The following is a 57,671-nucleotide window of genomic DNA, read 5'->3' as shown; positions in this document are numbered from 1 at the left end:
CGGGTAGGCGTAGATCCATGCCTCCTGGGCAATGGATCGCAGGTCATCGGATCCGGCGGCCAGCAACCAACGAGGCAACATCAGACTTCCTCCCAGCACACCCATGCCGCCCAGCATGTGGCGACGACTCAAGTGCATTCTCATGGTTCGACCCTCGCGATGGTGGGCAAGCGATAACGGCCGTCCAATGCCCCGGCCTTCGGCAGGTACAGACGCAGCAGCAGGTTGAACGGGCCTTCCGGCGTCGGCAGCCAATTGGTTTGTTTCGCCGGCACCGGGGCGTTGGGTTGCAGGATCAGGGTCAGGCCACCGTCGGCGTCGTAGTGCAGGTCGGGGCTGCGATCACCAAGCGAATAACGCTGGATCGGGTTGGCCGAGAGCAACTGGGTTCTGCCGTCGTACAGGGTCAACGACCAGAAGGCGTCGACCGGTGGCAATTGATCCGCCGGGAAATGCAGGCGATAGCTGTTTCGACCGTCGAGCACTTGCCCCTGAACGTCGTGCAGCGCCATCGGGTACAGCGCTTCCAGCGCATCGTTGGCGTAGATGTAACGCCAGGCCACCGCCGCGCGGGTCAGGTCGTCGTCGCCGAATTTGCCGACATTGGCTGGCGAGGGGAACCAGCCGTGCTGCTCCACCGACAATTGACTGGAGGCCGTGCGTACCCGCTCTCGACCGGCTTCAGCACCCTGGGCGATGGCTTCGCGCAGCGCTGCAGGTGGCTCGAATGGCGCGCCCGGCTTAATGCCGATGGCGTCGAAGCGTGCGAGTTTCGCCTGTTCGCTGGCGCTCCATTGGTGCAACGGGGCCAGGGTATTGAAGGTATTGAACAATGCCTGCGCCGGGCCTTGCCGGGTGTTCTGATACGCCGGCAATTGCAGCGCCGGCAATGCGGGCGGTGCGGCCCCACCGGTCAGGTTGGACAAGGGCTGCAAGGCATAACCCATCAGCACCTTCGCCGCATCCTTCTGGTCGGCCTCGCCCTTGACCTCGGTGCGTCCGAGCAACAACACCAGGCGACTCGGTGAACGGATCACACCGTTAAAACCCGTCGGCAAATCACCCTGCCAATCCGGCCCGACAATCAGGTAGCGACCGGCCTGATTGCCGGTGGCACGGGTGCCGATGTAGTCGAGGTTGTCGGTGCGCATGTCCACCAGTTGAAAACTGTAGTAACGCCCCGGCACCGCCGGCACTTGCAGCACCTGGGGTTCGCCGCGCAGATCGAGCAGCGCGCGGGAGTAGAAGGTGTCGTTGTTCGGCGACACCACTTTGTCGTCCTGCGGGCCGAGCAATCGCGGCTCGCTGTAGAGTCGGTTGAACGGCAGTTTCGCGGCAATGGCGCCGAGCACTTTGTCGTGCTCGACGGTGGCGTAGGCGAACACGTAAGCCTCTTGCGCCAGCGCCTTGGCCTGCGGTTGATCGAGGGTTGCCGCGTGAGCGCTGCCCAGGCTCATGCCCAGGGTCAGCGCGGATATCAAGTTGCGCACGGTGGGTCTCCTTGCAAATGTTGAAAACCACTCGGTACCTGTGGGAGCGGGCTTGCTCGCGAAAGCGGTGTGTCATTCAACGATGATGTCGACTGACACGGCCTCTTCGCGAGCAAGCCCGCTCCCACATTTGAACAGCGGTGTTACTTCGCCCAGCGCCGCAGGTCCGACGGGGTGTAGTCATCGGTCTTCGCCGCGAAGCCGACGCGCATCGGTTCGGTCTCTTCGTTGGCCAGGCCGCCGGCGTAATAGCGCCCGGAGATCAGGTCGTAGGAAGTTTCCAGCACGTTGTAGGTGAAGCCGTGGTCGTACTGCTGAATCGCATGCAGTTCACCGCTGCGCCATAGCTCGCCACGACTGTCGTACTGGTCCGACTGAGCGATCTGCCAACTGTCCTCATCGATGTAGAAGCGACGCTTGGCGTAAATATGACGGGCGCCCGGCTTGAGCGTGGCTTCCACCACCCACACCCGATGCTTCTCGTAGCGGGCCAGGTCCTGGTTGACGTGGTTGGGCTTGATCACCTCGTCGTACTTGATGTCGCGGCTGCCGATTTTGTAGCTGTTGTAAGGGATGTACAGCTCCTGCTTGCCCACCAGTTTCCAGTCGAAACGGTCCGGCGCGCCGTTGTAGCCGTCGATGTTGTCGGCGGTGATCAGGCCGTTGCTGTACCGCGCGCTGTTGTCGTAGGCAATCATCGGTGCGCGGCGCACCCGACGCTGGCCCGGCAGGTATTGCCACGCCGAACGCGGCTCGGCGACCTGGTCGATCGGTTCGTGCACCAGCACCGCCTCGCCGGACAGACGCGCCGGCTCCAGCACCCGGCTCTTGAACATGAACAGGATGTTCGAGCCCGTGTCCAGGCCACCCACGGTGTCGGCGAAGTTGATCAGCGACTGGTTGCGCACGTAGCTGGTGGCGCCGTTTTCACGCACCAGCGCGGCGCTGCTGATGCGCTCGTAACTGCCGCCGCGGTAACGGGTCATGTGGTTCCACATCACCTCCAGGCCTTCGGTGGGCAGCGGAAACGGAATGCCCCGGGCGTAGTCGTGCAAGCCGTTGCCACCGTCGGCCATGCTGGTCTTGGCGACGTTGTCGCGGCTCTGCGCCAACACATCCTTGGGCAGGTTGGCGCTGCGATGCGTCGGGTAGATGTTCATCTTGTAGCTGTCGGGAAAGCGCTTGAACAAGGCGATCTGACCGGGGCTGAGAAACTTCTCGTACTGCGCCAGGTTCTTTGCGGTGATGGTGAACAACGGTTTCTCGGCGGCATAGGGGTCGCTGTAACCGCCCTTGCTGTCGACGGTGCCGGCGTTGCTCGCCAGGCCGCCATTCCAGGCCGGGATGCTGCCGTCGGCGTTGGCCGCCATCTCCGAGCCCATGGGTGTCAGGGTCTTGCCCAGGGCGGCCGAATCGGTGCCTTTGGCCTGGGCCAGGCCGACGGTGCAGGCCAGGGCCAGCACGCACAATTGCATACGCATAATGGTTCTCCTTAGAAGTCTGCCTTGAAGCTGACGGATGCGAAATCGCGGTCGTCGAGGGTGCTGTAGTCGTTGGAACCGAAGAAGGCGTTGTAGGCCAGTTCCACGCTGTAATCGTTCATGTAGACGCCGGTCAGGCTCAGGCCCAGGGCCTGCTGGCCTTCCTGGAACGGGCCTTGCGGATCGTAGGAATAACCCTCGACGTCATGCCGCCAGTTGACCGCCGGAATCAGATTGATGCCCGGCAGCACGTCGCTGTATTCCAGGCTGGCGCGCAGGCGATAACCCCATGACCAGTCGGTGGCGAACCCCTTGTCAGTGCAGTACTGATTAGTGACGCCCGAGGCCACGGTGTTGCACGGCGTGCCGTTGCGGGTCGAGCTGCGACCGAACGCGGCGTTGCGACCCAGGCGCTCGTCGCCCAGGTCATCGATGTGCACCACACCGGCCTCGCCGAACAGGCTCAGGCGCGTGGCGCCCAGCACGTTGTCGAAGGCCTGGGTGGCCGAAGCGGTCGCCTGCCAGACGCCCTTGCGCTCCCAGGCGTCAAAACGGCTGCCGCGATTGATGTTGAAGCCGGGCGGCAACTGCACCCAGGAACTGCCCGCCGGCCCGGAAATCACCGCGACGTTGACGTCCGGCGCGTTGATCGACAGCGGCATGTTCGGCCGATAACTCAACTCGCCCGCCAGGGAGATGCCGCTGTTGGGTTCCACGCCATTGAGGCTGATGCCGTACAGGCGGATGTTTTCCGGAAACGCCGCCGCATAGCTCGGCGCTTGCACGCCACCGGGGAAGGTCCCGCGCGCCCCGATGTTCTTCGCATCGAGGGTGAAATACGGCAGGCGCGAGTGGTAGTTGATGAAATAGATCGCCGCTTCGGCATCGTTCAATGCCGGGATCATCTGGCGCAAGGCGAAGCCGAACTGGCCATTGTCGGACGGCGATTCGTTACCTCGCGAAGTCGCGTACAAACCGGCGGCCTGCATCTGTTGATCGGTCTGCACCTGGCTCAGGTACAGCGGCCCGCACCCCTTCTGGATCACGTCGCTGGCGGCGAAAAACGTGCCGCAGCCGTCGAGCACGCTGGGGCGCCAGTTGTACTGGTAGAAGCCTTCGAGGTTGGTGGTGTCCGACAGGCCGAAACTGAACGACACCATCTCCACCGGCAACTGCCCTTCCTTGATCTCGACCCCGGGGCGGTTGAATGCCGAGACGTCCAGCGGGTTGATCACGTTGATGCCGTTCTGGATCAGCAGCGACTCGCCCCAGGACAACACCTGGTTGCCGACTTTCACACTCAGCGGATGCTCGGCCACCTGGAAGTCCTTCCAGACATAGGCGTCGAGCACCGCGAAGCCCTTGAACTTCGACAGGTCGTCCCAGCCCGAATCGTCGAAATCCTTGAACCTTGCCTGACGGGTTTCGTAGGCATGGTCGTACCAGTATTTGAAACGAACGAACGCGCCCTGGCCCTGACCGTCGAGACTGAAATCGGTGAGGCCCTTGAACACCTGCGAGATGGGATCGCCCTTCTCGAAATTCAGCCGGTTGTCGTCGGCACTGACGCTGGTGCCGTTGGCCTGCACACCTTGGGCCTGCAAGGCGTTGGCGCGGGTCATCAGGCTTTTGTCGGGGTTTTGCGTCGACCAGCTGCTGCCCAGGCTCAGGGTGGTCTTGGTGGACAGGCTCCAGTCTTCGTTGAGGTCGAACGTGGTCGCCGATACAGGCCCCGTCAATAACGCAAAAATCGCCAGCGCGAGGGGGTGCGGGCGGGGATGGCCAAGCCGTTGCAGTCGTTGGCGGACTGGGGCTGTGGCCGAGCGTTTTCTTATCATTATTAGGCTCCGGTCAGGATATTACTCAGCCTGGGTACGGTGCCTCAGCGGTGGCTTTGGGGCGCAAGCGGTGGGTGACAAAAAGTAATCATCCTGGGTGGTTTGGGTTTGGGTTTGGGTTTGGGTACATATCCGTTGCTGCGGTAACGGCCGCTTATGGTTTCGCCCTTACGGCGAGTCACTTTGGAAAAGCCCCAAAGTAACCAAAGGGCTCTTGCCCCACCACTCGGTGCCTCGCTCTGGCTCGGCATGCCCGAACGCAGGCATTGCTCCGTGGGTCGCCGCGATGGGCCATCCCTGGCCCAGCGCGGCTAAACCGGCGTCCTGCCGGTTTACCCACTGCGCAATGCCTGCGTTCGGCCAGCGTGGTTTAACGGGGCGCTTAGATCAAAATCAAAAGCCAAAGCGAGGCGGCCTTAAAGCCGACCTGACTTTGGTGGATGTGCACACTTCCCTGTAGGAGCGAGCCTGCTCGCGATGGTCGTCAACGATGACGCGTGCTGCCTGATTGAACGCGTTGTCTGGACCTCCATCGCGAGCAAGCATTGCTCCCACAGGGGAACGCGTTCATCCAGACAGCACGCGTCATCGTTGACGACCATCGCGAGCAGGCTCGCTCCTACAGGGGGACGGGTACATCCGCGAAATCAGGTCGGCTGCCAGGCCGCCTTCGCGAGCAAGCCCGCTCCCACAGAAAAGCAGATTGGCGTACACCCGCTTCTAACCACTCAACAGGCCGAGCGTTAGCTCGCCTGCAGCTTTTGATCTTGATCCACCCGCCCCTTCGGGAGGCTGAGTGGAGGTGTTCATCCGGGGGGTAGGCGCGTAGCGCCGTGCGGCGAAGCCGCACACATCGAGAGGAGGTGCAGCGAAGCAAACCGGAGGCGATGCCCCCGGATGAATGCCGGAGCGAAGGAACCCCGAGCCTTGGCGAGGGGCCGGACGCCGGGGCGAGCGCTTTTGGTTACTTTTAAGGCGTTTGTTAAAAGTGACTCGCCGTAAGGGCGAAACCATAAGTCGCCGTTACCGCAGCAATGGATATGTACACCATCAAAAAACAACCCTCGCCCTACAACCCCAACCGAAACTGCTTGGGCGTAATCCCGAACTGCTTGCGAAACGCCCGAATGAAATTACTCGGCTGGCGATACCCCAACCGCTCGGCAATCCGCTCAATGGGCTGATCCCCCGCCGTCAGCCAATGCCGCGCCATCTCCAGGCTGTCGCTGCGACTGTGCTGCGCCGCCTCAGCCTGCCAGTGACGCAAAATGCTTTGATGCAAAAACGGATTGGCCCCGATCAAGGGTTCGTCGAGGCTGGCCAGCGGCAGGCTCAGGCAGGGATGCGACCCTGGCCGCACCTCGATGCCGACGCCGCGCAACCACTCGCCAGCCGCCTGTTGCGGCGCCAGGGCAACCCCGGCAAACACCTCGCCCGGCGCCCGTCCCAGTCGCCGGGAGATATTGCGTACCAGGCTCAAGGTCGCCGCATCCAGCCCGAAAAAATGCGGCAGCTGATGAGCACCGCGCAAATGCAATCGGGCCTGTCCGTCGACTTCCTCCAGTTGCGCCAGCACGCCGTTGGTCACACGGGGCAGGAATTCGGTAAAGCACGCCAGACTGGCGCGCAGCGTAGCGGCGGAATCCAGCAGAATGTTCAAACCTTGCAGGCTGGTAGTCGCCATGCCATTGACCAGTTCACAGCCAAACATCGCCCCCGCCCCCAGTCGCTCGCACTCGCCCAGCAGCCGTTCGACCAGATGCGTGGGGACCCGCAGCCCTTGCCCTTCGAGCAATGACAGACAGATCCCGGCCCGTTGCAGCAACTGCTCCTGGCACAGGCCGGAGCGTTGGGCGTGGTTGAGGATGGTCCGGGTGAATGCACTGGAAGCAAAGGTTTGAGGCGTCATGGCAGGCTGCGGCGAAAAGACAGGCGTGTACTTATGCCAGTCTCTGTGATATCGATCCAATGCATTAAAAGTATTCGCTGAATGCAGGAGACGCATGATGGACCTTCGACAGCTTCGTCACCTGGTGGCGCTGGCCGATTACCGCAGCTTTGGTCGCGCCGCCGAGGCGATCAATCTCAGCCAGCCGGCCTTCAGCCGCAGCATCCAGACCCTGGAGCGCGACCTCGACTGCCAATTGGTGGAACGCAGCAGCCGCGAATTCCGCCTGACCGGCCAGGGCGAACTGGTGTTGCAGCACGCGCGGCGCCTGCTCGCCGGCAGTCAGGCGTTGCACAACGAACTGACCCAGTACAACGGCCTGACCGGCGGCGAACTGCATTTCGGCAGCGGCCCCTACCCTGCGCAGTTGTTGGTGCCCGAGGCGCTGGCGCAATTCATCCAGGCGCATCCGGCGATCCGTACCCGTTTTCATCAGGGCGATTGGGAGCAACTGGCGCTTTGGTTGCGCGAGCAGCAGATCGAATTTCTGGTCGCCGATTCGCGCTACTTCACCGGCGACCCGCAATACCAGGTGCAACTGCTGCGGCCCCGGCGCGGACGCTTCTTCTGCCGCGTCGATCACCCCTTGGCCAACCGGGAACACCTGACGTTGCGCGCCCTGCTCGACTACGCCGTGGTCGGCACGCGCATCCCGCCGATGATCCGCAAGATCCTCGCCGACGTGCAGGGCGAGCCGGACTTCAACCCCAGCGTCGAATGCGCGCAATTCGACGCCATTTGCCGCGTGGTACGGCGCTCCGACGCGGTGGGCATCGCCACCATGGAAGCCCTGGCCGAACAGGTGGACCAGGGGCTGATACGGCTGCTGGACTTCATCGACATTCCCAGCGACGACCCCGGCCTGCAACTGCATTACGGCATCGTCAGCCGCGTCGGCTATTCCCTGACACCGGCGGCGCTGGCGATGATCGAAGCGATTCTTGACGTTGACCGGCGTCTGCTGGCAGTCACCCAACCCTAAAGCACACCGAGAACCCTGTGGGAGCGGGCTTGCTCGCGAAGGCGGTGTGTCATTTAACGATGATGCCGACTGACACGGCCCCTTCGCGAGCAAGCCCGCTCCCACCTGAACGGTGATCAGGCGCGTTGTGCATCCAGCAGCAACACCCGCGGCTCACCCAGCGCCCTCAGCAAACAATGCATCGCCTCCTCGCGGCTGCGCTCGAAGCGATAGCGTGACTCGATGTACAACGCCAGTTTCAGCTCCACCGGTTCGTCCAGCGGCAAGGGCACCTGCTGCAACCCCAGCACACTGGCGACCCGGCTCGGCAGGCTCATGCCCAAGGGTTGCCGGTCGGCCATCAGTTTCGCCGCCAGGGTGCTCTGGGAACTCACCGCCACGGTGCGGCGCAGACCTTTCAAACCCAGGTGCAGGTCCACCGGACTGAGCCCGTCGCGGCGGCTGGATACCTGGATCTGCGGCTGTTGCAGATAGGCCGCCAGCGTGCGGGGCGGTTCCTTGAGCCCGGCGCCGTAGGCGAACACGTAGTGGTCGGCGGGCAAGCGTTTTTTATGCAGCCCGGCCAGTCCCGCCAGGGGTTGGTCGAGGTCGATCAGGATGTCCAGTTTGCCGCTCGCCAGTTCCTGCAAGGCGTCGCGCCGGCGCGGCTGGAAATAGCGTACCTGCCAGTCGGCATGGGGCGTTTCCAGCAGTGCTTCAAGCAGCACCGGTTGCAGGCAGTCCAGACAACTGATGCGCAACACCGGGTGCTTTTGCCGGGCGGCGGGAATCATCCGCAGCCCGTCGCGCAACGATTCCAGCGCCGCGCGCACATAATCGGCCAGGCGATGGGCGACCAGTGTTGGCGTCACCCCCAGGCGACTTTTGATGAACAGCGGGTCGCCGCATAACTCGCGCAGGCGTCGCAGCGCATTGCTCATCGCCGGTTGCGACAGGCTCATCACCTCGGCGGCGCGGGTGACGCTGCGCTGCTGGTAAATCGCGTCGAACGCGAGCAGCAGGTTCAGGTCGAGCTGGCGTAAATCAAGCATGGTCTTGCTCCGGCAAATCGCTTAACGTCGGGCAGCCTAACCAGTGTTGCGAAACTTGCTGTGAGCCGTACATGACAAAAACCGATCAGTCCCGGCCGTCTCAGGCTAATGCGTTCTACGCCCCGACCTTGCTGCCGGCCATTGAAGAGCTGCTCGCCCGAGGGATTGCCCGCGAGCCCCTCGAAGCCTTGTTCCGTCGCAGCCTGTTCGAGCTACGCACGCCTTTCATGCGCGTGCCGCTGTTTTTGTCGCGGCGTTTCTGGGCGTTTGCCCTGGAACAGACCGGCGACCCGTCGATCGGTCTGGCGGCGGGCCGGCGATTCGTTTCAACGGCCACCAATGGCCTGACCTACCTGTTCGACGTCGCCGCTTCCCTGGAAAGCGCGTGCGCCTACTTCGAACGCTTCTTCCCGTTTTTCAGCGGCCACTTCCAGGCGCGGGTCGTGCGTGATGGCGACGCCGTTGAGCTGCGTCTGCTCGATGTCGGCAGCGTGAAGGCCAGCGCGCCGATTGCCGACTACATCCTCATCAGCCTGTGCAGCATGCTGCGGCGAAAATTCCTCGCCAGCGGCCTGACACGAGACCCGATCCTCGGTGTTGACCTGGCTTTCCCTTGCACCGGCCATCCCGATGACCATGCGCAAGCCTTTCGTGCGCCGGTACGATTCGCCAGGGCGCAGCATGGCGTTCGCCTCGATCCGCAGCTGTTCGTCACCGCACTGACACCCGGTAACCATGAGCTTGAACAGACGTTGGTGGAGCTGTTGGAACAGACCCGGCGCAACAGCGAGCCGACCTTGCTGGAGCAAGTCAGCGATCACCTGGCTGCCGATCTTGCCGGCGCGAACTGGCAACGGTTTTGCGAAGGCCAGCACCTGATCGAGCGTACGGCGGCACGACGCTTGAAGGCACTGGGCTGGAGCTTTTCCGAGTTGCGGGATGAGTATCGCCGCTGTCGGGCCGAGGATCTGTTGCAGGCGGGCGAGCTTGAGCTGGTGGAGATTTCCGACCGGCTGGGGTACAGCGACGTGCAGAGTTTCAACCGGGCGTGTTTGCGGTGGCTGGGGTGTGCGCCGGGGGTGTATCGGGCCCGATGGAGCAGCCTTTAGATTTGTATTGATTGATCGGGCCCCTTCGCGAGCAAGCCCGCTCCTACATTGGAATGCATTTCACATGTGGGAGCGGGCTTGCTCGCGAAGGGGCCCGATCAGACAGCCAGGACCTCACTGCCCCGACGCCACACTCGCCGGCGCCTGCGACGGGGTGACGATGCTGTTCAAATCGATGTGCTTCCACTCGGGCTTGGCCCCCAGCCGCGCATTGAATCGATAGTTGAAGGTGAATTCATCGGCCGTCGGCACACTCAGCGGCTTGCCATACACCGCCTCCACGCCCGCCAGGTCGTAACCCATCAACTGCAACAAGGTCGGGAAGATGTTGTAGTGGCTGGAACGATCCTTGTTGCCGGCCAGTGCGGCCTGCCAGTCCAGGGTCTTCATTCCGCTGCCCTGGATCACCACCAGCGGCACCAGCCCCTCCTCCTCCACCGGGTCGCCACCGCAATGGGTGTTCAGTCCGGGGTTGCCCCGTTCATGCAGGTCCTGGCCGTGGTCCGAGGTGTAGATCAGCAGGGCGTTGTCCAGGTTGGCCTGGGCAAAGACCCGCGAGAAAAACTCCCCGACGTTCCACAACAGCGTGTTCTTGTAGGCGTTGCGGTACAGCATCCAGTCGTCCGCCTGCCCATTGAAACCGTTACGTTCGCCGGTGTCCGCCACTTCGACGAATTGCCCCCGGGGCAGCGTCGGGCGATACGCCATGAACGCGTCGGGGTATTTGTCGTGCACCGGGAAATGCGCCCCGACCTTGTTGATGATCACCAGTTGCGGCTGATCGTCATTGAGCAGTTCGATCAGCTTGGCCGCCGCCGCCATGTCGCGCTCGCGCACGCTGGTCTGGTCGAACTGCACGAACTCATCGATATCCTTTTTCTCGGCGGCGTTCATCAGGTTCTGCAAGTTGCCGCCGGTGCGTTGCGCATCGATGTAGACCGTGTGCAAACCGGCTTTTTTCGCGTACTGCCAGATCGACGGCAAGGTGCTGTTGATCCTGACGTAATCGCTGCGGGTGCCGCCGTAGCGCAGCGTGACGTTGGTATCGACGCTGCAATTGGCAATCGAGGCGGCGTAGCCGTAGTTGTAGATCGCGACGCCCGCACGGGGCTCCTTGAGATTGCTGTGCACGCCGAACGGCGCGTTGATGTCCAGGTAATTGCCGGAGATGCTCTCGTCGATTATCAGCACGATGTCGTGTTTCACCGGTTGCCCGATGCGCGCCAGGCTGACCGGCTCGCGGGGGCCGACCGTGTTGTGCAGGGCCTCATAGGTGAACAGGTTGAGGTAGGCCAGCGGCGTGTACATGAAGGGCAGGCCCCGCGCGCCCTCACCCGCGCGCACGAACAACACGGCGCTGAGCATCAGCACCCCCAGCAGCGGCGCCGCTACCCTCAGCGCACCCGGCACGGGCACTCGATGGCGAGGCTTGAGCCCGATGCCCAACAGCAGCAGTAACCCCCCGAGCACGCCGTGGATGATCGCCTCGCGGTACTGGTACAGCGCTTCTTCGATAAAACCGCCGGAATACACCAGCGAGACGAAACTGCTGTAGGTCAGGTAGTCGGCGGTGACCCGCGAATACACATCGAAGAATACCGCCGAGGCAAATAACACCAGGGCGAATACATGACGAATAAGTGTCTGGCGAATGTAGGCCGTCAGGAAAAGTGCAACGGTTAATACGACAAACATGCCAACAAACAGCATCAGCGCAATGCCAATTCCCATTGCGCTGATACGCTCGAAATAATAGTCGCTATGAATAAGCAAATAGACAGCAATGAGAACTTCTTTCAGATATCGATTCATTGTTCTGGCGCCAGTTATCCATCGCCGTGGCCAAAAGGTCGTCGGCCATTTTTTGACACTAGCACCCGGCCATCAAAGCGCAAGAAACGTCAAAAATCAGCTGAAAGCGTCAAAAAAAAATCGTCTCGTTTCTGACACACTCAAGGCCCTACAGCCCTTGTAATTCAAGCCTTTCGACCGTTTATCGCTTTCTTTCGAATCTTCATCTCTCGGTAAATTTGCTGCCAAGCCAGCAGGGCCAAGCGCTTGATGGCAATTGGCCCCCCAGAACTGGGGGTGTCTTACCTCTTTAACATGTCAGTTTGCTGACACGCTTTTCCAAGGCTGGTCTATACCCCTTTTGACAGTCCCATTTCTGATCTTTCCACCGACTTACGAGGCACGCCAATATGGACGTGAGCGTATTTGGTACGGGCTATGTTGGCCTGATACAAGCAGCGGCACTGGCCGATGTAGGACATCGCGTCTTATGTGTCGACATTGATCCGAACAAGATCAAGCAATTACAACAAGCTGTTCCACCAATTAGTGAGCCTGGACTATCCAGTACGCTGGAAGAAAACATCAAGGCCGGCCGGTTATTCTTTTCCACCCAGGCCAGCGACGCCGTCGAACACGCCGAGCTGATCTTCATCGCGGTGGGTACGCCCGCCGATGAAGACGGTTCCGCCGACCTCAGCCATGTGCTGACTGTGGCCCGGCAGATCGCCAGTTTCATGGAGGCCGATCGCACTCTGATTATCAAGTCCACCGTGCCGGTCGGCACCGCCGACCAGGTCGCGGCCGCCGCCCTGCAAGAACTGCAACGGCGCGGCAAGGGTTCGCTGGCTGTACGCGTGGTGTCCAACCCGGAGTTTCTCAAGGAAGGCAGCGCCCTGGCCGACTGCATGCGCCCGGACCGGATCATCGTCGGCACGGGCGACGAAACCGCCCGCAGCCAGATGAGCGAACTGTACGCGCCCTTTTGCCGCAACCATGAAAAGCTCATGTTCATGGACAACCGCAGCGCCGAGTTGACCAAGTACGCCGCCAACGCGATGCTCGCCACCCGCATCAGCTTCATGAACGAACTGGCCAACCTCACCGAGCTGCTGGGGGCCGACATCGAAGCGGTGCGCAAAGGCATCGGCTCGGACCCGCGCATCGGCTACCACTTCATCTATCCCGGTTGCGGCTTCGGCGGCTCGTGTTTCCCCAAGGACCTGCGCGCCCTGCTGCACACCGCCGAACACAACGGCATGCCCCTGCGCCTGTTGCGCAGCGTCACCGACGTCAACGACAGCCAGCGCCACATCCTGTTCGGCAAACTCAAGGCGCAGTTCCCCCAGGGGCTGGCCGGCAAGTCCATCGCCATCTGGGGCCTGGCCTTCAAGCCCAACACCGATGACATGCGTGAAGCGCCCAGCCGTTACCTGATGGATGCGCTGTGGGCCGAAGGCGCCAGCGTCCAGGCCTATGACCCCGAAGCCATGTCCGAATGCCGGCGCCTGTACGGCTACCGCAATGACCTGCACCTGTGCGCCACCCGCGACGACACCCTGGAGGACGCCGACGCGTTGGTGATCTGCACCGAATGGAAGAATTTCCGGGTGGTCGACTTCGACCTGCTGGCCAGCAAACTGCGTGCACGGGTGATCATCGACGGACGCAACCTGTACAACCCGGAACAAGTCGCGGCAGCCGGCCTGCACTACAGCGGCATCGGCTTGCGCCACGTGGTGCCCGAGGTGCTGCGTCCATGAAGATTCTCGTGACCGGCGCCGCCGGATTCATCGGTGCCCATTGCGCGTTGAGGCTGTTGCGCGACGGACACCAGGTGATCGGGCTGGACAACTTCAACGACTACTACGACCCGCAACTCAAGCACGATCGCGTGCGCTGGGTGCAGGAGCAGGCCGGCCCTTTCCAGCTCACCACGATTGACCTGGCCGATGCCCCGGCCATCGAGTCCCTGTTTGCCAGCGAACAACCCGAGGTGGTGATCAACCTCGCGGCCCAGGCCGGGGTGCGCTACTCCCTGGAGAACCCCCGGGCCTACCTCGACAGCAACCTCAACGGTTTCCTCAATATTCTCGAAAGCTGCCGCCGGCACCCGGTCAGGCACCTGGTCTACGCCTCGTCCAGCTCGGTGTACGGCGCCAACCAGCACACGCCCTACTCGGTGCGTGACGGCGTCGACCACCCGCTGTCGCTGTACGCCGCCACCAAGAAAGCCAATGAACTGATGGCCCACAGCTACAGCCACCTGTTTGGCATTCCCTGCACCGGCCTGCGTTTTTTCACGGTGTACGGGCCTTGGGGCCGGCCCGACATGTCGCCGATCCAGTTCGCCCGGGCAATCACCGAAGGCACGCCGCTGAAGCTGTTCAACCACGGCGAGCACCAGCGCGATTTCACCTACATCGACGACATCATCGAGAGCATCGCCCGGCTGATCGGGCAGCCCCCCCAGGCCAACGCCGACTGGGACCGTGAACAACCGGACCCGGCCAGCAGCATGGCGCCGTGGCGGATCTACAACATCGGCGGCCAGCACCCGGTGGAACTCAAGGACTACGTGGCACTGCTGGAAAAACACCTGGGCCACACAGCCCGGGTCGAGTTGCTGCCCCTGCAACCCGGCGATGTGCTCAACACCTGCGCCGATGCCAGCGATCTGGCCCGCGCTACCGGTTTCCAGCCACGTATCGGGCTGGATGAGGGACTCGGGCGCTTCGTGGCCTGGTTCCGTGATTACTACCCACTGCCTGTCGCCCACGCCGCTTGCGGCGGAAGTCTGCGGAGGACTCCATGACTGGACTTGAAAAAGGTGTACCCATCCAACAACTGCACCGTGACAAACGCCTGGACCCCGAACAGCGAATGCGCCTGGACGCGGCGATCCACCGGCAGGGTCGCGGCTGGATGACGGGCCGTGACGGTGGTCGGCCCTGGACGCTGTCGCGCACCAACCGCGTGCTCGCGTGCCTCGGCGCGCTGGCGATTCTGCTGCTGATTTCCCCGGTGCTGCTGGGCCTGGCGCTGGCCATCAAGCTGACCAGCAAGGGACCGGTGATGTTCGTGCAGAAACGCACCGGCTACCGCGGCCGCCTGTTCGGCATGTACAAGTTCCGCACCATGGTGGCCAACGCCGAGGAACTCAAGGAGTCGCTGCGCCACCTGAACAAGCACGGCGCCGACGCCATCGACTTCAAGATCGACAAGGACCCGCGCATCACCGGCATCGGCGGCTTCCTGCGCCGCACCAGCCTCGATGAGCTGCCCAACCTGATCAATGTAGTGACCGGCGACATGCGCCTGGTCGGCCCCAGGCCGACGTCGTTCAACGCCTATCGCTACAAGGACAATCATCTCGCGCGCCTGAGCATCTACCCCGGCATGACCGGTCTGTGGCAGATCTCCGGGCGCAGCAATATCGACTTCGACCAGCGCGTTGAGTTGGACCTCAACTACATCGCCGAGCAGAGCCTGCTGCTTGATCTGAAGATCCTGTTGAAAACCCCCTTCAAAGTATTCAGCGGCCACGGAGCAAGCTAATGGACGGTTCAACTACAAAAAGCCTCAGCATCGCCAACCCAAGCGAGTCGAACCTGACCTCGACCGTGCTCGATCAAGACCTGCGCATCCTGTTCCTGACTGCCGCCAACCCCGGCGCGGGCACGACCACCAGCGCCCTGGCGCTGGCCAGCCAACTGGCGCAGATGAGCAGCGGCCAGGTGCTGCTGGTGGACGCCAGCCAGTCCTCGACCAACCTCACGCAACAGCTTGGCCTGACCAAGGAACGCGGTTTTCGCGACCTGTTGTTCAACACCCAGAGCCCGCCACTGTTGCAGGACTGCGTGGTGGACGTGTCGAGCCTGCCCTTTCACATCCTGCCCAGCGGGCGACATTCGCGGGGCAACGAGCACCTGACACCGGAGCGCCTGGGGCCGTTGCTCGATGAGCTCGGCAGCCGCTATCGCTTCGTGGTGATTGACGGCGACGCGGTGTATTCGGCTGCCGACACGCTGGTCATCAGCACCCAGGTGGACGGCGTGGTCATGGTCGTGCGTTCCGAAGACACCCGCTGGGAAGTGGCCCAGGCCGCCGTGCAGCGCCTGACCCAGGCCGGGGCGAAGCTGGTCGGCAGCGTGTTCAACCGGCGCAAGTACTACATGCCCAAGTGGCTGTACAAAAACCTGTAAGCAACCGCATAAAGGATGACGCCCATGAACGCCAAGATGCTTGTCCTGCTGTTGCTGCCGCTTGCAGGTTGCTCCAGCACTTCCGAAACCCAGAACATGCCGGTCAATATCCTCACGGCCGCACCGGCCAATGCCCAGGCCACTGACCTGCCCAAGGTCGAACAGACCTTGCGGCCCAAAGATGTACTGGACGTGATCTTCCACATCAGCACCAGCGGCTCGGATGCCTACCGCATTCAGTCCGGTGACCAGGTCGGCCTGAACTTCACTGCCGCCAACCAGCTCAATGGCAATCAAATGGTGCTGCCCGATGGCACGATTGAACTGCCGGGCGCCAACACCTCGGTGAAAATCGCCGGGCTGACCTCCGAGCAGGCACGCGAAGAAATTCAACGGGCCTATCAGCGCAAACAGCTGTTCCAGCCCAACCGCAATCAGCTCGCCTTGCAGGTCATCAGCCCGCTGAGCAATGAGACGAACCTTCGCAACACCCTGAACCACCCGGCCACCGGCATGAGCCGGGAGATCACCGTGGGCACCGACGGCTATGCCAGCTTCCCGGAAATCGGTGCGGTGCCGCTGCAAGGCATGACCGTCAATCAACTGGAAACCTTCCTCAATCAAAAGTACGCGCAACTGCCGGGACGGATGAGCGTCGACGTGTTGCTCAAATCCACCGCAGGCAACGAGATCTACGTGCTGGGTGAAGTCGGCCAACCGGGTTCCTACCCGATCCGCCGTCCCGTCTCGGTGCTCGAAGCGCTGACCCTGGCCCGTGGCTCCAACCCCAAGGCACGCCTCGATTCGGTGGTGATCATGCGCCGCAACGGCAATCAGGTTCAGGCCACGCGTTATGACGTCGAACAAGCCCTGGCCGGCGATGCCTCGCAGATCGCCTACCTGCAGGCGGACGACATGCTCTACGTGCCCAAGACCAAGCTGGCCAGCGCCGGTGAACTCGCACGGCAACTGGCGGATGTGGTGTTGTTCCAGGGCGTGGGCTTGAGCTTCGGCTACCGCCTCGACAACAAAGACGACAACAACTGACTCTCAGGTGACTTGACATGAACCCAAAGGAAAACTACCTGCACGAGTTCTTCAGGATCTTCTTCGCCAACAAGCAATTGGTGAAGCGCGTATTCCTGGTCTTTGCAGTGATCGCCCTGGTCTTGCCGCTGATGCTCAAACAGAGCTTCGATATCACCGCGCAAGTGATCGTACAGTCGAAAAAACTTTCCCAAGGTGATGCGACCACGTCGCTGAACCAGGAAAACGCGACCTTCGTTCCACCGTCACTGGCCGACATGGAAACCGAGAGCAATATCCTGCGCTCACCCGCGTTGATCCGGCAGACCATCAGCGAATTGCGCGACAAGGGTGAATACTCCCATGCCCCCGGCGTGTTCAATAAACTGGTGACCCAGCCGCTCAAGCACTATGTCACCACGCCGCTGCGCGAACACGTGATCAACCCGCTGAAATCGGCGCTGGGGATGGAAACCGATCCGGTACGCGATACCGCGCTCGACGCCTTGACCCAACAGGCCATCAATAGCTTGAACATCGCAACCCTGCCGGGCTCCAACGTCATCTCGATCGTCTACAGCTTCCCCGATCCGGCCCAGGGCACCCAGTTTGTCGCAGGGCTGCTGAAAAACTACCTGGCCAGCCGTCAGGCCTTGCAGTCGATCGACCTGCCGCAAAGCTTCTACGAAAGCAAGAAGACCCAGTATCAGGTGCGTCTCGATGGCCTGGAAGGCAACCGGCAGGCGTTGCTGGGCGCTATCGGTGCGTCTGATCCCAAGGAAGAAATCACGTTCCGCCTCAACGCCATCAACACCGAGGAGCAGGCGCTCAACCTGTACCGCGATCGCCTGCTGCAAAGCCAGCGCTGGCTCGATTACCTGAAAACCAGCCTGGCCGCCGCCAAGGACTCCAAGCTCAGTGACTACACCTTCCCCTACACCTTCACCACCACCGTGGACAACGTCGCCTTCGAAGATCGCGAGATCAAGCAAATGGGTGAGGCGCTGACCACCCAGGTCAGTCGCTACATGAACGACCTGGCGATCTTCCAGCCCGGCAGCGAACCGATGCTGTTGGCCCGCGAGCAAATCGCCCGCTCCCGCCAGCAGTTCCTCAAGGTGGTCGGCAACCGGATTCAGGAACGCACCAACGACCTGGCGATTATCGGCTCGGTGATCGACCAGAAAACCGCGCGCATCGCCGAGTTCAAGAACCGCATCCACCAGTTGCAGGAAACCCAGAGCAAGCTGCGCCAGGTGGACACCGAAATCAACGCCTTGCACGCGGCGTTCTCCACCTACGCCCAGCGCTTCGCCGAAAGCAGCACCGCCCGCATGCTCGACAACGACCTGTCCAACGCCCGGGTCCTCAGCCCACCGTACGAACCGACCGAAGCGGCGTTCCCCAAACCGATGCTGATCATTCCATTCGGCCTGTTCACCGGTTTGCTGCTGGCGATTGCCCTGGTCTACGTGCGTGAGTTCTTCGACCACCGGTTCAAGCACCCTGCGCAAATCAACCACGAACTGGGCTTGCCCGTGCTGTTGGTGATCAACGAACAGAACGTGGAACCGGGCAATCCGCACAAGAACTGGGGCGTACCGAGCCTGGTGCATTGGGTGCGCAATTGAACGCGCCACTGCCATCGCGACACAGCCGATCGCTGCCGATCATTCACTTGCTCAGCAGCGGCGGGTTCTATGGGGCCGAGCGGATGCTGCTCGACCATTGCCTGGCGACGCCGGGGCAACATCAGGTGCTGTTCCTCGATGCGCCGTACGAGTTGCTCGCCAGGTTTCGCGAGGCCGGGGTGGACTGCCGCGGTTGCACGGGGCTGGGGGCGTTGCTGGCGCATTTGCGCCAGCGGCGGGCCGAGCGGCCGCTGATCAATACGCACAATTTCAAAGGGTTGTTGTTTGGCTGGGTTGGCGCAACGTTGTTGCGCCTGCCACTGGTGATCACCCAACACGGCTTCACGCCGCGCAGTCGCAAGCAGAAGTTCTACACCTGGCTGAGCCTGCAACTGTGCCGTACCGCTTCGGTGACGCGGGTGGTATGCGTCGCCGAAAGCATTGCCACGCTGTGCCGTCAGGCCAGTGTGCGGGCGGAGAAGCTGCAAGTGATCCCCAACGGTTTGCCGGCCGCGAACGATCTGCCGCCGCACACCGGTGCGAGGCAGCGCTGGCTGGTGGGTTATGTCGGGCGCTTGAGCAGTGAAAAGGGTCCGGACCTGTTTCTCGATGCCCTGATTCCGCTGTGTCAGCAGTACCCGCAACTGGACGCCGTGATGCTCGGCGACGGTCCGGAACGGGACAATCTGCTGGGGCGGATCAACGAAGCCGGGTTGCAGGAACGCGTCAGCCTGCCCGGCTACCAGACCGACATGCGCCCCTGGTGGCGACAGCTCGATGCGCTGGTGATCAGCTCGCGCACCGAAGGCACGCCGATGATTCTGCTCGAAGCCATGCAGGCCGGGGTGCCGGTGGTGGCGTTTGGCGTCGGCGGGATTCCCGATGTGCTGCAAGACCGGCACAACGGCCTGCTGGCGACACCCACCGACAGCGCCGCCCTCGCCCGGCAGATCGACAGCCTGTTGTGCGACCCGGCCCTGGCACGCGAACTGAGTGACAACGCAAGACGTACGCAACTGGATCGCTACGACCTCAAGGCCCTGGCCGAACGCTGGTCGCAGCTTTATATCCGTACTGCACGGGAGGCACGCGCATGATTTTCCCGCTCTCGATCGTCAGTCTGCTTGGCCTGGTTTGCCTTGCATTGCTCGCCAGTCCCTATCCATTTCTGGCGCCGGGGGCGGTGGTCGGCCTGGCCGGTATCGCGGTGCTGTACCGCAAGCCGGCCTGGGGCCTGCTGGGGATCGCGGCGCTCGTGCCGTTCGAAGGTTTATTCAAGGGCAGCGCCTTGTCGGGCACCAAGTTCGTCGGGGCCTCACTGGCGCTGATCCTGATGCTGCAACTGGCCATGCACCAGATTCCGTCCGAGCGGTTGCGCAGCAATATCTGGCGCTTCCTGATCGGGTTCATGGCGCTTTACCTGCTGAGCCTGTTAAACACCGATGACATGGGCATGTCGCTCGAAAATCTGCGGGAACTGAGCGTTGGCCTGATTCTGTTTGTGATCACCCTGCTGATCGGTCGCGAGTTGAACCTCGACCTGTTCGCCCGGCTGGTGACCGTCAGCGTCACCCTGACCTGCGCACTGGCGATGTTTTCCAGCAGGTTTCAGGATCAGGGCCGCGCTTCCGGCCTGCTGGAAGACCCGAACGCGTTTGCCATGTTGATCGCCTTCGCCGTACCGATGGCCCTGTTGCTGGTGATCCGCAGCCCGAACGTGCTGCAACGCTTGCTCTGGCTGGGTTGCTGCCTGTTGTTGCTGGGCGGAATGACCAAGACCGAATCCCGATCGGGGCTGGTGGTGTTGGTGCTGAGCCTGATCATTGGCATGTGGCATTACCGCGCGTACTTGCCGCGCATCCGTCCGCGTCACCTGGGTTTTGCCATGCTCGGTATGGCCATCGTGATTCCGTTGGCCATTTATTCGATGCCGCCCGGCTACGTCGAACGTATCCAGTCCCTGAGCATCCTGAGTTCAGGGGCCAAGGCCCAGGGCAAGGATGAATCCCTCGGTCGTCGTGCCTCCTACATTGTGGTCGGCAGCCAGATGATCCGCGAGAACCCGCTGTTGGGTACCGGCCCTGGGACGTTCCCGATGCATTACGCCCCCACCGGTTATGCCAAGGCATTTTCCGCCAACCGAAAAATCGGCGACCTGTACCGCGAAGCCCACAACACCTACCTGCAGGTATTCAGTGAACTGGGGATTCCCGCCGGCCTGATGTTCGTCGGCATGCTGGGGCTGGGCTTGTACAACCTGATGCGCGCCCGACGCGCCTGGATGCAGCGCCGTAACAGGGAACAGGCCGACCTGATGACACACCTGGGCATGAGTCTTCTGTCGCTGACGCTGTTCCTGATGTTCCTCAGCGCGCCGAATCAAAAGTACGTGTGGATCATGCTCGCCCTGACCAGCGTGCTGCGTCTGAAAGCCGAAGAAAGTCCAACACTGGAGGCCAAGGCATGAGTCGCATCAGTATCGTCATCCCGATGTTTAATGAAGCCCCGCACATCACCCGGACCCTGATCGCCGCGCAACACGCCGCCGATTCCGCCGGCATTGAATGCGAGTTGATCGTGGTCGACAACGGCTCCACCGATCAGGGACCGCAGATTGCCCGGCAGTTTGGCGCGCAGGTGCTGGACATGCCCGGCCTGTTGATCGGCGCCCTGCGCAATCGCGGGGCGGCCGTCGCCACCGGGGACTGGCTGGCGTTCATCGATGCCGATATCGAGATGCCCGAGGACTGGATCACCCTGCTGCTGAAAATCCAGACCGCGGTTCAGGTCGACATCCTCGGGCTGGACCTGCACACGCCGGCCGAGGCCCCGTGGTACGCCAGCGCCTGGCAACGGCGCATGCTGCGTCCCAGTGTCGAAACGGTGCAGTCCGTGCGCTGGCTGCCCAGCGCCAACCTGCTGATGCGTCATCACTGGTTCGACAAGGTCGGCGGCTTCAATGAAAACCTGCGCACCGGCGAGGACAAGGACTTCACCCTGCGCCTGTGCAGCGCGGGTGCCCGCCTGCTGTCGGTCAACCAGAGCGTCGCCCTGCACTGGGGCTACGAGGGCAGTTGGCGCGAATGGATGGGCAAGGAGTTCTGGCGCCAGGGCAGTCACCTGCAACTGCTGCGCAGCCATGGCCTGAACCTGCGCCTGCTGCGTTTCCCGATGCTGTCGATGGCCGCCTGGGTGCTGGATATCGCGGCGATGTTCGCCCTGATCCACGGCCAGTGGCCGCTGGCGTTGCTGCTGTTGCTGATGACCAGCCTGCCGGCGCTGGTGCTGAGCCTGCGCCAGAGCCTGAAACACCGCGATGCCGGCCTGACCCTGCAACTGTGGGGCCTGCACTGGGTGCGTCTGCACCTGGCCGGCGCCGCGTTCATTCTCAGCCTGTGTCAATGGAATGCCAGGAGGCCCGCCCGTGGCTGAATTCATTTTCTGGTTGTGCCTGTTGTTGCCGGTCTACGCCTACCTGGGCTACCCGCTGCTGCTGACGGTGCTGGCGCCCCTGTTTGCGGCGCGGCGTCCGGGCCCGCCGACGGCGATGGACGTGAGCATCGTGATCGCCGCACACAACGAGGCCCGGCACATCGAAGAGAAATTGCGCACCGTGCTGGCCCAGGATTACCAGGCGCGTTCACTGCACATCATTCTGGCCAGCGACGGCTCGACCGACGACACCGTGGCCTGCGCGCGCAAAGTCGTCGATCCGCGCATTACCGTGCTCGACCTGCCGCGCCAGGGCAAGGCGGCAACCCTCAATGCCGGGGCCGCGCTCAGCACCGGTGAGATCCTGGTGTTCACCGACGCCGATAACCAATGGTCCACCGACACCCTCGGCCACCTGCTCGCGCCACTGGCCGATCCCAAGGTCGGCGCCTGCGCCGGGCACATGCTGATCCCGGTGACCGGCAAGGGCCTGAGCATCGGCGACAGCCTGTACCGGCATTACGAGGGCTGGCTGCGCACCGTGGAAAATCGCACCGGCTGCATGGTCTCCGCCGATGGCGCCCTGCTCGCCTTGCGTCGCGAGTTGTTCCAGAACGTGCCGGCCGAAGTCAACGATGACTTCTTTATCAGCACCTGCGCGCCAGTGGCGCACAAGCGGATCATCTACGTGCCCCAGGCCCGGGTGATCGATACCGGTGTGGATGAAGCCGACAAGCAATTCCGGCGTCGCCAGCGGGTGACCGTTGGCGGCCTGCAAAGCCTGGCCCAGCGCCGTGAACTGCTCAACCCGTTCAAGCACGGCCTGTATGCGATTGCCCTGATCAGCCACAAGCTGATCCGGCGTCTGGCGCCGATCCTGCTGCTGCCGCTGCTGCTGAGCAATTTCTGGCTGTGGGACGACCACGTCTTCTATCGCCTTAGCCTGATCGCCCAGTTGCTCGGCTACGCGGTGGCCATCGCCGGTCTTCTGGATTCACAACACCGCTTGCCCAAACCCTTTCGCCTCGCCGCTTTCCTCCTGGTGACCCTCGCCGGGATGAGCATCGGTCTGTGGCAATTCCTGCGCGGCCAGCGTTATGCGCAATGGAATCCCGAGCAAAATCGATGAGAGACGCGTGCCATGGCGATCAAACAATTGTTAAAACGCACCAGCGGCTGGCTGTACCTCAATTCCCCGGTCGGACGCCAGCAACTGCACGGCGCCGGCGTGATCCTGATGCTGCACCGGGTGTTGCCCGACGACCACGCCGCCGAGTTGCCCCATCGCAATGAACTGTGCCTGGGGCCCAAGGCGTTCGAGCATTTGCTGATCTGGTTGAGAAAATATTTCGACTGCGTGCCGCTGATGGAAATTCTGCAACCGGGCAGCCTGCGCTCGACGCGGCCGAAAGTGACGCTGACGTTTGACGACGGCTGGCGCGACAACGCGGTGAATGCCTTCCCGCTGTTGCAGAAATACCAGGTGCCGGCGAGCATTTTCCTGTCCACGGATTTCATCGGCAGTCGCCAGCGTTTCTGGTGGGAGAGCATCGGCGAAACCCTGTGGAACAGCCATGGCGAACAGGCCCGCCGGCCATTGATCGACTGCTTGCAGCAACTGGGACGCCCGTTGCCGGCGTCGTGCGATGACCCGGATGAGCAAAGGCGCAGCCTGGCCCTCCTGCACTTTCTGCAACAGCTCAAAACCTTGTCGCCGGCGGACCTCAATCGCCTGACCGACGCCTGCCCGCAGGAATCGCTGCCGCAGGCGCTGGACTGGCATCAGGTGCGCTCGCTGGAATCCTCCGGCCTGGTGCGTTTCGGCCCCCACGGTGCCAGCCATGCCATCCTCACCGGCCTCGACGACCAACGCCTGGATGAAGAATTGAGCCGCAGCCGCCAGGCCCTGCTCAACGGCTGCAACCGGCCGCTGCCAGTGTATTGCTATCCCAATGGCGACAACGATGCGCGGGTGCGCCAACACGTGGCCGATCACCATTTCCCGTTCGCCCTGGGCACGGGCACCGGGATTTATCGCGGCCACAGCGACCCGCTGGCCTTGCCACGGTTCGGCGTCAGCCAGCGCACGGCGCGTAATCCCGAGTTGCTGTCCTGGCGCATCTACCGTGGGGCCCGCCCATGAGTCGCAGCCGGTACCTCAAGGACCTGGCCCTGAGCATGGGCACCAAACTGGCGATGATCGGCCTGCGCCTGCTGCGCAACGTATTGCTGGCGCGGATCCTCGGGCCCAGTGAGCGCGGCCTGTTTGCCTTGCTCAGCGCCCTGCCGGACCTGATCAGTGCCGCCACCAGCGGCGGGTTGAATTCGGCGGTGGGCTACCAGGCCGCCAAGCAACGGCCCATGGGCTTGTTGCTGAGTCAGGTGTTGGTGTTCGGCTGCCTGCTGGCCGGTTTGTTGACTGTGCTGGTGGTCACGCTGACCCGCGAGTTCGGCAGTGAACTGGATATCACCACCCAACTCGGGCTATTGGCCTGGCTGTTACTGCTGGCGGTGCCGCTGACCGTGCTCAAGAGTGGCCTGCTGACCTTGCATAACGCCTCGGGGGGCGTGGTGGCGTTCAATGGCTTGCGCCTGATCGAGTCGCTGGCGCCCTTGCTGCTGTTTCTCGGTTTGTTCGGGATGTGGAAAAGCGCCGCCCTGGAAGCGGCGCTGATCAGCTGGCTGGCCGGGATCAGCCTGGTGGTGCTGGTCGGCTGGTGGTGGCTCAAGCGCACTCAACCGCTGACCCTGCAATGGGACCGCGCCAGTCAGAACGAACTGCTGCGTTTCAGTGCCCGCAGCCATCCGGACCTGCTGTTCCAGCAGGTCATCCTGCGTTCCGACTACCTGTTCATCGGCGCCCTGCTCGGCAGCACCGCCCTGGGTCATTACGCCATGGCCAGCGCGGCCGCCGAGTTGCTGCTGATCGTCCCGGAGGCGGTGACCACGCCCTTGATGAAGCGCCTGCTGCAACAGGAAGAAGGTATCGAGATCGTCACGCCGCTGGCCCTGCGCCTGACGGCCACTGTGATGCTCGGCGCGTGCCTGACCATGGCCCTGATCGGCGAATGGCTGATCGTCACCCTGTTCGGGGTCGCGTATCAGCCGGCCTATCCGGCATTGCTGGCCCTGCTGCCGGGGCTACTGGGGTTGTGCTATGGGAGCATCCTGCGCCTGGACCTGCTGGGCAAGAACCGACCTGGCTCGATTTCGCTGATGATGGGCCTGGGCGCCTTGCTCAATCTGGCGTTGAACCTGTTGCTGATTCCGGCCTACGGCATCGTCGGCGCGGCGGCGGCCTCGTCCATCGCCTACCTGGCGGTGACCATCGCGTTGCTGGCGATGTTTTGCCGTTTGAGCCGGGTGCCGTTCTGGCAAACCCTGATCATCCTGCCCAGCGACCTGGCACCGATGGTGCAAATGCTGCAACGGAAGTCGGCATGAAATACTTCGCGCTGGCGCTGAGCCTGAGCCTGTCGCTCGACGCTTATGCCGGGCAGATGCGCTGGTCCGACATCCGCGACGGCAGCCTGTACCTGCAAGCGGATCGCCCCGACACCGTGACCGTGAGCTGGGTGCCGGCCTGGCAGGCAAGTGCCAACGAAGAACACCTGTACCTGCTGGACGGCCAGGGCAAACTCGAGGGCGAACGGGTGATTGCCGCCCAGGAAACCAGCGGCAGCCAACGCTGGCCGTTGGCGCCGGGCGCCAGCAGTTATCGATTGGAGATCCCCGGCTACAGCTTTCGCCGTTACAGGGTCGAGCACGACGAACGCACGGTGGCGCTGTTCGCCCCGGCCAAGGTGCATTTCAGCGCTCAAACCCGCGACGGCGATGAGCTGTATTTCAAAGTCGCGGCGGGCGAACAGGCGGTGCTGGCCGGCAAGTACCACGGCGGCGTCGGCGCTTTGCAGGCCCAACGCGTGGGCGACGGCAAACAGCTGTCGCTGGTCCTCAAACCCTATGACGCCTACTCGCAGTTCGATCAGGTCGCGTTACCCGTCGCCAGTACCGATCAGGTCTGGCGCCTGCACTTGCAGGGCAGCGGCAAGGCGGCGTTCTGGCTCGACGGCACGCCAAACCTGTTTGCGCAGAATCCGCAGCAACTAAAACCCCTGCAAGAAGATGACGGCCAGACCCGGCTGACCTTGCACACGGAAATCCTCGGCAAGACGCCGAACCTGGGCATCGCCCTGCCCTACACCATGCCGCCGCCCGCGAGTTATGCCGTATTCGATGCGCTCAAGCCACAGGCCGGCGGTTACTACAGCTTCGTCGACATCACCGCGAACCGACCGCATTACGAAGACACTTTCCGCCAGCTGTACCAGGACCGCTTCGGCATCACCCAGGACATCACGCTGCTGGCCGGCAGTCAGCGCCAGGCCGATCTGCAAGCCGATGCCACCAGCAACGCCGGCCTCGACGCCTGGCTCGCCACGATGCGCACGCTGGGCGGCAAAGGCACGCATTACATCGGGTTTGCCGACGAGCCGAACCTCAATTATCCGGACTATGCCCACTATCAAAGCCTTTTCAACAGCATGGCCCGGCAGGTGCGCAGCAACCCGGACAATGCCAAGGCTGGCGTGCGCATCGCCATGCCGGCCAGCTCGCGACTGATCAACGGCCCGTTCACCGACAACGCTGCCGACAAGCGCGGCATCGACTGGGCCCGGCGTTTATTGAAGGAATCCGGCGATCAGGTCGATGCGCTGGCCTGGCACGAATGGATGATCCGCGACCTGCTGGCCACCCGGGTGTATCGCGACAGCGTGCGCCGCGCCGCCGACCTGGTCGGACTGGACGCCAATGGCAGGCCGCGCAAGGCCTTGCTGCTGGACCAGACCAACATCTCCGCCGGCTCAAGCCTGAGCCCCTACGATCAGGAAACCCACTTCGCCTCGCTGTGGTGGGCCTCGGTCGTCATCAACGCGTCCCAGGACGGCTTGCTGGAGATGCTCAACTGGTTCCTGGCCGGCGACGAGCCCGGATACCCCAAGGGCATGTTTCGCGTCCAGGGCGACGAGCGTTTCGAACTCAAGCCGGTCGGCCTGGCCCAGCAGTTCATCCAGCAGCACTGGCTGCACAGCGTGATGCACCTGGACAACGCTGCGTTCGAGGTCGACGTGCTGGCCATGGCCGAGGACGACAAGCGCAGCCTGCTGGGGGTCAACAAGGGCTCACGCCTGCAGCATGTGACACTGAGCGGTGCCGAGTGCCCGCTGACCAACGGCTCATTACGCTACTTTGGTGCCGACAACCGCAGCCGCGACGCGCCCTTCGACTGCCACGACGGTCGCGTGAATTTCGAGCTGCCAGGAGAAACATTGTTCGCCCTTGGCTGGACCGCTTCGTGACCGCCGCTCAATTGTTTGGCCGCGCAGGCATTTTGCCGCGCCCTGGATCATTCCACTCACGGGTCGCCCCGTCAGGAGCCAACATCATGAGTGTGTTGCACAAACTGATTGCCCACATCAGACAAAAGGGACTGCGCGCCACCGCCAAAAAAGTGTGGAAGCTCTACGTGTTTCACCATGAGGAACTGTTGTGGCTGGAGCGCGACCTGGTCAGCCCGGTGCCGCCGCACAAACTCAAGCCTTACCCGTCGCTGCGCCTGGAGATCATCACCCCGCAGAACACCATGGCGTTCAAACGCCATTTCGCCGAGCGCGTCCAGACCATGACCGAACTGGCTCGCGAGGGTCATACCGGGCATATGTACGTGGATGACACAGGCGCTGCGGTGGCCTTCATCTGGGGCAGCGCGTGCGGCTACCACGACCATCATTACTATCGCTGCTGGTTCCCGGTGAACGAAGGCGAGTTCTTCGAATTCGCCGCTGAGCAAATCCGCGCCTACTGGGGCACCCTCTTGTCCCTGGATTTTCAGCTGAACCTTTGGAAGGCCATGCAGGCGCAGGGCTGCAACAAAGTGGTGGATGTCTGCGAGACCCACAATATCCGTGCCCTCAAGATGCACATTCGCATGGGATTCAACGAACAGGGGCGAATCATGAACGTCTACAAAGTGTTTGGCCGCTGGCGCTACTCCCGCGAAACCCGCTACACCGGCTCGCGCCTGGATGCCTTGCGCAAACCGGAACATCCACCCGTTACTGCTTCGGTGGCCTGACCCTATGACAGCACGATTCGAATGGCGTACTTCGCTGTGCGCCGCAGACTTTCCCGCCGCGGCTTATGAAGCGCTGCGGCTGCGAATGACGGACCATACGCCGTTCAACACGCTGGCCTGGATGTCTGCATCCGAACAGGCATTGACCGACGGCGAACGTTTACACGTCCTGCTGGGCTGGCAGGGCGATGAACTGGTGCTGTGCCTGCCCCTGGTGGCGTCCGTCGAGCGTTTCGCCAGACTGCCGTTTCGGGTACTTCATCACTTGGGCTACCCCCTCGCCGACCGACTCGCGCTCCTGGCTTGCCTGGACGCGGCGAACATGCGCAAGGCGCTGATCGAGATTCGCCGTCGACTGCCCCATGCCCTGCTGCAACTCAATGAATTGCCCGAACCGGTCGGCGCCGAAAGCCTGCTGACCGGATGGATGAGCCAAAGCTCCACCGCTGATCGTCGCCTCAGTTGCCGCACGCCCGTGCACCGGATCAGCGATGCCGATCGCCAGGAAGTCTCCGGTGATCCGCGCTACAAACTGCGCCGGGCGCGCAAACGCATCGCCGCGTGTGGCGCCCAGGTCCGCCGTATTACCCCCGACGCCTCGACCATGGGGCCACTGCTCAAAACCATCAGCGACGTCGAAGCGGTGAGCTGGAAAGGCGATGAAGGCGTGGGGATTTTTTCCGATGAGCATCGCCGCCAATGGATGGATCGGGCTTTCACCGCCCTCGCCGCCCTTGGCCTGGTGCGCGTGGTGGTGCTGGAGCTGGAAGGCCGCTGCATCAGCTATCGCCTCGGCTTGCTGGAGCAAGGCCGACTGTACGACTACAACCTGGCGTTCCTGCCGCAATACGCCGACCTGGGCAGCGGCCGGGTGCTGCTTGAAGAATGGATTCGCTGGGGGCTGGACGACAACTGGCGCTGGATCGATGCGTCGCGCGTGAGCCTGGAAAACTCCAGCCATCAACTGCATGAACGCATGACCGGGCAACTGCAACACTGGCGCTGGCGTTTCTATTCCTGGCGCCCCGACGGCCTGGCCTTGGGGCTGGCCTTGCGATTCTGGCAAGGGTTCAAACCTTTATTGCAGCAGTGGCGGGCCAAGCGTAAAGCGGCGGCCGTTGCCCCTGTATCCGTCGCGGTGCCCGTGACCAAGGCGCCTGCCCCCACCGAAAAACTCATGGAGGGTGAACATGCCTCGCCAAGTCATAGTCAACGCTGACAATTTCGGGCTCAGTGCCTGTGAAAACGCGGTGATTCTGGGGGCGTTCCAGGCCGGGATCCTCAGTTCCGCCACCGTCATGGCCAACATGCCGGCCTTCGAAGCGGCCTGCGCCCTGGCCCGCCACCCGTTGCTGGAGGGACGCATCGGGCTGCATTTCAATCTCACCTACGGCCACCCGGTGAGCCGGCGCATTCTCAGCCGCCGGACCTTTTGCCAGAGTGGCGGCGCATTCGACCTCAACCTGTCCCGCACGCGCCTCTGGCTCGGCCATCAGGATCGCCTCGCGGTAGAGGAGGAACTCGAAGCCCAATGGCAACGCTGCCTCGATAACGGTATGCGCCCCAACCATCTGGACTCCCATCAACACGTGCACAACATCTGGCCCATCGGCGAGATCGTCGCGCGCTTTGCCGCCCGCCAGGGTGTTCCCGTGCGGCTGGCGCGCAATCTGGGGCAAAACCTGAGCCTGCCCAAACGCGTGTTCAAGGAGTTGCTCAATCGACGCTTGAACAAACTGACCGGGGCCACCGCCGACTATGTGTGCACGCCAGTGGACTTGCGCAACGCCGCGCCTCCCACCGACGGTTTGCTGGAAATCGTCGCCCATCCCATCCCGCTCGGCGCCGATTTTGGCGATGCCTATCTGAATCAGGGCGAGTCCTTGAGCGCGCTGCTGGAGCAGCGTTTGCCGGGGATACCGAGGGTGGCCTACCGCGTGACCGGCAACCCTGTCGAACGGGGTGCACAGGCGGTGATGAAATGAATCGTCGACGGCCCGGGATGTGCAGATCCGCAAGCGCCCGGGACGCCTGGGCGTGCCGCTTTTTTTTGCCTGCAATTGTGTCAAAACTGATGCATATGCTGAAACAAATTGTTGATCGAGGTGGTGCCATGAAATTGCCATATTGATCTATACCCATCAATACCATCAACACACAACGCCAATCCCTGGCCAACGAAGGCTCCATGAGCCTGATCGACAAACTCTGCGGTTGGGGTGGATGGAGCTTTTCCCTTGGAGGGCAGGATGCGGGATATGTTTATCGAGAAAGCCTACGACGTCAGCGCCGCTGTGCCGCAGTGCGCCGACTATCACATCGAGGTCGTTCGGTCGTTGGCGGATGCCGGGCCCTATATCGAAGCCTGGGAGGCGCTGGCCAAGGCGGCTGTCGAACCCAACATGTTCTATTCGCCCTGGGCCTTGCTGTCGGCCCTCGAGCACTTGGCGGGGAGCAAGCGTTTCGTGCTGTTGTTCATTCTCAGGCCGAGCGAGCAAACGATGCGGCCCGGGTTTGTGATTGATGGTTTTTTCCCGCTGTTCGAGCCGAGCGCCTGCGTCCTCTCGCCCTTGCCGGTGGCCAGAATGGTTCGCCACCGTTATTGCTTTTCAGTGGCGCCCCTGGTGCGCGGCGGTCACGAGAGCGAGGTGATGCGCACTTTCCTGCGCTGGCTACACACGCATCGAAAGCGCTACCCGCTGTTGCGGATGCCCGATGCGCCTGCCGATGGCCCACTGGCCGATGCCCTGCGCGGGGCGTTGCGCGAAGAGGGGCGGCGCTTCCACGAGGGCGCTCACTGGCAGCGAGCGCTGATGAGGCTGGGCGACGACACCGAGAGCTATATGGAGCGGGCGCTGTCGTCCAAGGAGCGCAGGGAATACCGCCGCCGGCGCAACCGCCTGGCCGAGTTGGGCGACTTGCGTTTTCGTGCACTGCAACCCAGCGGCGAGGACCTGGCGGCCTGGCTCGCGGCGTTCGTCAAACTGGAAATGAAGGGCTGGAAAGGTGAGTCGCACTCGGCGTTGGGTAGCCGCCCGGAATGCCTCCGTTATTTCGAGGCCGTCGCCAGCGCCGCGTATGCCCGCGGCCAGCTGGTGATGCTGGAAATGTCCCTCGATGGCCGTCCGCTGGCAATGCTCTGCGACTTCCTCGCCCCACCGGCTGTTTTTGCCTTCAAGATCGCGTTCGATGAGGACTACGCCAAACATTCGCCTGGCGTCCTGCTCATCCTCGAATACATCCAGCGGCGTAACGAACTCCAGGAACGCGGCGTTGAGTGGATGGACTCCTGTTCGAGCCCCGACAGCCTCTTCACCAATCGCCTGTGGCTGGAGCGCAAGTCGCTGTGCACCTTCCTGCTCAGCAACGGTTCGCCGCAGGCCGATCTCTGGGTCAACCTCTATCCCTATGCGAAACGCTTGAAGGAATGGCTGAAAAGGCGCTACCAGGCAGGCCGCCAGGCGATCGGGCGGTGCTACCCCGGCACCCGGCACGCCCATGCAGAGCCTGCAGGAACGCCACGGCGAGGCCCCTCACACAGTTGAAACCACTTGGCCATCCTCCTGGGGAATATCGATTGCAACACCGCCTTGACGGGCCATTCGGATCGACCCCAGGACTGCCGCCCATGCAAGTAACGGAGCACGGATATGCGCGCAGAGAAACGGTTTGATTCACTGGACAGTTTCAGGGGCCTGATGGCTGTTTCGGTGGTGCTCTATCACTTACGCGTCAGCGACAGCTTTACCGAATGGACATTCTTTCGCCATGCCGATGTATTCGTATCGTTCTTTTTTGTGCTGAGTGGCTTTGTGTTGACACATGCCTATGGCCGCTCGGTGCAATTTGATTTTCGCAAATTCTTTATCACCCGCACCTTCCGCCTGTTGCCGCTGCACCTGTTCATGCTGGGCGTGTTCCTGCTGCTGGAGTGCGGCCGGTATATGGCCGTGCAAAAAGGCATGGCGTTCAACAACGCGCCATTTTCCGGAAAGTTTGCCCCGTCTGAAATACTGCCCAATGCGCTGCTGCTGCAATCCTGGACGCATTTGACCGAGCCACTGTCATTCAACTTTCCGTCCTGGAGCATCAGTATCGAGTACTACACGTACATGATCTTCGCCGTGATCCTGAGCATGACCTTCGATGCCAGGACCTGGGTGTGGGCGACGATCGTCTTCGTGGCCCTGGCGCTGGTGTACGCAGGCAATACCTTCTTCACCATCGAGTCGCTGCGGGGTCTCGCCTACTTTTTCACCGGCTGCCTGGCTTACGTCATGTACCTCAGGCTTCCCCATCCCGACCGCGCGAACGCCCGGTTGTTGACAGCGCTTGAAGTGATCGCGGTGGCAGCGGCGGTGGTGTTCGTGGTCAGCGATTTTACCGCCAAGGCGTTGGTCGCCAGCCCGTTGTTCGGCGCCATCGTCGTGATATTCGCCTTTGAGGGCGGGACGTTGTCGCGGTGGTTAACCGGACGAGGCTTCAGGTTTCTTGGCAAGTTGTCTTATTCCATCTACCTGACCCACGCCGCTGTTCTTTTTTGTGCTGTGTCGGCCTTCATGGTGGGTAAAAAGGTCCTTGGCGTTGACATCGCCCCGATGATCGACGGGACTCGCTACCTGGACACCGGCAATGCCGTGCTCAACAACGTCATCGCTTTGCTGGTCGCGGGACTGGTGGTGCTGGTGTCGATGTTCACCTACCGGTATGTGGAAATGACCGGGCAAGCGCTGGGTCGCACGCTTGCCAAAAAACCGGTGCACGGGAGTCCGGTGTTGCGACCTGATCCGGACTGAAGGCCGGGTTTGAAGGGTGTACACATTCCCCTGTGGGAGCGGGCTTGCTCGCGAAAAACGCCCAGACACCGCGATCATCGAGATAGCCCGCGTTATCGTTGACGTCCATCGCGAGCATGCTCGCTCCTACAGGCTTTTCCAAGTAACTCGCCGTAAGGGCGAAACCGTCAGCAGCCGTGACCGCAGCAACGGATATTCACCCAATCCCCCCTCACCCCTTCACCACCACCCACGTAAAACACATCGGCAACTGCGCCTCGCGCCCCTCGTAACGGTCGTACAGTTCCTCGCGGTTGGAGTGCGGGTATTCCTTGAAGTGGCGGATGTTCAGGCCCGCTGCAATGGCGGCACTGAAGAGGTCACCCAGGGTGTGGGCGAACCAGTACGACGGCGCGGTCTCTTGCTCGACCTTGCCTTCGTAGACGATCGGCTCGGTCTGCACGAAAGGCTCTTTGCGAAAATACGAACTGGCCAGGGCGAAGGGATCGGCACCTTCGGGGTCGAACATTTCCAGGAACGGGTGGGTCTCGTACACCACCAGTGCCCCGCCCGGCTTCAGCGTTTGCGCGACATGGCGCAAGAAGTCGCCGATGTCCGGCATCCAGTTCAATACGCCGATGGTGATCAACGCCACGTCGAAGCGTGCCTGCAACCCGGGCGGCAGGTGGTGAATGTCGGCCTCGATGAATTCGGGCCCATGGGGCGAGCGCGATGCCAGTTCCCGCGCCTGCTCGAGAAACGCGGACGACTGGTCGACACCAACCACCTGACGGGCGCCCAGGGCAAAAAGGGAAAGGCTTTCGCGGCCATTGTTGCAGCCCAGTTGCACCACTTGCTTGCCCTCGACTCCAACCTCGGCCAGCACGGCAGCGAGGGTGTCATCGAGGCAGGAAAAATCTTCCTTGGCCACAGCGCTCAAGAGCACCTGCCAGTCCGCGCCGTCCTTGTGGTGGCGGGCGGAGTCGTTCCAGGCATCGCGGTTGCTGGCGATGACGTGTTCTTTTGTCGGCATTTCCATTGCACGCTTCCATAGCGAATGTTTGGCCCATCACTGTAGACCTGTAGGAGCGAGCCTGCTCGCGATGGACGAGAGAACACAGCGGGGTATCAGGTACCCGGCGTTATCGTTAACGACCATCGCGAGCAGGCTCGCTCCTACAAGGGACGCTATAGTTAATGACCTTGGGGATACACGCGAAAACCAACGCCGCAGGTGCTGCCATGAACAGAATCGAACAGCCGCTGTTGCTTGCCCTTTGCCTGACCGCCGCCACCGGTGCACTGGCGGACGACAGCCCGATGCAAACCGAGCAGTCGAGCAGTGAATTCAACTACTACGGCGACGACCAACCCTTCGCCCACCCTGCCCCACCTTCGCTGAGCACGGTGCCGCCGGGCTCCTACATCCCGACGTCACCCCAGACCTTCACCCCGGTTTCCAGCGAACACGTGTTCTACGACTCCCGCTTGCCGACGGTGGCCGACGCCACCGTGCGTGTGTTTATCCGCACCTACGACCAGCAACGCGGCGTCTACGTGAACCAGGAAGTCATCGATCCAACGTGCATGCTCGCCTGCCTCAGCGCCCCCGGCCCTGCCTTGTGAATCGGTGAATCTGTAGGAGCGTTACCACTGCCGTTTGTCCGGACGCGCAAGGCCGAGTTTTTCGATCCGGTAGCGCAACATGTCGCGGCTCAGGCCCAGCAGCCGCGCGGACTTGGTGACGTTCCAGTCGGTCTTGTCGAGCATCTTGCGCACCATGTCGCGCTCGACTTCCGGCAGGTTCATCGACTCAGTCCCGTTGTAGACCGGACGCGGCTCGCTGACGGGCACTTCGTGCTGGAACAGCGGCGGTTCGTCCACCAGGCTCATGCAGACGTTCAGCTGATGGGCCGCGACGGTGTCGTTTTGCGCCAGCAGCACGGTCTGCTCCAGCATGTTGCGCAGTTCGCGCACGTTGCCCGGCCAGCTGTAGTTGAGCAGCAACTCTTCGGCCTGTTCACTGAAGCGCAAGTGCGGCTTGCCATAGCGTTTGCCGTGGGCCGCCAGGAAGTGCCGGGCCAGCAACAGGATGTCTTCACCGCGGGCATACAGGCGCGGCACCTTGATCGAGATGATGCGCAGGCGGAAAAACAGGTCGCGGCGGAACTTGCCCTGCTGGACCATTTGTTCGAGGTTGCAGTTGGTGGCGCTGATCACCCGCAGATCGACCTTGCGCTCCTTGACCGCCCCGACCCGGCGAATGGTCCGGTCTTCCAGCAACTTGAGCAGTTTGGCCTGGAGAATCAGGTCCATTTCCCCCACTTCATCAAGAAACAGGGTGCCGCCATCGGCCGCTTCCACCAGCCCGACGCGGCGGTCCTTGGCGTCGGTGAAGGCGCCCTTCTCATGGCCGAACAGCTCCGACTCCACCAGGTTGGCCGGAATCGAGGCGCAGTTGAATTCAATAAACGGTCCCTTGGCGCGCGGCCCGTCGAAATGCAGGGCACGGGCCACCAGTTCCTTGCCGGTGCCGGTCTCGCCTTCCACCAATACCGGCGGCAGGTCGGTGTTGGCCATGCGACGCTCGGCGTCGAGCAACTGGGCGATGGTGCCTTTGAGGTACACCATGGGCGCCGACTCGCCGATCAGCGCCTGCACCCCGGATTTCTGCGCTTCGCGCTCCTGATAGAACGACAGCGTGCGTTCCATCCGGTCGGTGGCCATGGCCTTGTCCAGCAGCAGCTTCAGTTCCGGCAGCGCCACCGGTTTGGTCACGTAGTGAAACGCGCCTTCCTTCATCGCCACCACGGCGTCCTCGACGTTGCCGTAGCCGGTCATCATGATCACTTTCAGATCCGGCGCGCTGATGCGCAGCTTCTGGATCAGGTCATGACCACTCATGCCCGGCAGCGAATTGTCGGTGAGCACCACATCCGGTGCAAAAGACCTGAGTTGCTCCAGTGCGTCTTCAGCCGAGTGGCAGACCGTCACCTCGAAGTCCTTGCGCTCCAGGTAGGTCTGGATGTTCTCGGCGAGGAGTTCATCATCCTCGACCAGCAGTATGCTGTGTTCCATATTCCCCTCCCGTGACCACTTTAAAGTTCAAACATACGCGGGTTCCTTCCTGCTCTTGGCTGGTCAGTTCGACCGAGCCTTCGAAACGCTCCATTATTCTTTTGACCAGGGCCAGGCCTACGCCCAGCCCGCCTTGTTTGGTGGTGAAGAAAGGCTTGAAGACCATCTGCTGTTGCTGCTTGGTCATGCCCTTGCCGGTGTCATTGAGAATCATGCTCACCTGTCCCGGCGCCGGTGTCTCGATATCGATACTCAACACCCCGCCCGTGGGCATGGCTTCCAGGGCATTGGCAAACAGGCTATTGAGAATTTGCGTGAGCAGCACCTGTTGGCTGACGACCGGTGGCACACTTTTGGGGGTGAAGCGCACTTCGACGTTCGAGCGCTTGATCAACGCCTCGAAAGCCCCCAGGGTGTCGTCGATGGCCAGCACCAGGTCGACCTCTTCGAAATCGTCGTTCACCGGCCGCAGCGACACCAGCAACTCGCGCACCCAGCGCGACATGCGGTCGACCTGGCTGATGATGTCCCCGATGTTCTTCTGGGCCGGATGGCTGGCAATTTCCTGGGCCAGTTCGGCGCTGGAACGGATGTTCGCCAGCGGATTGCGCAGGCTGTGGGCGACCGCCGAGGACATCTCGCCCAGGGCGACGAAGGTTTCATTGGCGACCAGTTGCTTCTGCTGGCTCTGCAACAACATGGCCGCGCGGCGCACGATCCAGAACAACCCCAGGTAAATCGCCGCCCCGCCGAGCAGCGTCGCCAGCCAGATCGCCTTGAACCCGCGCTGGATGCGCTCCACCAGGTCCACGGGCTCCTTGTAGATCTCCACCATGGCAATGACTTTGCTGTGGTCGGCATTGAACATCGGGATGTAGTTCTCGATGAACAGGTACTGGGGTTCACGCAGCAAGCGTTGCTCGGGGCGTTCCTCATCGATTTCGTGGTAGCTGGTGGACACCGCTTCCTTCATTTCGAACGACTCGTCCAGCTCATCGTCGTCTTCGATGCGCACCCCGATCAGCTCCGGGTTGGTCGACCAGACGATGGTGCGGTCCTGGGCGTAGACGGTGGCCAGCAGAATGTCCGGCAGGTGCTCCACGTGATCGAGAAACTCGATTCGCGCGTTGGCACGGGAGGCCGGGTTGACATCGGGGTAAGCGTTTTCCTGGCGTGGGTCGAGCATCTCGCCCATGGTCCGCTTCGGGGTGATCTGTGCATGACGAATCTCGGCATCACCGATGGCCTGGATGAATTGCGCGGTCAGCATCGAGTCGCGCTCGATGCTCTCCTCCACCACGAAACGCGTTGAAATGTAGCCCAGCCCCAGCGCCACGGCGGCGATGATGAAGAAACTCGCCAGGGAGAACCAGCGCACCAGATTGAACGGCGGTCGCCACTCCTTGCCTTCTGCTGCCGGAGGATTCGGCGCAGGTACTTTTTGTTGTTCCAGTATCTGCATGGGACTGTCCTGGTCGCGCTTCGTAAAGCCTTTTCAGCCGTGTTTCGCATCAGTGTAGGTGGCATTGACCATCACTGGAGGCGCAATGAAAGTATTTAGCCACTATTGCACCCGGGTCTGTCCTTGAGCGCTGTCGGGGGCCGCGATTGCGTGGTGATGTTCGGGTTCCTCATTGCCGGCGGCCAGCGGGGTGACTGGCGGATGTTGGCGATCGGTTTCCGCCTGCAGGAACTCGATGATCGACTGCGCGGACTTGTCATCCATGCGCAGGTTGGGCATCGGGATCTTGTCGAAACGTTCGAACAGCTCCATGGCAATCGGGTCTTTTTCCGCCAGCATGCGGTCCGGTTCACGGATCCAGCGGCTGAGCCACGCCGGATCACGCTGGCGGGTGACACCGATCAGGTCCGGGCCGATGCTGCGCATGCCGATGCCCTGGCCATCCATCGGACCCAGGCTGTGGCACGACGCGCAACGGGTGCGAAACAGTTCTTCGCCGTTGCTGGGCGGGCGGATTTCCGGGGCATTGGCATAACTCTCGCCAATGCTTGGTTGTTTCCAGTTATGCAAAGTGTTGGCCAACTGGTCGGCCAGAATCCACGGGTTTTCAAACGGTGAGGCTTTCATCCAGCGCCCGGTTTCCTGGTTGCCGACGATCAGGCTCAGGTTGTGGTCCTTGCTGCGGCCGTTGTCGACGCCTTCGATGAACAGCCCGAGCTTTTGCCGCAGCTCGGTGACGTCGGCGAATTCCCCGGTGAGGAATTGCCAGCCCGGCCCGACCTGGAAGCGTTGCGAATAGGCCTTGAGCACCGCGGGGGTATCGCTCAGGGGATCGATGCTGATGGAGTAGAAAAAGATGTCCTTGCCGACCCGGTCGCCGAGCAGTTTCTGCACCTGGCGCAGGCGCGCGGTTTCCAGCGGGCAAGAGTCGCTGCACGAGGTGAAGATGAAGTTGATCACCACCACCTTGCCCTTGATCAGGTCATCGAAAAAACGCACCTGCTTACCGTCCTGGTCGGTCAGCAGGGTGTTGGGGAAATAGTCGCCACCCCACGGGGTGGCGGTGGCTGCGATGGCAGTCTCTGCCGAGGCGGCAGGCGTGGGGGCGGGTGACGACGGCGCCTGGTTGGCGATCAGTAGCCGGCTGGCCAGCAACCCGGTCACCAGCACCAGGATCAGGTGCATGCCCAAGGCGCGTGTGCGTGGTGTATGCAACTTCATGTCGACACCCTCCCTTTTCATTTTTTGACCGTCACTTGCGGGCCCATGCCGTCGCCGCTGCGGAAGGTTGGCAGTGCGGCCGAGTTCACGTAGCGCACGCCATCCCAGCTGGGCAGCGGTGTCGGCATCAACTGGAATTGCCCGGGTTTCTCAATGTCCCAACGCAGCAGCATGGAGTTGTCCTCGTGCTGGGTGTTGTGACAGTGCTCCATGTAGGTCCCGGCGAACTCGCGGAAGTTGATCGCCATTTCCACGCTGTCCAGGCCATCGTTTTCCGAACCGATGCGGTACACGTCCTTGCGCGCCCATTTTTCCCATTCCGGTGGAGCCTTGCCGCCACGGCTGAGGATGATCCCTTCCTCGAAGTGCACATGCACCGGGTGGCTCCAGCCCTTGCCGCCCGCCTTGATGTTCCACACTTCCAGGGTGCCGAAACCGCTGGTGCCGGCATCGGTGGGACCGGTTTTCAACTGGGTGGCCGCGTTCAGGCGACGAGGGTCCATGTGGAAGCCGAAGCCACCGTCGGTCTTGACGGTCCACGGCGCTTCATCGGTGCCGTCGGAACGGCCGAAGATAAAGCTGCGGTGGCGGGCCTGGGACAGCAGGACCTTGTCGGCCGCATTGTCGCGGTGGATCTTCAGCGGGATCATCACCAGGCCTTCAGCCTTGCCCGGTTTGGCCGGTTCATACAGCGCCGGGTCCATGGCCAGGTCCTGGCCGGTGTAGGCCTTGACGTTGAGCTGCAACACCTTGCCCACCGCCGGGTCGCCCTTGTCCCACTGCGGTCCCTTGCTCGATTGCTTGATCACCGCCAGGTACTTCTCGGACAGCACGTCGGCCAGGGAGATCGGCTCTTTCGGGCCTTTGCCGTCGTCGTGGGCCAACAGGTTGACGAAGAAGATCTTGTCCCCCGGCTTGATGCCGTTCTTGGCGAAGTTGACGATGATGTCGAAGCGCTCGGCGATGCCCTGGGTCGGCAGGATCGCGTTGTGGTTCTGTTTATCGCCGTCGGCGTCCAGGTCCATGCTGCCGTCGAACGGCACGCTGTGTTCCATGATGTTGCCGTCGTTGGCGATCATGTGGAACGGCACCCGGGCGTAGGACACCCCGGACCCTTTGGGGCCCTGGAACTCGCCACTGGTGCCCTTGATTTCACGCACCAGCGCAAACTTGTAGTAACGCGATACCGAACCGTTGAGCATGCGGAAGCGATAGCTGCGGGCCCGCACGTCCAGGGTCGGTTTCCAGCCCCAGTTGACCACCACCTGGTCACCGAGGAAGCCGTCGGTGTTGAACGGGTTGAACCACAGCTGCCCGTTCTGATCCCAGGCCTTGTCGGCGAACACCAGGTTGACGTCGTAGTCGCGGTTACCCCACGGCAAGGCGCTGCCGCTGGGGAAACGCAGGTTGACGCCGTCGTTCACCGACTCGTTGCCGCGGTCCAGGGCGCTGTAGTAGTTCATCATCGCCGCGTTGCCCTTGTAGACGTTCTGCGCGGTGAAATCGAGCATGTGGTCGTGGAACCAGTGGGTGCTCATGGTTTCGCGCCAGTCGCCGCGAATCCTGATCGTGCCATGGTCGCAAGTCTTCAGGCTCGGGCTCATGTCATTGGTCCACAGGGTTTCGCCCGGCGAACACGGGAACGCCGCGCGCGGATCTTGCGCCTTGGTGTTGATGCTGTCGTAACCGGCCAGCTGGATCGGCCAGCGATAGTCGTAATACTGCCCCGGGAAGAAAAACGCGTTGGCATAGCCATCGCTCTCTGCCGGTGCGTGACCGTTGTGTTCATGGGTACTGATGGTGTGCAGACCAAAGCCCATGTTGGCCGAAGGGTCGATCGGCAAGCCGTTGTAGTGGCGCATCAGCACCGGTTGCCCGTAACGCACCATCAACAATTTGGGCGGCAACGTGCCGTCGAAGGTCCATACCGAGTTGTGGTTTTGCACCGGCATCAGCGGATGCAGGCGCGGCTCGACACCCTTGGCGGAACCGTCCGTGGCCGGGATGCCGGCGACGTTGTGATAGAGACCACCGGGGCCGAACTCACCCACGGCGTAGTGGTGCATTTGCCGGTCGTCACGCAAGCCGCCGTTGGTGCGTATGCCGGTCTGCACGGTCTTGTAGGCGTTCTGCGGATAAAACTCGTTCCAGCGCTGATGGGACCAGCCCTTTCCTGGCGGACGGCCTTCGGCGGACGAGCCGATATGACGGTTGAGGAAGTACTCGATCTGCGCCTGCCACGGGTTGCGGTCGACCACGTTGGAAAACTGGCTGGGGAATGGCGTCAGCCCCGGTTGGCGCAGGAAGTTATCCAGCGCCAGGCCCGGTGGCGCGCTGCGCGCTGCACTGGTGGGGTCCTGGGCCGGCAGCGGACCGATTCCCGGTGGCGGAAACGGCAGTTGCGCCGCCGGCGTGGCGGCGTCGAGTTTTTCCGGGCCGAACTCCTCGAACAACAGCATTTGCTGGGTGAACGGCTGAGCCCCGAACAACGGACTCGGCTTGCCATTGGTGGGGTAGTTGAAACTGGTCTGCTGCGCAGGCGGCAGTTGGTTTTCCACCCGGGTACTGTTGCGTGTGCCTTTGACACCGTCGGGCAGATCGAAAGAATCTTCGTTGGCCTCCGGCATGGTCAGGATGGCGTTCAACGCCGCGGCCTCGTCGGCCGGTTCGTCGTAGTAGGCCGAGGGGTCGGATGTTTCAGGCTGTCGCTCATCGTCTATTGGACTGGCACGCAGCATCCCTGTGCTTAACGTCATCGATAACATGACGCTCAACGGCGTCAACAACCACTTGAAGGGATACCGCGCTTTTATGTCCATCACCAGCCGCCTCGTATGTGTGAAGGGGGTGATGGTGGATTTGCAAAAGCCTCGCCAATTTGTAACTGTTTTATACAAACGCCCTATAGCCCGGTAAAACAATGGCTTATCAACATCAATATGCCATGACCGGGGGAAACGACTGGGGAATGGCACCCGCTAGCGGGGAAAGTTCGCACCCAATTTCAGGGGGGTCTTGGGGGTTGGTTCGGTGTACATATCCGCTGCTTCGGTAACGGCGACTATTAGTTCCGCTCTTACATCTATGGTTACCCCCTTTTCTGCAATACTGTTTTTGATGTCGTGTTTGGTTTGCTTTCATCTATCCGGCGTCTGAGTGGGGTGGCCCCCGCGCCTCGATGAGAATCGATGCCTGACGATCCTTATTAGCGGGACGGCCTTTCAGCCGTGTAAGAGCCCAGGGTTGTCGTCAGGCCGGTTGGCCGTTCACGTCATCAGTTATCCAGCATCGCAAAACCAGGTGGGTGGTGCTCGGGTGACAGCAGGGTCAGGCGTTCATCGTGCTTGGCCCTGCATCGAATTCGGTGTGATGTGCCGCAATCGCCCAGGCGATCCTCGCCAGCTTGTTGGCCAGCGCGCAGACCACATGATTGGAGTGATGATGAGCCAAAAGCTGCCGGACCCAGTCCGCCAGCCAGCCTTTCTGGCGATCCAGGTACCTCACGTAAACACGGGCGCACTGGATGAGCAGGCGCCTCTGATTTCGATCGCCGCGCTTGCTGATGCCCAGCAGCACGGTCTTGTCGCCCGTGCCGTGTTGTTTGGGCACCAGCCCGATCGAGGCTGAATAATTTCGTCCGCATTTGAACTGCCTGCCGTCGCCCAACTCGGCAGCCAGGGCGGTGGAGGTGATCGGGCCGACACACGGCATGGTCATCAAGCGCGCTGCCAGATCATCTTCAGCGGCCTGGCGTTCCACATCCTTGTCCTGCGACTTGACCTCTTCATCCAGATACTTGAAGTATCGATACAGGGTCGCCAGGCTTTTTTTGAAGGACTGAGAAATAGAGTTCGCTTCAAGCAGCGCCGGCAGCGTGTTGATCGATTTGAAACCGGGGGCCAGGCTGATGCCAACCTCCAGAAGAGCGGCGTGAATTCGATTGGCGGTTGCAGTGCGGTCTTTGATGAACGAATCGCGTATCGAGTTGGACATGGCCAGCGCTTGCTGGGACTGGGTTTTGACCGGCACAAAACGCATCGTCGGACGAGTCGCCGCCTCGCAGATCGCTTCGGCATCAGCGAAGTCGTTCTTGTTGCTTTTCACGTAAGGACGTACGAGATGAGGTGCGATGAGCTTGGGCGTATGCCCCAGCTTGGCGACCTCCTGTGCCATAAAATGGGCGCCGCCACAGGCTTCCATCACGACGGTGCAAGGGGGGACGTTCGCCAGGTGCTGGATGAGCGAAACCCGATTGAATTTTTTACGGTAGAGCTCATGGCCACGATCATCTTGCGCATGCACGTGAAAGGAGTGTTTTCCCAGATCGATGGCGGCAATAGCTACGTTGTTCATGGCAATGATCTCCGATGAGCCCCCTGTGAAAGCTTAGTGGGCGATCACAGGAGGCGGCGGGGGTAGCCATTTCATTAGCGGGTCACTTGGAAAAGCGCCAAGTAACCAAGCGCTCTTGCCCCACCACTCGGTGCCTCGCTCTGGCTCGGCATGCCCTCTCTCCGGCATTGCTCCGTGGGTCGCCGCGATGGGCCATCCCTGGCCCAGCGCGGCTAAACCGGCGTCCTGCCGGTTTACCCACTGCGCAATGCCTGCGTTCGGCCAGCGTGGTTTAACGGGGCGCCCAGATCAAAATCAAACGCCAAGCGAGGCGGCCTGATAGCCGACCTGGCTTCGGCTGGTGCCACATTCCCCTGTAGGAGCGAGCCTGCTCGCGATGGACGTCAACGATGACGCGGGCTGTCTGGATGAACGCGGTGTCTGGGCGTTTTTCGCGAGCATGCTCGCTCCTACAAGGGAATGCGTACGGAGCAAAAAGCAGGTCGGCTATCAGGCCGCCTCGCTTTGGCTTTTGCGGTGTACGCCCCCTCGTGAGGCCGAGCGCAGGTTCTGCGCAGTGGGTAAACCGGCAGGACGCCGGTTTAGCCGCGCTGGGCCAGGGACGGCCCATCGCGGCGACCCACGGAGCAGAACCGGAGCAAGGGTATGCCGAGCCTTAGCGAGGCACCGAACGAAAGGGGCAAAAGCGCTTGGTTACTTGGCGCTCTTCCAAGTAACTCGCCGTAAGGGCGAAACCGCCAGCCGCCGTTACCGAAGCAACGGATATGTACGCCTTCCCCCCCCCAAAAAAAAACCGCCAACCTCAGGGCACCAGCTTGAATGACAGCCGAACACTGGTCCCCTCGCCCTCACGGCTGTCGAGGGCCACGGCGCCGCCGAAGCGTTCCATGATCCGCTTGACCAGGACCAGCCCGACCCCGAGCCCGCCCTGCTTGGTGGTGAAAAACGGCCGGAAGGCCATTTTCCGTTGTTCCTCGGTCATGCCCTTGCCGGTATCGCTGACCACCACGCACACGCCACGGGCATCGGTCGGTTCCAGGGTGACGGTCAGCGTCCCGCCTTCGTCCATGGCCTCCAGTGCGTTGGCCACCAGGCTGTTGAGGATCTGCGTCAGCTGCACCTGCTGGCTCAGCACCATCGGCGTTTCCTTGGGCTCGAACACCACATTGACCCTGCCCTTGGCGATCTGTTGCTCGAAGGCCATGAGGCTGTCATACAGCGACGCCACCAGGTTGACCGGCTCGGCCTCGTCTGTGAGCGGGCGCAAGGATTGCAGCAGTTCGCGGACCCATTTCGACATGCGATCGACCTGGCCGATGATGTCCTTGATGTTCTTGTGCGCCGCGCCATCGTCGAACTCCAGCGCCAGTTCGGCGCTGGAGCGAATGGTCGCCAGCGGGTTGCGCAGGCTGTGCGCCACCGCCGAGGACATCTCGCCCAGGGCGACAAAGGTTTCGTTGGTGATCAGTTGCTTTTGCTGGGTCGCCAGCAGAATCGCCGCGCGCCGCACGATCCAGTACAAGCCGAAATAAATCAGGCCGCCGCCCAGCGCCGTGGCCAGCCAGATCAGCACCAGGCCACGCTCCATGCGGCTGATCAGATCCTTGGGCTCCTTATAGATCTCGACCATGGCCGTGACGTTCTTGCCGTCGGCGTCGAACAGCGGAATGTAGTTTTCGATGAAGATGTATTCCGGCGGCGTGATGAACTTCTGCTCCATGCGCGACTTGTCGACATCGTGGTAGCTGGCCGACACCGGGATCTTGTTGGCGAAAGCCTGGTCGAGGTCCTCGTCGGCATGGATCGTGGTGCCCATCAACGCCGGGTTGGTGGACCAGATCACCATGCGGTCGGGGGCATAGATGTTGGCCAGGATCACGTCGGGCAAGTGTTCGATGTGGTCGAGGAACTCACCACGGGCATTGGCGCGGGCCAGCGGATCGACGTCGGGAAAGTCCCGGTCCTTGCGCGGGTCGAGCAGTTCGCCCATGGTCCGCACGTTGGGAATCGCCACGTGGCGCACCTCGGCCGAGGCGATCGCCTGAATGAACTGGGAGGTCAGCAACGCATCGCGCTGCACGCTTTCAGTGATCACGAATTTGGTCGACACCGAGCCCAGCGCCACCGCCACCGTGCCGATCACCGCCATGCTGATGAGCGAAAACCAGCGCAGCAGATTGAACGGCTGTTTGCGCGAGTTCAGCCGGATATCACCCTTGTCGGGTTCAAGTGTCTTGGCCAGCGTGGTCATGAATGCCCTTTCCCCAATGGCGGCCCCGAATGCCCTTATAGGTTATAGCCCACTGCTGGCAGTTTGCCCGACTTCGGGCGGCAACTTCCCCCCCATTCCCCGCCTGCCCCGCTATCCCCATCTACCCCCAATCCTGGGGAAAGAGGCCCGTTCCCAACACTGGGGGGACGGCCCCCCATTGTCAGGTCAACCCCTGTGTACCGGGCCTCTCACGGGCATTTTCACGGATTGGCACAAGAGTTGCCGAAACCCTCCCAACTGACCCACATCCAAGGGGCAGGTACTCTGATAGAGGGAATACACATGCACCCTTTACTGTCCAAAACTGCGATCGCTCTGGCTGTGACCGCTCTGGCCCAAGGCGCTGCCCAGGCCGCGATGTTTGCTGTAGATCCCGGACCCTATTCACCTGACACCGGTGGCTTTGCCGCCTGGTATCAGGACACCCACGGTCGAACCCTCGACCTGTGCCTGTCAAAAGCTGTCAGTTCCAGGGTTGCCGGCGCACCTGGCGCACCCGCCTACATGTGCATTTTGAATCCGGCCCCCGGTGTTTTCGACGACACCAAGCCCATTGCTTTTCCTGACAACTTTCCCGATGAGACCTTCTGGTTCACCGGCGACGGTTCAATCGTCGACGCCGCCCGGGGTATTGACCTGACTTACGTCAGCGCTGTCGAGGCCGCCTTCGCCGCCGAAGACGTGCACGAAGGTGATCAGGTCAGTTTTGGCCGTATTCGTATTCGGGTCGATGTGCCCACCGCGGGCACCTACACCATCACCCACCCTTACGGCGTCGACATTTTTGACGTTCCGGCCGGTGGACGCCGCGCGATCAACATGACCCGCGACATCGGCATCGGCTCGCCGAAAACCTACGACGGCGCGCTCAAAAGCGACATTGGTCCGTTTCTGCGCAGCCTCAACGGCCCATACACCGAGACCAACCCGGTCACCGGTCAAGCCGATAAATTCGTCGGCGATCCGAACCTGGAAGAGGCCTTCACCGGCAGCCCGTTCAACACCAACTTCATCCGCATCGAAGGGCCCAACGGGCTGGACTTGCGCACGACGGTGATGGCCATTTCCGGCAAATTGTCGACGGTGGCCCGCCCTACCCCGATCATTGCCGAGCGCAGCACCTACTCGCGCAAGGCCGGATCAAGCGCTCCGATTGCCCAGCAGGACGTGTTCGTGATGGCCCCGCCACCGCCGGCCACCGTGACCCTGGACAGCAACAGCCCGGTGCTGAACCTGACCGAGGCCGACAGCACCGGCCACTGGTACGCCCAGTCCTCCACCAACCCGACGTTGCCGAAAACTTTGCAGGTGACCGCCGACAACCACCTGGCCATTCCCACCAGCACGCCAACCACCGTGTCCCCGAAACTGACCGACCTGGTGGTGATTTCCCGTGCCGAATACAAGCTCAACGGCGGTCTGCTCACCATCGTGGCCTCGAGCAGCGATGAGACCTCGCCCCCCGGACTCATCGCCACTTCCGGCACCGGTGCCGCCATCGGCGAGCTGAGCGGTGATGGCGCGGAGAAAATCCTGTCGACCGGCATCACGCCGATTCCACCAGCCAAGGTCACGGTGACGTCAGCCAATGGCGGCACCGATACCGAAGAAGTGGTCATCGTGCAATGAACGCTCTCATGCCCAGATCCGCATCAGGAGGCATCATGAACAAGTGGCCACGCTTCGCGCTCAACGCGCTCGGGCTGACTCTCTCGCTGTCGGGCAGTGCGTTCGCGCAACTCGCTGCCGTCGACCCCGGCCCCTACACCTATGCCACGGGGAAATTCCCCATGTGGTATCAGGACAACAATATGCTCAAGCTGGAACTGTGCCAGTCACGGGCAACCAGCTCGCGGGCACCCGGCGCTCCTGGCGCGCCCGCCTACATGTGCATCCTGAACCCTGAGCCAGGGGTCTTCGACGATACCCAGCCGATGGTGTTCCCGGATAACTGGCCACCGGAAGCGTTCTGGTACCTTGCCGAGACCAGCATCAACGATGTCGGCGGCTTTGGCGTGGATGCCTACGTGGCCGGGATCGAAGCGGCGTTTGCCGCGGAAAACCCTGTCGACGGTGATCAGGCCAGCTTCGCGCGGATTCGCCTGCGGGTGAACGTACCTGTCGCCGGGACCTACATCATCACCCACCCATACGGCGTGGAAACGGTCAACGTCACCACGCCGGGCCGTCGGGCGATCAACATCACCCGCGACATCGGCATTGGCGCACCGGGCAACTTCTCGGGTGCCCTCAACGGTCAGGTCGGGCCCTTCCTGCAAAGCATCAACGCCCCCTACGCCGAAATGAACCCGGACACCCAGACCCTGGATAAATTCGTCGGCGACCCGAACCTTTCCGAAGCCGTCACCGGCAGCCCGTTCAACACCAACTTCCTGAGCGTCCAGGGTCCGACCGGGACCATCCAGACCAACCTGTTTACCGTGTCCGGCAAGATACTCGACAGCCGCGATCCAACCCCCGTGGAAATCGGACGCGCCACTTACCGTCGCACCTCTTCGGGTCCGGGCACCAGCAGTACCCGGGTAGAAGTCTTTGGCAAATCCGGAAACAGTTCGACCCTGTGCTTTCGCGAAACCGTGGCACTGGTTCCCGGATCTACGCCTTCGCCCTGCCTGACCAGCATGCTCGGCGATAACAACGGCCAGTTCTTCGCCAGTCGCCTGACGGGGACCACTGTGCCTTCGGTGGTGGTGGTCACCGCGACCGATCCGAGCCCCACCAAAAAACCAACGGCCGTGTCGAGCAAAGTCACCGACGTGGTGAAAGTGCAGACCGCTCGCTACAACTGGAGCAATCACAGCCTGCTGATCGAAGCCACCTCCACCGATGAAGTGGTGGTGCCGGACATGGTCGCCCAGGGCTACGGACGGTTGTCCAAATCCGGCACCCTGCAAACCCTGACGGTTGCCGACCTGATGCAGCCACCGGCCACCGTGACCATCAAATCGGCGGCGGGCGGCAGTGACACCGAGCCAGTCGTTGTGGTCGGCGCGGCACCGGACAGCGGCGAGAACCAGGCGCCGATCTCCGTCGCCGACACCGGCAGCACCAGCTTCGGGGTGCCAATCACCCTCAACCTGCTGGCCAACGACAGCGACCCTGACGGCGATACGCCGCTGACCATCACCGCGCTGACCCCACCGGCCACCGGCCAGGGCACCGTGGCGCTGAGCGGCACCACCGCCGTCGTCTACACCCCACCAGCGGTGGTCAATGCGCCGCTGACCGCGACCTTCACCTACAAGGCTCAAGACAAAAAAGGCCTGGCTTCGACCACCCCGGCAACCGTGACCATCACCGTGGCGCCTAACCAGCCTCCGGTGGCCAACCCCGACAGCGTCTCGACCCTGGGTGTAGCCATTCCCATCAACGTGCTGCTGAACGACACCGATCCGGAAACCAACACACCGCTGGCAATCGCCAGTTTCACTCCACCACCGACAGGTCGCGGCACCGTCACCAGTAACGGCACGGTCCTGACCTACACCCCACCGGCCACGGTCACCACGGCCTTCACCACGACCTTCACCTACTTCGTCCGGGACAGCTTCGGTGCTGTGTCGACGGCGCCGGCCACGGTCACGGTGCAAGTCTCGCCACGGCCTGCCGCGGAAACCTTCGCGGTGACCACGGCGACGGTGTCGGCCCGCTCCAATAACCGCTTCACCTGGGACTTCGCAGGTACGTCGTCGGTGACCACCGGCAACACCATCACCGTTCAGGTCACCACGCCAACCGGCCTGCAAACCCTGGGCACCACCACGGTGCCGGTGACCGGTCGCTGGCGGTTGACGCAAAACAACCTGACCACGGTGGTTCCATCGGCCAACCCGACCGCCACCATCACCTCGTCCCAAGGCACCGTGCGCACGGTGCAGGTGATCTCGAACTGAGCCTTCGCCCCCTTCACTCGGTGAGTGGAGGGGGCCGGTTCTTCCCACCAGGACAGTTTTCTAAGAGAGCGCAATGCCATGAAAACGTCGACCGCCGCCCTGCTCTGCCTGCTACTGCTCTGCAGCAGCGCAGGCGTGCGCGCCGACGATTTGATGGAGAACGATGACCTGGCGCCCAGCGCCGATCTTGGCGAGCTGCCACCCCTGGTGGGCCAGCAGGCACTGATCGACCAGAACGGCCAGGCCAACATCGCCATGTTGCAACAGAACGGCCAGTCGTTACTCGGCCAGATCGTGCAGTCGGGCAGCAATCAGGAAGCCTACATCCTGCAACAAGGCAGCGACCTGATGGCCTTGATCACCCAGCAAGGTTCCGGCAACGCCGCGTCCATTACCCAGACCGGCAGCCACAACCGCGCGCAGATCGCCCAGAACGGCAATAACAACAACGCCAACATCGTCCAGGCTGGCACGGGGCAGCAAAGCGCTGTGACCCAGGCAGGCAATGGAATGAGCGTATCGATCACTCAATATCGCTAAAGCACTGCACCACTTGGAGGTTTCATCATGTTCAAACTGACGCCCATTACCGCCGCCATCCTGGTCGTGGTCAGTGCCCAGGCATTGGCCGATAACAGCGTGTCGACCCAAAACCAGTACGGTGAATCCAACATCGCCGACGTCAAACAGACCAAGGCGCCGTTCAGTACCGCCACCCAAACGCAAATGGGTGAAGGCAACAACGCGGCAGCCGTGCAGGACTCGGCCACCAGCACCATTACCCAGACCCAGACCGGCAATTACAACGCCGGTTACGCCGAGCAACTGTTCGAAGACAACAGCACCATCACCCAGAACCAGATCGGCGGCTTCAACACCAGCCACGCCAGCCAGTCGATCGGTGTGGGCGGCGGCGAAGTGCTGCAGCAACAGGAAGGCACCGGCAACTTCTCGTTCGTCTACCAGGACAGTCAGGAAGGCACGACCGGCAAGACCTACCAGTACGGCGACAGCAACGAAGCCAACATCGAACAGATCCAGCTGGGCGGAGCCAACTCCGCCGTGATCATCCAGTACGGCGACACCAACTACGCCACCGCCGAACAGATCGCCCATATGGGTGGCAAGATCGAGATCAACCAGGCCGGCAGCACCAACTATGCCTACGGCGACCAGCGCTACGGCACGGGCGGCAACCTTAACATCAACCAGTACGGCGACAACAACGGCACCGAAGTCTGGCAAGACACCCAGCTCGACTCCAAAGCCACCATCAACCAGTACGGGAACACCAACGAAACCATCGTCGACCAGAGCTATGGCGAAAACAACGTGGCCACTGTGTTGCAAGTGGGCGACCTCAACGCCATCTACGCCGACCAGTTCGAGTCCCTCGGCTCCACTGTCGCCCTCTATCAACAAGGCACCGGTAACGTGCACTTCACTTACCAGAGCGGCGACAGCCACGTGCTGAACGCCAATTCGGTAGGGAACGATAACAAGGTCTACGCCAGCAACTGGAAAGGCCCGCAACTGGGCGGCCAGTTCGGCAACATCCAGCGCGCCACCGTCAACCAGAACGGCGATGGCAACGTCGCCAGCTTCAAACAGGACGGCATCGGCCACATCATGACCACCAACCAGACCGGCACCGGCAACAAAACCACGGTCAGCCAGACCAATTCCTTCAACGAGCTGTACTTCGACCAGAACGGCACCGACAACATCCTGATCGCCGACCAGCGCGGTACCACCAACCTGGCCCAAGGCAGCACCAACGGCACCGGCAACAGCACCGAGTTCAACCAGGAAGGCCTCGGCAACCAGGCGTTCACCACCCAACTGTATGGCGAGGACAACATGATCACCGTCAAACAGGCTGACAGCATGAACGTGGCCTACGTCACCCAGGGCGGCACCGGCAACATCGCCAGCGTCGACCAGAGCGGCATGGGCCAGACCGCCAACATCCAACAGTTTGGTACCGCCAACCAGGCGACCACGTTGCAGCGGTAATCGCGAGGCATGAAAAAACCGCGGCCCTTGGGGAGGGTCGCGGTTTTTTTATGCCTGTACACAATCCCCTGTAGGAGCTGCCGAAGGCTGCGATCTTTTGATTTTGATTTTGATTTTCAGGATCAAGATCAAAAGATCGCAGCCTTCGGCAGCTCCTACAGGTCAACCCTGCGGATCGAGGTTATCCAGTGCCCGGTTCACCGCCAGGTCCGCCAGCATGATCACCTGCTGGATGCCCAATAAAGTGCTGCGCTGCGGGCCGTCGAGAAAGGTGGCCAGATCGCTGGCCATGACACTGGCCGATGCCAGGGATTCACAGGCGTAGGCCAGCAAGTCTTCGGTTCTGATGTTCTGGGCGATGTGGAACAGGGAGCTGGGGTTGTGGGGGATGGTCGTTGATTCGGGGGGATTGGGGGTGGGAGACTGGCGCCAAGGCGCACAAACCGGCGGATTCTGGCGCAGTTGCAGGTAGCGACGCAAGGCGATGTAGCCTGGGTCCACGTCCTACAGAAACCAAAAGATGCAAGCGCTTTTCTGTAGGAGCGAGCCTGCTCGCGATGGAGGTCAACGATAACGCGGGCGGCCTGAATGAACGCGTTGTCCGGGCGATTTTCGCGAGCAGGCTCGCTCCTACAGTGGGATCGCGGACAGACCCACAATCAGGTCGGCTATCAGGCCGCCTCGCTTTGGCTTTTGATTTTGATCTGAGCGCCCCGTTAAACCACGATGGCCGAACGCAGGCAGTGCGCAGTGGGTAAACCGGCAGGACGCCGGTTTAGCCGCGCTGGGCCAGGGACGGCCCATCGCGGCGACCCACGGAGCAATGCCTTCGATCGGGCATGCCGAGCCCAAGCGAGGCACCGAGTGGTGGGGCAAGAGCCCTTGGTTACTTGGGGCCGGGCGGCGTTCCGTTTTTCCAAGTGACTCGCCGTAAGGGCGAAACCCTTAGCGGCCGTGACCGCAGCAATGGATATGTACTCAGTCAGCAAGAGACAGGTCGGCTGTCAGGCCGCCTCGTACCTGTAGGAGCGAGCCTGCTCGCGAAAAACGTCTGGACAACGCGTTCATTCAGACAGCACGCGTTATCGTTTACGTCCATCGCGAGCAGAGCTCGCTCCTACAGTTTGCCCCCTGCCGAAGGCCGCCCCGGTCACTGCTGCTCCTCGGGCACCACCTTGTTCTGGGTCAGGTAGCGATCCAGCGTCTCATTCGCCGCGGGCGCCGAGTTGTCCCCCGCCACCTGCCACAACCGCCGCTCGATCCCCTGGGCCAGCAGATGCCCCACCGCCGACTCGATCGCCGACAGCACACACAACTGCGCCGGTTCGTTGGTGGTGTAGCCGACTTCGGCCTCAAGCAATTTCTTGAACTCGATGAACTTGAACACCCCGGCACTGCGGCCCACGGAGTAGATGGTCTTGCTGGTCATCACGTTGGCCAGGATCTGGCCGCTGCGTACGTCGACCGCCCGCAGGTTCACCGTGACCTGGTCCACGCGATACTCGCGGGAAATGTCGATGCCCAGGTATCGCGCCCCTTCCCCGCCGCTCTTGACGTTGGTGTCGTAGGCAATGATCCCGCCTTCGAGCATCATGTTCGCCGCTTGCAGCGGAGGCAGTTCAGATTGGATGTTCACCGGGGTGTTGGGCTTTTTCTGCGAGGCGCGAATGATCTTGCGCTCGGTCAGCAGGTTCTGCAGCCCTTCGCGCTCCAGCACCACGAACCAGCCGCTGGCCTGCATGGCGTCCATCAGCATGCTCGCCGCGCCCTGGGTGACGCTGGTGGAAAACGAGCTGGCCGGGGTCGGCTTGTACTGTCCGGTCTGGTCACGGAAGCCGTACACCACCGCCATCAACCGGCCCTTGGGTCGTGGCATGTTGATCAGGTCGTAGTAGGTCGAGGCCCTGGGGGTCAGGGTCGGGGTTTCGGTGTCCTGCTCGGCGCCGATCGGCTCGCGCAGACTGCACCCTTGTAATGCCGCCAACATCAGCCCCAGCAAAATTATTTTTTTCATGTCCTTAACTCCCCGTTGACCTGACGCCCCATCAAGGGGCCAGGCCATTCACCTGGATTTCCGAAACTTCGCCGGTCGCTCGATCGGTCACGACAATGCTCAGTGCCCCCGAGTCGTCGACGACGTTGACGATGAACGCGTCCGTGGACAGGCTCCCCGTGTTGCCGGTGGAGATGTTGTCCAGCAATTGCCCCAGCAACCGCGATTGCAACTGGGCGCTGAAGCGCTCCAGGGCCGACGTCCCGGTCGCCGAGGCGCGGTCTTTCAAGTCAGGGTCGTCGTAGTCGTTCTGCGCCTGGGCGTTGTTGAGCAGCCAGGTGCCATTCAACGGGTTGCCGCCGAAGGATGGGTTGATCGGCGTGTAGACCAGCTCCGTGGCCTGGACCAGCGCGCAGCCACCCAGCCCCAGCAGGCACCAGCCCGTGTGCAGCAAAAAAGTCTTGGTTTTCATAGTTCGTCCCTCTCAAGGTCCGTGGTGTCCTGCAACAAGGCTTCCAGCTTGCGCTGGACAATCTGTCCGCGTACCCAGTCGGCGGCGTCATAGGCCTCGTCCTTGAGCTCCACGGTGTTCGGCGGCAGGAAACGCCGATAAACCAATCGCTGTTGAAATTCCACGGTCACCAGGCTGCCCCAGCGAGCCGAAGGTCGTTCGCGCACCACCAGGTTGAAATCCATCGGGCTGGTGGCGCGCAGGCGTTCACTGAACGAGTAGTAAAAGTCGTGGCCGATGTGCGAGATCGTGTCGTCGATGATGAAGCCCATCATTTCGTCCTCTTCGGCGGCCGGGGACACCGAGGTGCACAGCACCAGGATCAACGCCAGGCAGAAGCGGTTCATGGCTGCAACGCCTGGGGCGCGGTGGACTGGCCTTTGACCGGGCCCGAGGCGCCATCGATAAAGGCCTTCTCGGCCACGAACTGCCAATCCTTGTAGCTGGCCATGCCGTTGAAATCCGACCACTGCGCCGGGAAGTCCACCTGCTTGAGCGGCTTGTCCGTGGACGGGCTGCTGATGCCGGTGATGCGCCCGTCGAAGCCGCGCATCAGGGACCATTCGCCGCCGCCAATCGGGTCCGGGTAGAGCTGGCGCAGATGATGCCTGGCGCTGGGGAAACGCTCGTCCTGCAACAGGTCCGCGAGTTCCTTGGGGTACTGGGCCAGGCCTGGCGAGCTGCGGTAATAGCTGCGCAGCGCCTGGGCGTACTGGGTGCCGACCCACAGCAACTGGCGTTCACGGTCACGCCGCGCGGCCGTGGCCCACAACTCGCCGGCGCTGGCCAGGCCCATGCCCATCACCATGATCAGCAGCAGCACACCCAGGTAGGTGAAGCCGTCCTCTGACGCAGGCCTACCACTCGGAATAAAGGCTGCCATCACGCGCCCTCCCTGTGGCACCACTCTTGATATCGGCCACCCCGCCGGCGACGCCGTCGGGCGGTGCCACCAGCACCCAGGTGTCCTTGCGTTCGGCAATCGGGTCCATCGGCGGGTTGCGCAGGTAGCGCAGCTCGACCAGTTGTTCGAGGGAATCGGGATAACGCCCGGTGTCGCCGTAGTAGTGATCCAGCGCTTCGCGCATCGACGACAGGCTCTGGCGCAGGGTGGTCTCCTTGGAGGCCTCCAGGCTATTGAAGTAGCGCGGCAAGGCGATGGTCATCAGGGTGGCGATGATTGCCATGACCACCATCAGTTCCAACAAGGTAAAACCCTTTTCCCGGCGCATAGCTCACCACTCCCTATAGGCGATGCCGTTAAGACCCTTGCCACGAGCCTTAGAGTAGACGTCAAACACGTCCTCGCCATCGCGTGGGTTTTCGGCCGAACTGTCATAGGAGCGCAGGCCCCAGCCCCCTTCGTCGTCCCGCTTGGCGACCGCCAGCGGGTCGTGGGGGATGCGCCGCAGGAAATAGAACTTGGCGCCCTTGGCACTGCGCACGTCACGCACGCCATCGACCAGCACTTTGAGGTTCGGCGGGTAGCCGCTGCTGTTGAGCGACTTCTCGATATAACCGGCGTCGAAGGCGCGTTTGTAGGCGTCGATGGCATCGCGGATCTGGTACAGCGCGGTACGCAGATCCTGCTCCTTGCCCCGGCGCACCACGGTCTCGGTCAGGGGCGCGGCCATGCCGGCCAGCAGGCCGACCAGGGCCAGCGTCACCACGACTTCGATCAGGGTAAAACCGCGTTGCGAGGCGTTCATGATCAAGGCTTCCCGACGCTGACTTCAACATGGGTGTTGGCGGCTACCGGCCGGTCGGCGCGCGCAGGCTGGACCGAAGATGGCTGGGCGGCCGCTGGCTGATCCATAGCTTCGAACCGGCGGTCAGGCGCCTGGATGTGCATGCTGGTTTCGGTGCCGGTGGTGAATTCCATGTCCGACGGACTCTGGTATGGCAAGTTGCGCACCACCCGTGGGGTGATTGACAGCACCAGCTCCGACTTGCCGACCGTGTCCTTGTTGCTGCCGAACAGACGACCCAGGCCCGGGATATCACCCAGCCCGGGAATCTTGTTACCGGTGGCGCCATGGTCGTTACGCATCAGGCCCGCGAGGATCTGGGTTTCGCCATCGTGCAGGCGCAGGGTGGTCTGGGCGTTGCGGGTATCGACCTGGACCGGAATCGTGCCCTGGCGGGTCGGTTCCAGCGGCGTGGCGTTACTGACCTCCAACGCGACCTTGATCGCCACTTCGTTGTTCAGGTGCACGGTGGGCTGCACTTCCAGTTTCAGACCGACATCCAGGTAAGTCACGCTTTCGGTGATCACCGGTCCCTGGGTCGACGGCACCGATGTGGCGCTGATGATCGGCACGCGCTGACCAATGTGAATGCGCGCCTGTTCACGGTTACTCACGCGGATCACGGGGCTGGCCAGGGTGTTGATGTCGTTGTCCTGGGCGTTGATCTTGGCCTGTGGCGACGGCGAAATAGTGATCCGGCTGGAGTTGATGCCCTTGAGCTGGTCAAGCAGGGTCACCGCCGAACCGTCGCTGTTGACCACACCGAAGGTGTTCGGCCATTGCAGGCCCAGGTCGAGAATCCGCTGGGTGGCCACTTCCATCACTTCCACTTCCAGCACCACTTCGGGGTTGGACTGGTCTTGCGACTGCAGGAGCTTTTCCGCCATGCGCACGGCGTCGCCGGTGTCGCGCATGGTCAGGGTATTGAGGCGTTCGTCGACGAACACGTCGCGGGTCTTGAGCATGGTCTTGACCATGTTCAACGCGGTGTTGGCATCGATGCTGGTCAGGTAGAAAGTGCGCATCACCAGCTCCTGGTAATCCTTGAGCTTCTGCGGCGAGTCCGGGTAGATCAGCAGGGTGTTTTCGTTCACCACTTTCTGGTGCAGCTGGTTCTGTTGCAGCAGCAGTTCCACGGCATCCTCGATGCGCACGTCGCGCACGAAGATGGTGGCTTTCATGTCCGGGCGCAGGTCCTTGTCGAAGATGAAGTTCAGGCCGGCGACCTGGGACAGCACTTCGAAGATGGTTTTCAGGTTGGCGTCGCGAAATTCCAGGGTGACCGGTTTGTCCAGACGGGTACGCAGTTGTGGGTAAGGCACCACGTTGCGGCTTTGCACCAGGCGAATATCGCTTTGCAGTTCCAGGGCGCCTTGACTGTTCGGGTCCAGTTCGAGGATCTGCTTGACCTGACGATCCGCGCCGTAGATATCGCCGCGACGCAGATCGCCACGGGCCAGCTCGAGTTTTTCATCGAGGCTGCGCATGTGTTCAAGCTGGCGAATGGAATCCTGGGCCCGACGGTTGTTCGGTTCGATGGTGAGCACCCGACCGTATGTCAGGCGGGCCGAGGCAAAGTCGCGCTGGGCACGTTCCATGTCACCCTGGGTCAGCAGCGCCGTCACCGCACGCGCCCGACCGCTGGTCAGCGCCAGGTGCAGTTCGGTATCGCGCGGATTTTCCCGGATCCCCTCCTGGATCCGCGCCAGACCGGCTTCGTACTGGCCCGACTCCATCAGGTCAACCCCTTCGTCCTTGGCCATCTGCGCCGAACTGCAGGCGGCCAGCCCGGCACAAAGGCCAATGCTCATCAGCAAACGGAATGTGTTCATTGTGCGCTCCCTACAGACAGCGTCTGGGACAAATGCAGAGGCAAATAGACCAGGCTCAGTTCCATGTCGGAAATCCCCTCGATCTTCCATGTTTCGTCGATCACATCCCCTTTGCGCACGACGTAGATTTTCTCGCCGTTCTGCAAGAACACTTGCAGGTCGGTACGGTCGTCCATCCGGCCGATGAACTGGAAAGGCATCGGCGGTGCAGTGGGGGCCTGCACCACCGGGGCGACGTTGACAGGTTGTTCGTTGACGCTGGCCAGGGCCGGCGCCGCCTTCCAGCTGCGGGCGGCGAACAGGTCGCCGGCCGGGCTCAGGTCCTTGATCGCCACGGGTGCAGCGGAGGCTTTGGCCGCCGGCAGCGCACCCTTGACCTTGTCTTTGGCCGGTGCG

Annotated in this window: 48 protein-coding genes (2 of these 48 cut by a window edge); 25 read left to right on the top strand and 23 right to left on the bottom strand. The window is 62.1% G+C overall.

Annotated elements, in window-relative coordinates:
* The 5 genes from F8N66_RS17295 to F8N66_RS17260 all read right to left on the bottom strand — a co-directional run.
* A protein-coding gene (locus tag F8N66_RS17295) for a DUF1254 domain-containing protein (protein WP_224790503.1) crosses the window boundary here: on the bottom strand, window positions 1–138 show its beginning. The gene continues 1,242 nt to the left of window position 1, outside the view; the window shows 138 of its 1,380 coding nt (coding positions 1–138); its start codon is at window positions 136–138; its stop codon lies off the left edge, out of view.
* A 2-nt stretch (window positions 139–140) separates the two neighbouring features.
* Entirely contained in the window at window positions 141–1,490 is a 1,350-nt protein-coding gene (locus F8N66_RS17290; RefSeq protein ID WP_150771328.1) for a DUF1254 domain-containing protein, read from the bottom strand.
* A gap of 143 nt (window positions 1,491–1,633) precedes the next feature.
* A complete protein-coding gene (locus F8N66_RS17280) occupies window positions 1,634–2,971 on the bottom strand; it encodes a DUF1329 domain-containing protein (protein ID WP_150771327.1) in 1,338 nt (445 codons plus the stop codon).
* A gap of 11 nt (window positions 2,972–2,982) precedes the next feature.
* Window positions 2,983–4,809 carry a DUF1302 domain-containing protein gene (locus tag F8N66_RS17275; protein WP_150771326.1) on the bottom strand — a complete coding sequence of 609 codons (1,827 nt, stop codon included), beginning with the start codon at window positions 4,807–4,809 and terminating at the stop codon, window positions 2,983–2,985.
* Window positions 4,810–5,878: 1,069 nt separating this feature from the next.
* Window positions 5,879–6,718 carry an AraC family transcriptional regulator gene (locus F8N66_RS17260; RefSeq protein ID WP_150771324.1) on the bottom strand — a complete coding sequence of 280 codons (840 nt, stop codon included), beginning with the start codon at window positions 6,716–6,718 and terminating at the stop codon, window positions 5,879–5,881.
* A 97-nt stretch (window positions 6,719–6,815) separates the two neighbouring features.
* Between F8N66_RS17260 and F8N66_RS17255 the strand changes: the two genes are divergently transcribed.
* Window positions 6,816–7,739 carry a LysR family transcriptional regulator gene (locus tag F8N66_RS17255; protein ID WP_150771323.1) on the top strand — a complete coding sequence of 308 codons (924 nt, stop codon included), beginning with the start codon at window positions 6,816–6,818 and terminating at the stop codon, window positions 7,737–7,739.
* A 116-nt stretch (window positions 7,740–7,855) separates the two neighbouring features.
* On the opposite strand, the gene F8N66_RS17250 is transcribed toward F8N66_RS17255, so the two are convergent.
* A complete protein-coding gene (locus tag F8N66_RS17250) occupies window positions 7,856–8,770 on the bottom strand; it encodes a LysR family transcriptional regulator (RefSeq protein WP_150771322.1) in 915 nt (304 codons plus the stop codon).
* Window positions 8,771–8,841: 71 nt separating this feature from the next.
* Here F8N66_RS17250 and F8N66_RS17245 point away from each other — a divergent pair, with 71 nt between their 5' ends.
* Entirely contained in the window at window positions 8,842–9,879 is a 1,038-nt protein-coding gene (locus F8N66_RS17245) for an AraC family transcriptional regulator (RefSeq protein WP_150771321.1), read from the top strand.
* Between the two features lie 114 nt (window positions 9,880–9,993).
* Here the strand turns inward: F8N66_RS17245 and F8N66_RS17240 are convergent, their stop codons facing one another.
* A complete protein-coding gene (locus F8N66_RS17240; RefSeq protein WP_150771320.1) occupies window positions 9,994–11,691 on the bottom strand; it encodes a sulfatase-like hydrolase/transferase in 1,698 nt (565 codons plus the stop codon).
* 389 nt (window positions 11,692–12,080) lie between these two features.
* On the opposite strand from F8N66_RS17240, the gene F8N66_RS17235 reads away from it, so the two are divergent.
* From F8N66_RS17235 to F8N66_RS17150, 18 genes are all read left to right on the top strand, one after another.
* On the top strand, window positions 12,081–13,433 hold the full coding sequence (locus F8N66_RS17235; RefSeq protein ID WP_150771319.1) for a UDP-glucose dehydrogenase family protein: 1,353 nt from the start codon (window positions 12,081–12,083) through the stop codon (window positions 13,431–13,433).
* Window positions 13,430–14,485 carry an NAD-dependent epimerase gene (locus F8N66_RS17230; RefSeq protein WP_150771318.1) on the top strand — a complete coding sequence of 352 codons (1,056 nt, stop codon included), beginning with the start codon at window positions 13,430–13,432 and terminating at the stop codon, window positions 14,483–14,485. The genes F8N66_RS17235 and F8N66_RS17230 overlap by 4 nt, the downstream gene beginning before the upstream one ends.
* A complete protein-coding gene (locus F8N66_RS17225; RefSeq protein ID WP_150771317.1) occupies window positions 14,482–15,228 on the top strand; it encodes a sugar transferase in 747 nt (248 codons plus the stop codon). The genes F8N66_RS17230 and F8N66_RS17225 overlap by 4 nt, the downstream gene beginning before the upstream one ends.
* Window positions 15,228–15,875 carry a CpsD/CapB family tyrosine-protein kinase gene (locus F8N66_RS17220; protein ID WP_150771316.1) on the top strand — a complete coding sequence of 216 codons (648 nt, stop codon included), beginning with the start codon at window positions 15,228–15,230 and terminating at the stop codon, window positions 15,873–15,875. Before F8N66_RS17225 ends, F8N66_RS17220 begins: the two co-directional genes overlap by 1 nt.
* 24 nt (window positions 15,876–15,899) lie before the next feature.
* The gene (locus tag F8N66_RS17215; RefSeq protein ID WP_150771315.1) at window positions 15,900–16,922 is read left to right on the top strand and encodes a polysaccharide biosynthesis/export family protein; all 1,023 of its coding nucleotides are present in this window, start codon (window positions 15,900–15,902) and stop codon (window positions 16,920–16,922) included.
* A 17-nt stretch (window positions 16,923–16,939) separates the two neighbouring features.
* Entirely contained in the window at window positions 16,940–18,532 is a 1,593-nt protein-coding gene (locus tag F8N66_RS17210) for a GumC family protein (RefSeq protein ID WP_150771314.1), read from the top strand.
* Window positions 18,517–19,629: a glycosyltransferase family 4 protein gene (locus F8N66_RS17205; protein WP_412070738.1), complete on the top strand. Its 1,113-nt coding sequence runs from the start codon at window positions 18,517–18,519 to the stop codon at window positions 19,627–19,629. The genes F8N66_RS17210 and F8N66_RS17205 overlap by 16 nt, the downstream gene beginning before the upstream one ends.
* On the top strand, window positions 19,626–20,999 hold the full coding sequence (locus F8N66_RS17200) for an O-antigen ligase family protein (protein ID WP_150771313.1): 1,374 nt from the start codon (window positions 19,626–19,628) through the stop codon (window positions 20,997–20,999). Before F8N66_RS17205 ends, F8N66_RS17200 begins: the two co-directional genes overlap by 4 nt.
* Window positions 20,996–21,964 carry a glycosyltransferase family 2 protein gene (locus tag F8N66_RS17195; protein WP_150771312.1) on the top strand — a complete coding sequence of 323 codons (969 nt, stop codon included), beginning with the start codon at window positions 20,996–20,998 and terminating at the stop codon, window positions 21,962–21,964. Before F8N66_RS17200 ends, F8N66_RS17195 begins: the two co-directional genes overlap by 4 nt.
* Window positions 21,957–23,093, top strand: a complete 1,137-nt coding sequence (locus F8N66_RS17190) for a glycosyltransferase family 2 protein (protein ID WP_150771311.1) — start codon at window positions 21,957–21,959, stop codon at window positions 23,091–23,093. Before F8N66_RS17195 ends, F8N66_RS17190 begins: the two co-directional genes overlap by 8 nt.
* 12 nt (window positions 23,094–23,105) lie before the next feature.
* Window positions 23,106–24,107, top strand: a complete 1,002-nt coding sequence (locus F8N66_RS17185) for a polysaccharide deacetylase family protein (protein WP_150771310.1) — start codon at window positions 23,106–23,108, stop codon at window positions 24,105–24,107.
* The gene (locus tag F8N66_RS17180) at window positions 24,104–25,408 is read left to right on the top strand and encodes a lipopolysaccharide biosynthesis protein (RefSeq protein WP_150771309.1); all 1,305 of its coding nucleotides are present in this window, start codon (window positions 24,104–24,106) and stop codon (window positions 25,406–25,408) included. The genes F8N66_RS17185 and F8N66_RS17180 overlap by 4 nt, the downstream gene beginning before the upstream one ends.
* Complete coding sequence (locus tag F8N66_RS17175) at window positions 25,405–27,324, top strand: hypothetical protein (protein ID WP_150771308.1); 1,920 nt, start codon at window positions 25,405–25,407, stop codon at window positions 27,322–27,324. Before F8N66_RS17180 ends, F8N66_RS17175 begins: the two co-directional genes overlap by 4 nt.
* 86 nt (window positions 27,325–27,410) lie before the next feature.
* The gene (locus F8N66_RS17170; RefSeq protein ID WP_150771307.1) at window positions 27,411–28,100 is read left to right on the top strand and encodes an N-acetyltransferase; all 690 of its coding nucleotides are present in this window, start codon (window positions 27,411–27,413) and stop codon (window positions 28,098–28,100) included.
* Between the two features lie 4 nt (window positions 28,101–28,104).
* Window positions 28,105–29,319 (top strand): GNAT family N-acetyltransferase, encoded by a 1,215-nt coding sequence (locus F8N66_RS17165; RefSeq protein ID WP_150771306.1) that lies wholly within the window; start codon window positions 28,105–28,107, stop codon window positions 29,317–29,319.
* Window positions 29,291–30,085, top strand: a complete 795-nt coding sequence (locus F8N66_RS17160) for a carbohydrate deacetylase (protein WP_150771305.1) — start codon at window positions 29,291–29,293, stop codon at window positions 30,083–30,085. Before F8N66_RS17165 ends, F8N66_RS17160 begins: the two co-directional genes overlap by 29 nt.
* Before the next feature lie 273 nt (window positions 30,086–30,358).
* A complete protein-coding gene (locus tag F8N66_RS17155; protein WP_191623012.1) occupies window positions 30,359–31,645 on the top strand; it encodes a GNAT family N-acetyltransferase in 1,287 nt (428 codons plus the stop codon).
* A gap of 105 nt (window positions 31,646–31,750) precedes the next feature.
* A complete protein-coding gene (locus F8N66_RS17150) occupies window positions 31,751–32,896 on the top strand; it encodes an acyltransferase family protein (protein ID WP_150771303.1) in 1,146 nt (381 codons plus the stop codon).
* Between the two features lie 211 nt (window positions 32,897–33,107).
* On the opposite strand, the gene F8N66_RS17140 is transcribed toward F8N66_RS17150, so the two are convergent.
* Window positions 33,108–33,914 carry a class I SAM-dependent methyltransferase gene (locus F8N66_RS17140; protein WP_150771301.1) on the bottom strand — a complete coding sequence of 269 codons (807 nt, stop codon included), beginning with the start codon at window positions 33,912–33,914 and terminating at the stop codon, window positions 33,108–33,110.
* 203 nt (window positions 33,915–34,117) lie between these two features.
* Between F8N66_RS17140 and F8N66_RS17135 the strand changes: the two genes are divergently transcribed.
* Entirely contained in the window at window positions 34,118–34,501 is a 384-nt protein-coding gene (locus F8N66_RS17135) for a hypothetical protein (protein ID WP_150771300.1), read from the top strand.
* 21 nt (window positions 34,502–34,522) lie between these two features.
* Here F8N66_RS17135 and F8N66_RS17130 read toward each other — a convergent pair whose 3' ends face one another.
* From F8N66_RS17130 to F8N66_RS17095, 6 genes are all read right to left on the bottom strand, one after another.
* Complete coding sequence (locus F8N66_RS17130; protein WP_150771299.1) at window positions 34,523–35,953, bottom strand: sigma-54-dependent transcriptional regulator; 1,431 nt, start codon at window positions 35,951–35,953, stop codon at window positions 34,523–34,525.
* Window positions 35,922–37,415, bottom strand: coding sequence for an ATP-binding protein (locus F8N66_RS17125; protein ID WP_150771298.1), 1,494 nt, complete (start codon window positions 37,413–37,415; stop codon window positions 35,922–35,924). Before F8N66_RS17125 ends, F8N66_RS17130 begins: the two co-directional genes overlap by 32 nt.
* A gap of 102 nt (window positions 37,416–37,517) precedes the next feature.
* Window positions 37,518–38,636, bottom strand: coding sequence for an SCO family protein (locus tag F8N66_RS17120; RefSeq protein ID WP_412070737.1), 1,119 nt, complete (start codon window positions 38,634–38,636; stop codon window positions 37,518–37,520).
* Between the two features lie 17 nt (window positions 38,637–38,653).
* Entirely contained in the window at window positions 38,654–41,455 is a 2,802-nt protein-coding gene (locus F8N66_RS17115) for a multicopper oxidase domain-containing protein (protein ID WP_150771296.1), read from the bottom strand.
* 508 nt (window positions 41,456–41,963) lie between these two features.
* Window positions 41,964–42,989, bottom strand: coding sequence for an IS110 family transposase (locus tag F8N66_RS17110; protein WP_150771295.1), 1,026 nt, complete (start codon window positions 42,987–42,989; stop codon window positions 41,964–41,966).
* Between the two features lie 802 nt (window positions 42,990–43,791).
* Window positions 43,792–45,240, bottom strand: a complete 1,449-nt coding sequence (locus F8N66_RS17095; RefSeq protein ID WP_150771293.1) for an ATP-binding protein — start codon at window positions 45,238–45,240, stop codon at window positions 43,792–43,794.
* Between the two features lie 303 nt (window positions 45,241–45,543).
* Between F8N66_RS17095 and F8N66_RS17090 the strand changes: the two genes are divergently transcribed.
* From F8N66_RS17090 to F8N66_RS17075, 4 genes are all read left to right on the top strand, one after another.
* Window positions 45,544–46,890 carry a hypothetical protein gene (locus F8N66_RS17090; protein ID WP_150771292.1) on the top strand — a complete coding sequence of 449 codons (1,347 nt, stop codon included), beginning with the start codon at window positions 45,544–45,546 and terminating at the stop codon, window positions 46,888–46,890.
* 35 nt (window positions 46,891–46,925) lie between these two features.
* Window positions 46,926–49,175, top strand: coding sequence for an Ig-like domain-containing protein (locus F8N66_RS17085; protein WP_150771291.1), 2,250 nt, complete (start codon window positions 46,926–46,928; stop codon window positions 49,173–49,175).
* Window positions 49,176–49,253: 78 nt separating this feature from the next.
* Complete coding sequence (locus tag F8N66_RS17080) at window positions 49,254–49,715, top strand: curlin (RefSeq protein WP_150771290.1); 462 nt, start codon at window positions 49,254–49,256, stop codon at window positions 49,713–49,715.
* Window positions 49,716–49,742: 27 nt separating this feature from the next.
* Complete coding sequence (locus F8N66_RS17075) at window positions 49,743–51,191, top strand: curlin (protein WP_150771289.1); 1,449 nt, start codon at window positions 49,743–49,745, stop codon at window positions 51,189–51,191.
* A 162-nt stretch (window positions 51,192–51,353) separates the two neighbouring features.
* Here F8N66_RS17075 and F8N66_RS17070 read toward each other — a convergent pair whose 3' ends face one another.
* From F8N66_RS17070 to F8N66_RS17020, 9 genes are all read right to left on the bottom strand, one after another.
* Entirely contained in the window at window positions 51,354–51,581 is a 228-nt protein-coding gene (locus F8N66_RS17070; protein ID WP_150771604.1) for a DUF6124 family protein, read from the bottom strand.
* A gap of 760 nt (window positions 51,582–52,341) precedes the next feature.
* The gene (locus F8N66_RS17055; protein ID WP_150771287.1) at window positions 52,342–53,205 is read right to left on the bottom strand and encodes a CsgG/HfaB family protein; all 864 of its coding nucleotides are present in this window, start codon (window positions 53,203–53,205) and stop codon (window positions 52,342–52,344) included.
* 31 nt (window positions 53,206–53,236) lie between these two features.
* Complete coding sequence (locus F8N66_RS17050; protein ID WP_150771286.1) at window positions 53,237–53,656, bottom strand: curli assembly protein CsgF; 420 nt, start codon at window positions 53,654–53,656, stop codon at window positions 53,237–53,239.
* Window positions 53,653–54,042, bottom strand: a complete 390-nt coding sequence (csgE, locus tag F8N66_RS17045; protein WP_150771285.1) for a curli production assembly/transport protein CsgE — start codon at window positions 54,040–54,042, stop codon at window positions 53,653–53,655. The genes F8N66_RS17050 and csgE overlap by 4 nt, the downstream gene beginning before the upstream one ends.
* Window positions 54,039–54,578, bottom strand: a complete 540-nt coding sequence (locus F8N66_RS17040; RefSeq protein ID WP_150771284.1) for a type II secretion system protein — start codon at window positions 54,576–54,578, stop codon at window positions 54,039–54,041. The genes csgE and F8N66_RS17040 overlap by 4 nt, the downstream gene beginning before the upstream one ends.
* Window positions 54,553–54,927: a type II secretion system protein gene (locus F8N66_RS17035; protein WP_150771283.1), complete on the bottom strand. Its 375-nt coding sequence runs from the start codon at window positions 54,925–54,927 to the stop codon at window positions 54,553–54,555. Before F8N66_RS17035 ends, F8N66_RS17040 begins: the two co-directional genes overlap by 26 nt.
* A gap of 3 nt (window positions 54,928–54,930) precedes the next feature.
* Window positions 54,931–55,404 (bottom strand): type II secretion system protein, encoded by a 474-nt coding sequence (locus tag F8N66_RS17030; protein ID WP_150771282.1) that lies wholly within the window; start codon window positions 55,402–55,404, stop codon window positions 54,931–54,933.
* 2 nt (window positions 55,405–55,406) lie between these two features.
* Window positions 55,407–57,275 carry a secretin N-terminal domain-containing protein gene (locus F8N66_RS17025; RefSeq protein ID WP_150771281.1) on the bottom strand — a complete coding sequence of 623 codons (1,869 nt, stop codon included), beginning with the start codon at window positions 57,273–57,275 and terminating at the stop codon, window positions 55,407–55,409.
* On the bottom strand, window positions 57,272–57,671 hold the 3' portion of the coding sequence (locus tag F8N66_RS17020; RefSeq protein WP_150771280.1) for a hypothetical protein. The gene runs 119 nt beyond the window's last position; the window shows 400 of its 519 coding nt (coding positions 120–519); its start codon lies off the right edge, out of view; its stop codon occupies window positions 57,272–57,274. The genes F8N66_RS17025 and F8N66_RS17020 overlap by 4 nt, the downstream gene beginning before the upstream one ends.

Source organism: Pseudomonas fluorescens, assembly GCF_902498195.1.
GTDB classification, from domain to species: Bacteria; Pseudomonadota; Gammaproteobacteria; order Pseudomonadales; family Pseudomonadaceae; genus Aquipseudomonas; species Aquipseudomonas fluorescens_BU.
The sequence above is the reverse complement of the archived record's forward strand: the minus strand, read 5'-3'. Positions and strand labels throughout refer to the sequence as shown.

Excerpts from the sequence above, each read along its gene's own strand:
- F8N66_RS17280 (WP_150771327.1), bottom strand. The coding sequence starts at position 2,971 with ATGCGTATGCAATTGTGCGTGCTGGCCCTGGCCTGCACCGTCGGCCTG.
- F8N66_RS17275 (WP_150771326.1), bottom strand. The coding sequence starts at position 4,809 with ATGATAAGAAAACGCTCGGCCACAGCCCCAGTCCGCCAACGACTGCAA.
- F8N66_RS17260 (WP_150771324.1), bottom strand. The coding sequence starts at position 6,718 with ATGACGCCTCAAACCTTTGCTTCCAGTGCATTCACCCGGACCATCCTC.
- F8N66_RS17255 (WP_150771323.1), top strand. The coding sequence starts at position 6,816 with ATGGACCTTCGACAGCTTCGTCACCTGGTGGCGCTGGCCGATTACCGC.
- F8N66_RS17250 (WP_150771322.1), bottom strand. The coding sequence starts at position 8,770 with ATGCTTGATTTACGCCAGCTCGACCTGAACCTGCTGCTCGCGTTCGAC.
- F8N66_RS17245 (WP_150771321.1), top strand. The coding sequence starts at position 8,842 with ATGACAAAAACCGATCAGTCCCGGCCGTCTCAGGCTAATGCGTTCTAC.
- F8N66_RS17240 (WP_150771320.1), bottom strand. The coding sequence starts at position 11,691 with ATGAATCGATATCTGAAAGAAGTTCTCATTGCTGTCTATTTGCTTATT.
- F8N66_RS17235 (WP_150771319.1), top strand. The coding sequence starts at position 12,081 with ATGGACGTGAGCGTATTTGGTACGGGCTATGTTGGCCTGATACAAGCA.
- F8N66_RS17230 (WP_150771318.1), top strand. The coding sequence starts at position 13,430 with ATGAAGATTCTCGTGACCGGCGCCGCCGGATTCATCGGTGCCCATTGC.
- F8N66_RS17225 (WP_150771317.1), top strand. The coding sequence starts at position 14,482 with ATGACTGGACTTGAAAAAGGTGTACCCATCCAACAACTGCACCGTGAC.
- F8N66_RS17220 (WP_150771316.1), top strand. The coding sequence starts at position 15,228 with ATGGACGGTTCAACTACAAAAAGCCTCAGCATCGCCAACCCAAGCGAG.
- F8N66_RS17215 (WP_150771315.1), top strand. The coding sequence starts at position 15,900 with ATGAACGCCAAGATGCTTGTCCTGCTGTTGCTGCCGCTTGCAGGTTGC.
- F8N66_RS17210 (WP_150771314.1), top strand. The coding sequence starts at position 16,940 with ATGAACCCAAAGGAAAACTACCTGCACGAGTTCTTCAGGATCTTCTTC.
- F8N66_RS17200 (WP_150771313.1), top strand. The coding sequence starts at position 19,626 with ATGATTTTCCCGCTCTCGATCGTCAGTCTGCTTGGCCTGGTTTGCCTT.
- F8N66_RS17195 (WP_150771312.1), top strand. The coding sequence starts at position 20,996 with ATGAGTCGCATCAGTATCGTCATCCCGATGTTTAATGAAGCCCCGCAC.
- F8N66_RS17185 (WP_150771310.1), top strand. The coding sequence starts at position 23,106 with ATGGCGATCAAACAATTGTTAAAACGCACCAGCGGCTGGCTGTACCTC.
- F8N66_RS17180 (WP_150771309.1), top strand. The coding sequence starts at position 24,104 with ATGAGTCGCAGCCGGTACCTCAAGGACCTGGCCCTGAGCATGGGCACC.
- F8N66_RS17175 (WP_150771308.1), top strand. The coding sequence starts at position 25,405 with ATGAAATACTTCGCGCTGGCGCTGAGCCTGAGCCTGTCGCTCGACGCT.
- F8N66_RS17170 (WP_150771307.1), top strand. The coding sequence starts at position 27,411 with ATGAGTGTGTTGCACAAACTGATTGCCCACATCAGACAAAAGGGACTG.
- F8N66_RS17165 (WP_150771306.1), top strand. The coding sequence starts at position 28,105 with ATGACAGCACGATTCGAATGGCGTACTTCGCTGTGCGCCGCAGACTTT.
- F8N66_RS17160 (WP_150771305.1), top strand. The coding sequence starts at position 29,291 with ATGCCTCGCCAAGTCATAGTCAACGCTGACAATTTCGGGCTCAGTGCC.
- F8N66_RS17155 (WP_191623012.1), top strand. The coding sequence starts at position 30,359 with ATGTTTATCGAGAAAGCCTACGACGTCAGCGCCGCTGTGCCGCAGTGC.
- F8N66_RS17150 (WP_150771303.1), top strand. The coding sequence starts at position 31,751 with ATGCGCGCAGAGAAACGGTTTGATTCACTGGACAGTTTCAGGGGCCTG.
- F8N66_RS17140 (WP_150771301.1), bottom strand. The coding sequence starts at position 33,914 with ATGGAAATGCCGACAAAAGAACACGTCATCGCCAGCAACCGCGATGCC.
- F8N66_RS17135 (WP_150771300.1), top strand. The coding sequence starts at position 34,118 with ATGAACAGAATCGAACAGCCGCTGTTGCTTGCCCTTTGCCTGACCGCC.
- F8N66_RS17130 (WP_150771299.1), bottom strand. The coding sequence starts at position 35,953 with ATGGAACACAGCATACTGCTGGTCGAGGATGATGAACTCCTCGCCGAG.
- F8N66_RS17125 (WP_150771298.1), bottom strand. The coding sequence starts at position 37,415 with ATGCAGATACTGGAACAACAAAAAGTACCTGCGCCGAATCCTCCGGCA.
- F8N66_RS17120 (WP_412070737.1), bottom strand. The coding sequence starts at position 38,636 with ATGAAGTTGCATACACCACGCACACGCGCCTTGGGCATGCACCTGATC.
- F8N66_RS17115 (WP_150771296.1), bottom strand. The coding sequence starts at position 41,455 with ATGGACATAAAAGCGCGGTATCCCTTCAAGTGGTTGTTGACGCCGTTG.
- F8N66_RS17110 (WP_150771295.1), bottom strand. The coding sequence starts at position 42,989 with ATGAACAACGTAGCTATTGCCGCCATCGATCTGGGAAAACACTCCTTT.
- F8N66_RS17095 (WP_150771293.1), bottom strand. The coding sequence starts at position 45,240 with ATGACCACGCTGGCCAAGACACTTGAACCCGACAAGGGTGATATCCGG.
- F8N66_RS17090 (WP_150771292.1), top strand. The coding sequence starts at position 45,544 with ATGCACCCTTTACTGTCCAAAACTGCGATCGCTCTGGCTGTGACCGCT.
- F8N66_RS17085 (WP_150771291.1), top strand. The coding sequence starts at position 46,926 with ATGAACAAGTGGCCACGCTTCGCGCTCAACGCGCTCGGGCTGACTCTC.
- F8N66_RS17080 (WP_150771290.1), top strand. The coding sequence starts at position 49,254 with ATGAAAACGTCGACCGCCGCCCTGCTCTGCCTGCTACTGCTCTGCAGC.
- F8N66_RS17075 (WP_150771289.1), top strand. The coding sequence starts at position 49,743 with ATGTTCAAACTGACGCCCATTACCGCCGCCATCCTGGTCGTGGTCAGT.
- F8N66_RS17055 (WP_150771287.1), bottom strand. The coding sequence starts at position 53,205 with ATGAAAAAAATAATTTTGCTGGGGCTGATGTTGGCGGCATTACAAGGG.
- F8N66_RS17050 (WP_150771286.1), bottom strand. The coding sequence starts at position 53,656 with ATGAAAACCAAGACTTTTTTGCTGCACACGGGCTGGTGCCTGCTGGGG.
- csgE (WP_150771285.1), bottom strand. The coding sequence starts at position 54,042 with ATGAACCGCTTCTGCCTGGCGTTGATCCTGGTGCTGTGCACCTCGGTG.
- F8N66_RS17040 (WP_150771284.1), bottom strand. The coding sequence starts at position 54,578 with ATGGCAGCCTTTATTCCGAGTGGTAGGCCTGCGTCAGAGGACGGCTTC.
- F8N66_RS17035 (WP_150771283.1), bottom strand. The coding sequence starts at position 54,927 with ATGCGCCGGGAAAAGGGTTTTACCTTGTTGGAACTGATGGTGGTCATG.
- F8N66_RS17030 (WP_150771282.1), bottom strand. The coding sequence starts at position 55,404 with ATGAACGCCTCGCAACGCGGTTTTACCCTGATCGAAGTCGTGGTGACG.
- F8N66_RS17025 (WP_150771281.1), bottom strand. The coding sequence starts at position 57,275 with ATGAACACATTCCGTTTGCTGATGAGCATTGGCCTTTGTGCCGGGCTG.